The following is a 57,671-nucleotide window of genomic DNA, read 5'->3' as shown; positions in this document are numbered from 1 at the left end:
GCCTGCAGGTGCCCGAATACGATTGGTGGAACGAAGCGCTGCACGGCGTGGCGCGTGCCGGCGGCGCCACTGTATTTCCGCAGGCGATTGGCCTGGCCGCCACCTTCGACACGCCATTGATGGCTGAGGTCGCCACTGCCATCAGCGACGAAGCGCGCGCCAAGCATCATGCCTTCCTCGCGCGCGGCGAGTACAAGCGCTATCAGGGGCTCACCTTCTGGTCGCCCAACATCAATATCTTTCGCGACCCGCGCTGGGGCCGCGGGCAGGAAACCTATGGCGAAGATCCGTTCCTCACCGCGCGCATGGGCGTGACCTTCGTACAAGGTCTGCAGGCGCAGCAAGGTCAGTATCGCAAGCTCGATGCCACCGCCAAACACTTCGCCGTGCACAGCGGGCCGGAGGCCGACCGTCATCACTTCGATGTGCATCCCAGCGAGCGCGATCTGCACGAAACCTATCTGCCTGCATTTCAAGCCCTGGTGCAGGAAGGCAAGGTCGCCGCGGTGATGGGCGCCTACAATCGCGTCAATGGCGAATCCGCCTCGGCCAGCACGCGGCTGGAAGGCATCCTGCGCCGCGAGTGGGGCTTCGACGGCTACATCGTCAGCGACTGCGCGGCGATCCGCGATATCTGGCAGAACCACAAGATCGTGCCCACGCCCGAAGCCGCCGCCGCGCTCGGCGTCAAGCACGGCACCGATCTGGATTGCGGCGATACCTATGCCGCGTTGCCGGCCGCAGTGCGTGCCGGTTTGATCGACGAGGCCACCATCGATACCGCGCTCAAGCGCCTGATGACCACGCGCATGCGCTTAGGCATGTTCGACCCGCCGGCCAAGGTGCCGTGGGCGCAGATTCCCGCATCAGCCAATCAATCGCCGCAGCACGATGCACTGGCACGCCGCACCGCGCGCGAATCGCTGGTACTGCTGAAAAACGACGGCGTGCTGCCGCTCAACCCCACGCTCAAGCGCATCGCCGTGATCGGCCCCACCGCCGACGACCCGATGTCGCTGCTGGGCAATTACTACGGCACCCCGGCTGCGCCGGTCACCATCCTGCAAGGCATCCGCGATGCGGCGCCGCAGGCCGAGGTGGTGTATGCACGCGGCAGCGATCTGGTGGAAGGACGCGAAGACCCCAACGCCGCCGCACCGATCGACACGCGCTATCTGCGCCCGGCGCCAGATGCCAAACAGAACGGACTCACCGGCGAATATTTCAAGGGCCGCAGCTTGGCCGGCCAACCGGTACTGACCCGCATCGACCCACGCATCGCCTTCCGTTGGGATCGCAACGCACCCACCGACGATGCGGTGGGCCGTGGCGAGTTGCATGCCGACCGCGCGCTCGACAAGGACGACTTCAGCGTGCGCTGGCATGGCCAGTTGCTGCCACCGGTGTCGGGCAACTACGAGTTGCAAGTGGCCGCCGACGATGGCGTGCGCCTGTATCTGGACGGCAAGTTGCTCATCGATCAATGGAGCGAAGCCCCGCGCATGCGCAGCGGCAATGCCAGCGTCGCCTTGGAAGGCGGCAAAGCCTACGACTTGCGTGTGGAATATTTTGAAGCCACCCGCGATGCCGGCGTGCGGCTGGCCTGGCGCATGCCCGGCGCCAAGCCACCGCTGCAAGAAGCGGTGGACGCCGCCCGCAATGCGGAGGTGGTGGTGTTCGTCGGCGGCCTCACCGGCGATGTCGAAGGCGAAGAGATGGACGTCAACTATCCCGGCTTTGCCGGTGGCGACCGCACCGACACGCGCCTACCCAAACCGCAGCGCGAGTTGCTGCAGGCACTGCAGGCCACCGGCACGCCGGTCGTCGCGGTGCTGACCACCGGCTCGGCGCTGGCGATCGACTGGGCGCAGCAACACGTGCCGGCCATCCTGCTGGCCTGGTACCCCGGCCAACGCGGCGGCAGCGCGGTGGGCGATGTGCTGTTCGGCCAGGCCAGTCCCGGCGGCCGCTTGCCGATCACCTTCTACAAGGAAGACGAGCGCCTGCCCGCCTTCGACGACTACGCCATGCGCGGCCGCACCTATCGCTATTTCCAGGGCAAGCCGCTGTACCCATTCGGGCACGGCCTGTCGTACACGCAGTTCGCCTATTCCGACCTGCGCCTGGATCGCAGCACGGTCGCTGCAGATGGCACGCTCACCGCAACGGTCACCTTGAAAAACACCGGCCAACGCGCAGGCGATGAAGTGGTGCAGCTGTATCTGCATCCGCTCAAGCCGCAACGCGAACGCGCCATCAAGGAACTGCACGGCTTCCAGCGCATCACCCTGCAACCCGGCGAACAACGGCAGCTGCGCTTCACCATCAAGCCGCAAGACGCCCTACGTATCTACGACGAGCAACGCAAGGCCTACGCGGTGGACCCAGGCGCCTACGAGCTGCAGATCGGCGCCTCAAGCGCAGACATCCGCAGCAAACAACGCTTCACCGTCACCGACGAGTAATCGCGCCCCAAGAAACCGCCGCGAAAAGCCCCTCTCCAGCCGGGAGAGGGGTTGGGGTGAGGGTACGGCTACCACGCGAACGTGCAGCACCCACTATTCCAAACAAACCATGCCAATCCCACAACTCTCCCTAGCCACTCTTCCCCACCTACCCAAAACAATCCTAAGACCCAACTACCACCCAACAACAACCACCATCGGCATCGTCCACCTAGGCGCAGGCGCCTTCCATCGCGCCCACCAAGCCGTCTACATCGACGACTTACTCGCGCATGACCCCACCTGGGCCATCAGCGCCGTCTCGCTACACAGCCCATACGTGCGCGACGCCCTACGCCCACAAGACGGCCTCTACACCCTCGCCCTGCTCGACGAACACCCGCAACTGCGCATCATCGCCGCCATCCGCGAAGTGCTGTGCGCCGCCGACGAACAAGCCGCCGTGCTCGCACGCCTGTCAGATCCTGCCGTGCGCCTGGTCACCCTCACCATCACCGAAAAAGGCTATTGCCTGGCCGGCGACACGCTAGACCTCAACCACCCCGACATCGCGCACGACATCGCCAACCCCGCCACCCCACGCAGCGCCATCGGCTATCTCGTCGCCGGCCTGCAACAACGCAGGCAGCAAGGCACCGCGCCCTTCACCGCACTCAGCTGCGACAACCTGCCAGACAACGGCAGACTGCTACGCCGCGCGGTATTGCTGCTCGCACAGCAAAACGATCCCGCGCTTGCGGATTGGATCGACCGGCACGTCAGCTTCCCGCGCTCGATGGTCGACAGCATCACTCCCGCCACTGACGACGCATTGCGCGCAAACGTGCAAACACAAACCGGCCTGCACGACGCCTGGCCCATCCAGCGCGAGCGCTACAGCCAATGGGTGATCGAAGACCGCTTCTGCAACGGCCGCCCCGCGTTCGAACGCGCAGGCGTGATTCTCAGCGACGACATCGCCGGCCACGCACGCGCCAAACTGCGCCTGCTCAACGCCCCGCACTCCGCACTCGCCTATCTAGGCAGCCTGCTGGAGTTGGAGACCGTCGCAGACGCCATGCATCACCCGCAACTGGCCGCCTTTGTCAAAACCCTGATGCGCGAAGACATCGCCCCCACCCTGCAACCGATGCAAGGCTTCGACCCGCAGCACTATAGCGACGCCATCCTCGCCCGCTTCCGCAACCCCGCCATCCGCCACCTGCTCGCCCAGATCGCCTGGGATGGCTCGCAGAAGATTCCCGTGCGCCTGCTCACCGCCATCGGCGACGCATTGGATGCCGGGCGACGGATCGACCGGCTCTGCCTGCCGGTCGCGGCGTGGTTGCACTTCGTACGCAGGCAGGCACGCAATGACGTGACCTTGATCGATCCGTTGGGCGAGGTGCTGAGTAATATCGGGCGCGACGCAACCGGCGATGCCATCCACGACCTGGCAGCGTTTCTCACTCTCGACGCCGTATTTGCTCCGCTCTCTGGCAATGCACGCTTTGTTGAAGCACTGCAAGCTGCCTACGGTGCTCTGGGCAGAGCAACACCAGCAGAGATAAACCGGATGATCGATTCGAGGTGATGCGCAGCAAATGCATCTTTGGCGCCATCGCATGTCAACAGAGTCCGATGCGTAATTTGTGCGATTGTTGGACGCCTACCCGCCGACCACCTGCCCAATCCTAATCAGATTGCCGTTCTCATCCACAATCGCAAACTCACGCATTCCCCAAGGCTTGTCACCGACAGGATCCAGCCGTGGGATGCCACGCGCGGGCAGCTCTGCAACACACATCTCCGCGTGGAGCTCGTCAACATTGCCAACCCGGAGATAGCAACCTGCATAGCAGGCAGCCGGTTCAAGATCCGGATGTGCAAAGAAATGTAGTTCGACATCGCCACGCGTCAGGATCGCGTACCCCGCATCATGTGGATGCGCATCGCCAACGAACCCAAGACGCCGATAAAAGGCGACTGTGTGCGCAATCGATCGGCTAGGCAGCAGCGGAATAGTGCGGTTTGGCGTTTCGGCACTGGAAGTCATTACCACCTCGAATTGGGCTGTAGGATAGTCTCGACGCAGGTTCGATATGCAAGCTCTCGGCGAGTTTTATCAATGAGCGGCAATTGGCCCTAGATGTCAATTTCTCAATTAGCTCTTGGCGTGGATTCCAGCGACGACCACTGCAAGTTGATCCAGAAGAAGTTTCCGATTTCCGCGAGCCCGGTTCACAAACATCGGGCTCGGATGCAGCATCGAATGAATCTCAGCGGATGGCGCAAGACGAGTGACTGCTACCCGCGCCAGCATAGCCTTCTTACCAACTAACACTATCGTGTGGACTGCTGGCAGAAGCGTAAGCAGGTCTGCTAATGCAGGTGCAGCTTGGCCTAGATCTCGCGTCGTCGCTGGACGGATCTTTGTTCCAGACCCGATGTACCACGGCACGATGTTCCAGACGACGGTACGCTTCCGCTCAAGTCCAGCATCCCTATTCAATTGAAAAAAATTCTTGGCCGTTTCATCTGGATTATTTCGAGACACAAAGCCAGTAGCGATGGCTTTGGGTCCTGGAGCTTCGAGAAGGAACAAACACTCAGCGTCCGTGCCGCCATCGAGCGGATCGAAGTACGGAATTCCGTACTCGCTACCCATCTCAAGTCTCAACGACTCGACGTACCCTGTTAGCGCCAGCACATGTGGTTGCTGAAGCATGCCGAAGCGCGCTTGCCTAACCGCAGGAGAAGCAAGTGACTTGGGTGCGTCCATGATATTTGGTTTCGATCAACGCCTGAGTTTGGCTGACTAGCCAGGTGGATTTGACGTACCTCAATATACCAACTGTCTTTCGAACCGTAGGCCTTTCGGGGTCGGGTCGATATCTGTTGACTCACTTCATCGGCAGGTAGCAAGATGAGGGTGCTGCGGCACATTCCGTAGCCGGATTTGACAGTCCGAAACCACAAGGCGCACCAGCGCCCATTGCACGATGTCGGCGCTTTTTCTTTGCCCGATGTCTGCGTTGGGGAGCGTGCCCGCTCTATGGCGGGCGGTGTGCGGAGACCGAAAGGTCTGCCGGTACCTTGTGGCCGGTCTGTCAACCGCATGCCGTCCGCCACCTCGATTGACAGCGATGCGGCGGACTTCCTATCGCACAAGGAGTTCGATATGACCCGTCCCAAAGCAACAGCCCGTGCAAGCTCTGCATCGCCCGCCAAACGCGCCTCCGTTGTGCGCAAGACGGCAAAGCAGAGTCCGGTCTTCACCAGTACTACTGATGAGACATCGATCGATCCATCGCTTGCGCCTACGCCGCCCTTACGCAAACCGTACATCCGCATCCCGGACCAGGTCACCATGAGCCGCCAGCACTACAACGTGCGGCGTGCCGAAGATGTGGTTGGCTGCGCGGTACCCAAGCTGCGGCTGTCCGGGCGTTGGTTGGAGCAGTGCGGTTTTGCTGTCGGCGATGCGCTGCGGGTCACGGTGGGGCGTGGCGTGTTGTTGATCAGCCGCGTGGCGCCCGCTATTCCTGCGGTAAGACCACGCCGAAGGTGACATGCTTTAAGCGCGCGCGCTAATGCCGCGCTTTGCCCCCTTCTCCCGTGCAAGGGAGAAGGGAAACTGCCTGCTCCGGCGCGAACAGCAGAAGAGACATTGCGTGTTATCCGAGCTGCCTGAGACCTCCGCAGCTGCGAAGACAGCTACGCCACCTCACTCAACATGCCATGCTTGGCTCACCCTTGCTCCCACCCATGTTCCGTCAGGTCTGAAATCCGCATGGCCATGCGCAAGAAACACGAGTTGCCGGAAAAACCCTGCATGCACTGCGGGCGGCCGTTTCGCTGGCGCAAGAAGTGGGAACGCGTATGGGACGAGGTGAAGTACTGTTCCGACCGTTGCCGTGGCGAGAGCAAGCGGACGCGTCCGGCTCCATGACCAGCGTGGCATGTTGATCGCCGATCAACAGCACACGCGACCCCACGACCAAGCAGGTTCGCAGATGTTTATTCGCCTAGTGTTGGAACTCGATATGCAGAGGCGAAGCTCAGTCCCAGGCTGACTTCCGTGCGGCCGCTTGAGCTAACCGTGTTCGCAATGATTGGCGAAACGCGTTGCAAGACGCGTGGCGGCTGGTGAGCTACCGTGTTCTCGCACCTATGGAGTTCTCTGCATGAAAATGGCTGTCTTCAGCACGCGCCCTTACGACAAACGATTTCTCGAAGAGGCGAAACTGCGCCTGAGTGAGAACGCTGCAGTCGAGTTCGTTTACTTCGAAGCATCGCTCGATCTGCAGACAGCAGCGTTGGCGCAGGGTTGCGAGGTGGTGTGCGTGTTCGTCAACGATCAGCTCGATGCGCCCGTGCTACAGGAATTGCACGCGATCGGTGTCCGCGCGGTGCTACTGCGCTGCGCCGGCTTCAACAATGTGGATCTCGCCGCGGCCAAGGCCCTGGATTTCTTCGTCGCACGCGTGCCGGCGTATTCGCCCGAGGCAGTGGCCGAGCACACCCTGGCGCTGGTCATGACGCTCAACCGCCAGACGCACCGTGCCTACAACCGCGTGCGCGAGGGCAACTTCATGCTCAATGGCCTGCTCGGCCGCACCTTGCACGGCAAGACGGTGGGTCTGGTCGGGCTGGGCAAGATCGGGCTGGCAACTGCGCGTATTTTCCAGGGGATGGGCTGCGATGTGCTTGGCTACGATCCCTATCCCACGCCTGGCTTCGAGACGCTCGGGCAGCGGGTCGAACTGGAGACGCTGCTCGCACGCGCGGATATCGCCTCGCTGCACTGCCCGCTGACGCCGGCGACGCAACACCTGATCGATGACGCAGCGCTGACCTCGATGAAGCCCGGTGCGATGCTGGTCAACACCTCACGCGGTGGGCTGGTGGATACCGATGCGGTGATCCGCGCACTCAAGTCCCGCCAGCTCGGCCACCTTGCCATCGACGTGTACGAGCAGGAAAGCGCATTGTTCTTTCAGGACCGCTCCGGCGAGATCATCGACGACGATGTGTTTCAACGTTTGATGACCTTCCCCAATGTGCTGGTGACAGGGCATCAAGGGTTTTTCACTGCCGAGGCGTTGCAGGAGATCTCCGACATCACCCTGCGCAACCTCGCTGATTTCGCTGCGGGCACTGCGTGCGCGAACCTTGTTCCAACACCATAGCGTCACCTTCTTCGCTCACCACCCGCGCAGGCCCAACCATGTGGCAACAACTCTACGACCCGCTCGGTAACGCCAACCTCTCGGCCTTGCTGGCTGCCTTGCCGGTGCTGTTCTTCCTGCTGGCGCTGACGGTGCTGCGGCTCAAGGGGCTCACCGCCGCAGCGTTGGCGGTGCTGGTCTCGGTGGCGGTGTCGTCGCTGGTGTTCGGCATGCCGATGGCGAGCATCGTTGGCGCCGCGCTGCTGGGCATTGCCAATGGCATCTTCCCAATCGGTTTTATCGTGCTGATGGCGGTGTGGCTGTACAAGCTGGCGATCCGCAGCGGCAAGTTCGAGGTGATCCGCGGCAGCATCGCCACGGTGTCCGAAGACCAACGCATCCAGGTGTTGCTGATCGCGTTCTGCTTCGGTGGATTTCTGGAAGGCGCTGCGGGGTTTGGCGTGCCGATCGCCATCTGCGCGGCGCTGCTGGTGGAGCTGGGCTTCCGTCCGCTCAAGGCGGCGATGTTGTGCCTGCTGGCCAACGGTGCGGCGGGTGCCTACGGTGCGATCGGCATCCCGGTACTGGTCGGCGCGCAGCAGGGCGGCGTGCGCCTGGATGAGATGTCGCTGATGCTCATAGCGCTGGTGCAGGTCTGCGCATTGTTCGTGCCTGCGGGGCTGGTGGCGATGCTCGATGGGTGGCGTGGCGTGCGCGAGACCTGGCCGGTGCTGCTATTTGTCGGTGTGGTGTTCAGTGGCGTGCAGACGCTCACCTTGTATCTGCTGGGGCCGGAGCTGGTGGACATCCTCGGGCCGCTGGCCGGCATGGGCGGGCTGGCACTCTTCATGCGGTTCTGGCGCCCCAAGCGCATCTACCGCGAAGCGCAGGCACCACCGTGCTCCACCCAGCGCTGGACGCTCAAGCAAGTGCTGCTGGCATGGTCGCCGTTCTACATCCTCACCGGCGCGATCCTGGTGTGGAGCCTGCCCGCCTTCAAGGCGCTGTTTGCCGCAGACGGCGCGCTTGGCGCCACTGTGCTGCATCTGCGCATCGGCCTGCTCGATCAACGCGTGCAGGAAGTACCGCCATTGGTCGCCAGCGTGCGCACGTTGCCTGCGGTGTGGAATGTGGGTTGGCTCAACGCTTCCGGTACCGCAATCCTGATCGCGGCGGTGCTCACTGTGCTGCTCTCGCCGCGCTTGAACCTGCGTTCGGCCTCAGGTGAGCTCGCCCAGTCTGCGAAAGAGATGTGGAAGCCGCTGGCCACCGTGTCGCTGGTAATGACGGTGGCTTACATCACCAACTATTCCGGTGCCTCGTCGAGCATCGGGCTGGCCCTGGCGCAGGCTGGCGGCGTGTTCCCGCTGCTGTCGCCGGTCATCGGCTGGATGGGGGTGTTCATCACCGGCTCGGTGGTCAACAGCAACACCTTGTTTGCGCATCTGCAGGCGGTGACGGCAGCGCAGATCGGCGTGCCTGCTGCTTTGCTGGTGGCGGCCAACACCGCCGGTGGCGTGATGGCGAAACTGGTCTCGCCGCAATCGATCGCCATTGCCGCGGCTGCGGTCAAGTTGGTGGGGCAGGAGTCGGCGATCATGCGCACCACCTTGGCCGCAAGTCTTGGGCTGCTTGCGTATGTGTGTCTTTGTACGTGGCTGTTGTCGATGGTGTTGCAGTGAAAGCAGTCGCTGTGTGCTGGCTGCATTGATTTTTCGAATGCACCGGCACGCTCCTTTTCAGCGCGGCGCGTGGGTTGCTTCAAGCGCACGCCATGCTCTGCCGTCGCCGTGCGATCAAGCATGCGTATTTGTTGAGTCCGCCATGGCATGCGCCCAGCATTTTTGTTTGAGAAGTCCTGCGCGGCCTCGCAGGCTGCCTCATCGCGATACCGATACACTCACTGCACTTCGCACTCAGAGAGCGATCTTCCATGACACCGTCAGCGAATGCATTCCGTGTGGCTGTTCTGTTGCTTGCATGCGCATGCGTGCCTGCGTTTGCCCAGACTGCGGTGCATGCGCCTGGAGTGCCGGCGACGCAAGCTGCTGCGCAGTGGAAGAGTGTTTCTGGCGAAGGCAAGCCGCATGCGCGTCACGAGAACAGCCTGGTCGCCATCGGCGACCGTCTGTACCTGATCGGTGGGCGCGATAATCGGCGCTTGGACATCTTCGATACCAAAACGCACCGCTGGTCCAAAGGCAGCCCGCCACCGCTGGCAGTGAGCCACGCGCAGGCAGTGGTGTCGTCCGGAAAACTCTATTTCGTCGGCGGCCTGACCGGCGACTATCCGGAAGAAGCCGCGCTGACCCACCTGTTGATCTACGACCCTGTCACCGATCGCTGGCAGGTGGGTGCGGAGATCCCGCAGCATCGTCGCCGCGGCGCCGCCGGAACGGTGGAACACGATGGCGTGCTGTACCTGGTCGGCGGCAATACACGCGGTCACATGAGCGGTTATGTGCCATGGCTGGATGCGTTCGATACGAAAACGCAGCAATGGACGCAACTGGCCGATGCACCACGTGCGCGCGACCATTTCCACGCGGTGGTGATCGATGGCAAGGTGTATGCGGCCGGTGGACGCCGCTCGGCGCATGAAAGTGGCAACACCCTGGCGCAGACAATCGGCGAGGTCGATATCTACGACATCGAACGCGGCACCTGGACTGTCGCCCCGGCTGCGTTGCCGACACCACGCGCGGGTGCCGCCGCCATCGCGCGCGATGGCCAGCTGCTGGTGATGGGCGGCGAGAGTACGCGCCAGGTCAAGGCACACGATGAGGTCGAGGCCTACGACCCGGCCACCGCCACCTGGAAGACGCTGGCTGCGTTGCCGCAAGGGCGTCATGGCACCCAGGCCGCAGAGGTAGGCGACGATCTCTACATCGTTGCGGGTAGCGGTAATCGCGGCGGTGGGCCGGAGTTGGATGATGTGCTGGTACTGCATGAACGCAGCAGGCCCTAAGTCGCGGTGACTCCTGCGTACGGCATGCGACGAAGGAGCTTGTTGAACATTGTGTGTCTGAAGATGAGGATCTAATCTGCTTCTTCGTTCTTCAATGCGCAACGCCAGGGAGTGGTAATGCCGAAACGTAAATCGGATAAAGCACCACCCGCAATGCCTCGCGTTGCCGGACAATTTTCGCTCCCACTGGTCCATGCGGAAAGCGAGCCAGTGACATCGCCGCTGCTGGCAACGGCCAACGCGCAGTACAGCAACTACATTGTCTATGTCGATGAAAGCGGCGACCACGGGCTGGAGACGTTAGATCCCAACTATCCCGTTTTTGTGCTGGCCTTTTGCGTCTTCCACAAAGGTCACTACGCGCAACGCGTGGTTCCTGCCATCGAGTCGTTCAAGTTCAGGCATTTCGGGCATGACGTGGTCATTCTTCATGAGCATGACATCCGCAAGGAAAAGGGACATTTCCGCTTCAATGACCGGTTGGAAAAAACGATTTTTCTGGATGAACTGACGGGAATCATCGAGTCACATAACTTCATCCTGATCAGCTGTGTCATCGACAAGATACGGCTGAAGGAAAAAGCCCAGACAGCAGACAATCCTTATCACCTGGCGCTCGCCTTTTGCCTTGAAACGCTTTTCGAACTGATGCAAGAAAAGAAACAGGGCGATGTTGCAACGCATGTGGTGGTTGAGTGCCGTGGCAAGAAAGAAGACCGCGATCTGGAGCTTGAATTCAGGCGGATCTGCGATGACGCGAACCGCTGGGGCCGGCAACTCCCCTTCACGATTGTATTCGCAGACAAAAAAGCCAACTCTTCCGGCTTGCAGCTGGCAGACCTCGTTGCGCGCCCCATAGGCCTATCGGTACTTCGTCCAGATCATCCAAATCGCGCATTCGACGTGCTGCAGCGAAAATTCTTCTGCAAAGAGGGCCGGCGCAAACTGGGCATCGATTACGAGGGCTGGGGACTGAAGATTTTCCCGCCGCCAGAAAGCGAAAAGCCCCGGTGATCTCACCGAGGCTATGACGCCGACCGGGAACCCCCAGTCCACTTGAGCGCGAGTTTAGGGTCGTACACCGAAGAATTCAAGGTCGCCGGCTACAGAACTGGGTCGGTCAGGACATCGCATCCACAAAGTGTCGGGACTGCGTTCGATGCGTGCTGCGCTCCACATGTAGAGGCAGCTTGAGGTTGAGCTATTTGTCACCCGGCAGGCTACTTTGTGAATTCCAACCCAAGTGCTTTGACGCGCACCCGCGCCAGCATTGCGTGCGAGGTCATGTACAGCGTGTGGCCGTCGTTGCCGAAGGCGCAATTGGAGATGGCTTCGCCGGTTTCGATGCGGCCCAGCCTGCGGCCGTCGGGGGCGAACACGATGACGCCGCCGGGGCCGGTGGCGAACAGGTGGCCGTCGGCGGAGACCGCCATGCCGTCGGGCAGGCCGGGCGCATCCTTGGCCACCAGATCGGAGGCGTCGGCAAACACGCGCTTGCCGGTCACCGCACCGGTTGCGTCGAGCGCGTAGGCCATCCAGATCGGGCGCTGCGGATCGGAGTTGGCTACGTACAAGGTGCGCTCGTCGGGCGAGAGCGCGATGCCATTGGGCAAGCTCAGGCTGTCGTCCAGCAGGTGCACGCTGCCGTCGGTATCCAGGCGATAGACGCCATTGAAGCGCAGCTCCTTGACCGGCGAATCGTTCATGCCTTTCAAGCCGTATGGCGGGTCGGTGAAGAACACCACGCCGTCGCGGCGGCGGACCAGATCGTTGGGACTGTTGAAGCGATGGCCTTCGAACTGCGTCGCCAGCGGTGTCTTCTTGCGCGTGGCCGGGTCGAGCCTGGCGACGATGCGCGTGCCGGAATCTGCCAGCAACACGGTGCCGCCCGGTTCGGCATACAGGCCGTTGGCGCCCGCTTCGCGCAGCGTGGCCTGCTCCGGGCCGCTGTAACCGGAGGGCGACAGAAACACCGATAACCCTGCATCTTCAGACCAGCGATAGAGCTTGTTTTCCGGCACATCGGTGAACAACAGATAGCCCCCGTTGCGCACCCATGCGGGGCCCTCGGACCAGCTGAAGCCTTCGGTGAGCTTCTCGATGCGCGCGTCGCTTGCGATCACATCGCTGAAGCTGCGATCGAAGGTTTTCAGCTGCCCGATCGCAGGAAAGCGCGGCGGCGGTGCGTCTTTTTTGGTGCAGGCGGCAAGAATCGCCAGCAGCGGAACGGCCAATAGCAGATAGGGCGGCAAGCGCATCGGTCAGTCCAGTAACGAAGTCGGGCCATGATGCCACCATGCGTGTGCAGGGTTCCTGCGCACGTTGGCAAACGCGCTAGCGCTAGCTCTCGCCCGCAGGCACCGCCAACACCGCATCCACTGCCGGTTTGGGCTGGTAGTTGCGATCGAACAGCAGCGGGTAGTTGGTACGGCCGGGCACGGGGTAATCGTTCTTCCACGACATGCCGTCGGTAACGCCCCACACGCTCACGCGCGCGAGCTTGTCGCGCTTGCGCCAGAACAGCGCGAACAGTTCGGCATAGCGATCGCGAAGTTGCGCTTGCACTTCGGGCGGCAAGCCATCGCGATACGGATCGAGAAAGCGCTTGAATTCCGGCAGCTGGAACTGCTTGTGCGCAAGCCCGGTCCCGATGACCTGGCCTTCCTTGGTGAGTGGCAACACATCGACATCCAGCTCGGTGATCATCACCTTGATGCCGAGCGCGGCATAGGCGTCGATGGCATCTTCGATATCGCGCAGGCTGGGATAGTCGAGCCCCCAATGCCCTTGCATGCCGACGCCATCGATGCGGATACCGGATTGCTGCAGCATCTTGACCATGCGCACGATGCCGTCGCGCTTGGCAGGACGCCAGGCATTGAAGTCGTTGTAGTACAGCTGCGCATCGGGTGCATAACGCTGCGCGAAGGTGAAGGCATTGCGCACCACGGTGTCGCCGTCGCCCACGCGCTGCACCCAGCTGGTGGCGCGATAACTGCCGTCTTCGTCGATGATCTCGTTGACCACATCCCAGGCCTGCACCTTGCCCGCGTAGCGCCCTGCCACGCGTTCGATGTGCGCGCGCATGCGTTCCAGCTGCGCGTCGGCGGTGTTGGGGTTGCCCTGTGCATCGACGAAGAACCACTCCGGCGTCTGGTTATGCCAGACCAGGGTATGGCCGATCACGAACATCTCATGACGGCGCCCATAGGCAACGAAGGCATCGGCCGCACTGAAATCGAACACGCCGGGCCGCGGCGCGACCACTTCGGCCTTCATCACGTTCTCGGCAGTGATGGCATTGAAGTGGCAAGCGACCAGCGCGGCAGAGGCAGCGTCGTTGCCGGAGACGATGTCGGCATTGACGGCAGTGCCGATCAGGAAGCCGTCGGCGTAGGCGTGCTTGAGCGAAGTGCTGCGGGTGTCGCATGCAGCAAGTGCTGGCAGCGCCATGACGGCGCAGATGAGGGCCAAACCGAAACGCAAGCGCGTTGCTGGACCCTTGGGGTTGTACTGCATCGCTGGGTTCCTGTTGAGGTAATGCATGCACTGCGTCATCGATAGCTCCATCACTCCACCACCACCTGCGCACTGGCCGCTTGCAAGGTGTCGGACTCGACATGGACCGTGATCGTCCCACGCGCACCGGCATTTGCACGCACGATGGCCAGACACAGCCCGTTGAAGGCGTTGCGTTGCGGCGAAGCGAACGATTCCAGATTGGTCGGATCGCCATTGTCGGTGGCGATCAAGTCACCCGGTCCTTCGATGCGAAAACGCAGACGATCACCGGCGGTTGGTGCAGGGCGTCCGGCGCGATCGAGCAGACGCACAGTGACGAAACTCAGGTCCTGCCCATCGCCATGGATGGTGCTGCGATCGGGCGTCACCTGCATGCGCGCGGCGATGCCGGCGGTCTGCACACGATCGCTGGCCCAGGGCTTGCCATCCTTGTAGGCCTGTACCCGCAGCTCGCCTGGTTGGTACACCACCTCATCCCAGCGCAACCGATACTGTAGCGGCGCCTTGCGCTTGCGCCCCTGCGACACGCCATTGACGAACACCTCGGCCTCATCGCCCGAGGTGAACACATGCACCGGCGTGACCTGGCCCTCGCGACCGGGCCAGGTCCAGTGCGGCAGCAGATGCGCCATCGGCAGGTCAGGGCGCCAACGCGATTGATACAGCCAGTAGCGATCCTTGGGAAAACCGGCCAGATCGAAAATGCCGGAGTAGGAACTGCGCGAGCTGTAGTACGGCGTGGGTTCGCCCAGATAGTCGAAGCCGGTCCACACGAACTCGCCCGCGACATACGGATGCTGGTCCTGTGCAGCGAAGACCTTGTCGGCGCTGGAACCGAAGTCCACTGCATGCAATTCGTAGGCGCTGACCTGATGCGCGACCGAGTCGCCGCCACGTCCGTCGCGCACCGGTGCGCTGGTATCCGGCGTCACCGGAAACAGATACACACCGCGGCTGCTCAATGCCGAGGCGGTCTCGCTACTGAGAATCGCCTTGTGCGGAAACTTGCGATGAAACGCCGGATATTGCGGCTGTTTGCGGATGCGCTCGGTGCCTGCGAACTCCGGCGTGTCGCGAATGCCCTCGCCCTGATAATTGAGGCTGATGACATCCAGCGCAGCGGGCAACGGCATCTCGGGCGAGGCGTAGTTCATCGCCACGGTGGCCGGGCGCGTTGGGTCTTCGTCATGCACGATGGCATGCAGCGTGCGCGCGATCGCCGCGCCCTGCTCGCCGGTGTATTGCTCGCCGACTTCGTTGCCCACGCTCCACAGGATCACCGAAGGATGATTGCGGTCGCGCCGCAGCATCGCGCGCAGGTCCGGCTCGTGCCACTGCGGGAACACCAGGTGGAAATCCAGCGGGGTCTTCTTCATCTCCCAGCTGTCGAACACCTCGTCCACCACCAGCAGGCCCATACGGTCGGTCAGCTCCAGTAATTCCGGCGCGGGCGGGTTATGGCTCATGCGAATGGCATTGGCGCCCATCTGCTGCAGCAACTGCAGTTGCCGCTCGGCGGCGCGCACATTGAACGCTGCACCCAGCGCGCCGAGATCGTGATGATTGTTCACGCCACGAATCGGCACATGTTCGCCGTTGACCAGCAGGCCCTTGTCGGCATCGAACACGATGCTGCGGATGCCGAACGGTGTTTCATAGCGATCCACCACGCGCCCGTTCTGGCTGACTTCGGTTACGGCCAGATAGCGATGCGGTTGCTGCGTAGGTGGCGGTCCCCACAGCCGCGGCGACGCAATCTGCGTGCTGCCTTGCACGCGCGCCGTACCGCCGCCAGGCACGTCAACCTGCAATGGCGCAATGCGCGCGACAGGCTCACCGCTACGCGTGCCGTGTGCATCGTCAAGCACATAGATCGCGGTACTGACTTCGGCGTGCACCGCGTTACGCGCGGCATTGTCCAGCGTGACCGCCAGCTGCACCTGCGCGGTCTGTACCGACACCTGCGGCGTGGTCAGTTGCGTGCCCCACTGCGCGATATGCAGCGGCGCTGCCTTGGTCAACCACACATTGCGATACAGCCCGCCACCCGGATACCAGCGCGCCGAATCCGGCGGGTTGTCCAGACGAATCGCCAGCTGATTTCGCCCGCCAGGCACTACGTACGGAGTCAGGTCAACGCGCCAGGAGCTGTAGCCGTATGGCCAACCGCCGACCAGCTTGCCGTTGAGCCAGACCGTGGCATACGCCATCGCGCCATCGAGATCGAGATACAACGAGCGGTCGCGATCGCCGGCCGGAATGTCCAGATTCTTGCGATACCAACCGATGCCCCAGCTAGGCAGGCGCCCCATGCCGCCATAGGGACCATCTGCCAGGAACGGCCCGGCAATCGCCCAATCGTGCGGCAGGTCCACCGGCTCCCAACCGCTGTCGTCGAACTGCGGCTGCACGAAAGCAACAGTGCCGCCGGGATTGCCGGGCGGGCGTTTGTGTCGTTTCGCGGGATCTGCAATCAGGTTGTTGGCTGTAGGCAGGATCCACGATTTGAGCACGCGTGTTACGGCGGCATCGATGTGCTGCGCCTGCTCGGGTTGCGCATCGGCCACCTTGCCGTCTTCGCTACGCACCACTTGTGGACGCACATCGTAGTCCAGGGTTTCGCGATTGCCAGGAGGATCGCCTCGATGGAAGCGCCATTGCGCGTTGAGCGAGACACGCTCGCGCGGTGTCTCGGTTGCCGCCGGTGGTGCCGCCAGTGCGGGCAACACAGGAAGCGTGGCGCAGAGGCAGACGAACACGACCTGTGCAACAAGCACGCTGCGTTCGGCAACACGGCGCTTCAGCGCGCACCAGATCTCTACGCGCATCATGTCGCTACTCCCTCCGACCAGACGCATGCGCTCGATGTAAAGACTCCACACGCACGCGGGAAGGCATCGCTACACTGCGCGCCACTCACCCTCACAACTTGTAAGCCTGCTTTGGCAAGCGATACGCCAGATCGATCGCGACCTCAGCCGCTTCATCCTCATCCAGCCGATGCTCGGCAACGAGCTTGGCCAGGAACGCGCTGTCCACACGCCGCGCCACATCGTGCCGCGCGGGAATCGACAGGAACGCACGCGTATCGTCGTTGAAGCCCACGGTGTTGTAGAAGCCGGCGCTGGCCAGGGTCTGCTCGCGAAAGCGCCACATGCCCTCCGGTGCGTCATGAAACCACCACGCCGGCCCGAGCAGCAGCGAGGGGTAATGCCCGGCCAACGGCGCTAGCTCGCGGCTGTAGCTGGTTTCGTCCAGCGTGAACACGATCAGCCGCAAGCGCGGGTCGTTGCCGAACCGATCCAGCAGCGGCTTGAGCGCATGCACATAATCGGTGCGCATCGGAATATCGGCGCCCTTGTCGCGCCCAAAGGTCTGAAACAGCTGCCGGTTGTGATTGCGAAAACAGCCCGGATGCAGCTGCATCACCAGGCCGTCGTCCAGGCTCATCGCCGCCATCTCGGTCAGCACCTGCGCGCGGAACAGCTCGGCCTGCGCGGGTGTCGCCGCACCGCGCACCACGGTATCGAACAAGCGCTGTGCTTCGTCCGGCGACAGATCTGCGGTGGCCGCACTGGGGTGGCCGTGGTCGGTCGAGGTTGCGCCATGTGCGGCGAAGAACGCGCGGCGTTGCCGATGCGCACGTAAGTAACCTTGCCAGCTCAGCACATCCTCCCCGGTGAGCGCGCCGAACTGCTGTAGCGCGCCGGCAAACTGCTCGTGTTCGGGGTCGACCACCGGGTCTGGCCGGTATGCGGTGAGCACGCGTCCCTTCCAACCGCTGTCTCGAATGGTGGCGTGATGTTGCAGCGTATCCAACGGCGATTCGGTGGTGGCAATCACCTCGATATTGAAACGCTCGAACAACGCACGCGGGCGAAATGCCTGCGTCTGCAAGGCTGCGGTGATGTGGTCGTAGTAATGATCGGCAGTGCCGGCATCCAGCCGGACACGCAGATCGAACACATCGTGGAATACATGATTGAGCCACAACGCAGATGGCGTGCCGCGCAACAGCGTGTAGTGCTCCGCGAACACGCGCCACGCTGCGCGTGGATCTGCCGCTGCACGCGATCCATCCGCACGCGGGATGCCCAAGGCATCCAACGCGATGCCCTGGCTGTAGAGCATGCGGAACACGTAGTGGTCCGGTACCAGCAACAACTCGGTGGCGTTGGCGAACGTCGCATCGGTGGCGAACCACGCCGGGTCGGTATGGCCGTGCGGGCTGATGATCGGCAGCGCGGCGATCTGCGCATACAGACGGCGCGCAATTGCACGCGTGCCAGGGTCGGCGGGGAACAGACGGTCGTCGTGCAGGGTCAGTGGTGTGGGCGTGGGCATAAGTCAGTCAACAAACAAACGGAAAGTGAGTGGCGCAACGCTCACGGCGTGGGGTTGCGATCTGCGGCCACGTAACTACGCAGCCAGGTCAGCGCCGGCCGTTCACTGCCATCGGCGCGAATCAGATAGGCCGCTTCCTTGTCGCGCCATAGCCCGGGTCGAAAGCCCCACAGCGTGATGCCGTGCACCGCTGGGTGTTCCCAAAACACCGGGAACACGCGTTGGTAGTCGGCCAGTTGCTGCGCATCGCTTGGCCCGTCCAGATCGAACTCGGTGATGTAGATCGGCAAGCCGGTTGCAGCCAACGCATCGAGATTGGCGCGATGCACCGACATCGCCACATTCGGGGTGGTCTCGAAGGCGTGCTCCTGGATGCCGATGGCATCGACCAGCTGCTCGCGCTGCAGTAGTTGCACGATCTGCAAATACTTCTGCGTGGCCTGCGGGTTGTTGGTGATGCTGTAGTCGTTGATCATCAGCCGCGCACGCGGAAAGTGCTGGCGGGCGAGCCGAAATGATTGCAGCACCCACTCCCAACCGCTGGCGCCGTTGCCGCCCAGCGCCTGCAGGTAGTTGCCGCCACCGGTGTCGTTTTTGCTGTGCGGGTCGTTGAGCGGTTCGTTGACCACTTCCAGCAGGTCGATCTCCGGATAACGCTGCGCCACCGCAGCAAACCACTGCTCGATCTCGCGGCGTTGCTCGGCCGGCGGCAAGGTCTTGATCCACTCCGGTTGCTGATTGCCCCACACCATCACATGCATCTGAAACGGCATACCGTTGGTCTTGGCCAGCTTGTAGGCGGTATCCAGCCCGCTCCAATCCATCTGGTCGCGCACCGCTTCCACACTGCCCCACTTGCCGCTGTTCTCGGGTGTGAGCTTGTTCCAGTACTGCGCGAACCCTGCCGCCTGTTGCGGGCTGTAGGCGCTGCCCAGGAATTTGGACGCACCGGATGCCAGCGGCGCTGCGTGCGCGCCCGCTGCAATGCTCGCTGCGAACAACAACCCGGCTGTCAGTCTGCGTAGGTGCATGATGATCCCCTCAGGAAGATGCGTTGGCGGCTGCTGCGGCGTCTGCCGGTAGCTGCGCTGGCTCCAAGCGTGGCACCAGCATGTGCACCACCGCCAGCGCCAGCAGATACGCCGAGCCCGCCATCAGGAACACCGGCACGTAGCTGCCGGTGGCCTGCAACAAAAAACCGATAAACGTGGCGATCACCATGCCACCGACTGCGCCGGCAAAGCCACCGATGCCGACCACGGTGGCGACCGCATGGCGCGGAAACATGTCCGACGGCAGCGTAAACAGGTTGGCCGACCAGCCCTGATGCGCGGCGGTGGCCAGGCCGATCAAACCGACCGCCACCCACAGGTTGTCTGCACGTGCGGCGAACACGATCGGCACTACCAAAATTGCGCAGATCAGCATCGCGGTCTTGCGCGCCCGGTTGACGCTCCAACCTCGCGCAATGAAGCGCCCGGCGACCCAGCCCCCGGCGATGCTGCCGATATCGGCAAGCACAAAGATCACGATCAATGGCGCGCCCAGTTGCAACAGACTCAAGCCGTATTCGGCATGCAGGAATTTCGGCAGCCAGAACAGGAAGAACCACCAGATCGGGTCGGTGATGAACTTGCCCAGCACGAAGGCCCATGCTTGACGATGCCGCAGCACCTGCAACCACGACAGCCGCCGTTGCACCGGCTCATGCGCATCGCTGCGGATATGCGCCAACTCGGCAGACGACAAACCCGGTTGCTGCTCGGGCGGGTGATAGCTCAGCCACCACACCACCAGCCACGTTGCGCTGAGCACGCCGGTGAACAGAAATGCCGCCTGCCAACCCCAGGCGGTGGCGATCAGCGGCACCAGCAACGGCGCGACGATGGCGCCGATATTGGAGCCGGAATTGAAGATGCCGGTGGCCAGGGCGCGCTCGCGACGCGGGAACCATTCGGCCACCGTCTTGAGCGCGGCGGGGAAGTTGCCGGACTCGCCCAGCCCCAAAAAGAAGCGCGCAATCGCAAATCCCACCACTGTGGTGGCCAGCGCATGCCCCATCGCCGCCAGGCTCCAGATGCCGATCGCCAGCGCATAGCCGATGCGGGTGCCGAAGCGATCGATCACCGCACCGCTGCACAACAAGCCCAGCGCGTAGGCGGCCTGGAATGCGGTGACGATGTAGCCATACTGGATTTCGTTCCAGCCGATCTGCGTCTGCAGAAACGGCGCCAGCACGCCAAGCACCTGGCGGTCGACATAGTTGATGGTGGTGGCGGCGAGCAGCAATGCGCACACACGCCAGCGCACGCGGCCCAGGCGTGCCAGCGTGCCGGCAGGTGCAACCGCCTGCGGCAGCTCGCTCATGCGCCTGAGCGCCGCAACGCAGCTAAGCGCAGCGTGCGATGGGCAATCGCACAACCACCACTGCAATGCGCTGCCGCATGTCCGGGGCAGTTCGGCGCATTGCTGCCGTATTCTTCGGTTCGATTCATCGACCACTGCACCTGCACAAAGGTGGCCTTGCGCCACGGGTGATAGCGCTACCATTACCACGCCGTCCGGTAAAATCCATCGCGCAGTGCAGCACGCCAGTTGTGCGCCGACGTTCAAGACCGTCTCGATAAGCGCTACTGCCACATTCGCCGCTATGCCCCAGCATCTATGCTGCCCTGCAGCGTGATGTTCTGAATTTGGTAGCGCTAACATCCGCCACCACTGATCGCCCGTCTCCCCCATCGCATCATCGTCGCGCCGCGCATCGGCAGCGGCACTCCCTGCGCAGGGGCGATGCGTGGGACATCCGCTCACCTGTTAGGGAAGGGATTACGGTGAAGAACAGCTACGCACAAACCGCGTTGTCCTGCGCGTTGGGGTCCATCCTGCTGGGCATGGCCAGCACGGCCGCCTTGGCCCAGTCCACCGACGCCACCAGCGCAACGACCACGCAACCCCCGCCGGCTACAACCGCCAGCGGCGATGCGGTGACCCAGCTCGATACCGTCACCGTCTCCGGCTACCGACGCAGCATCCAGTTTTCCACCGATGCCAAGCGCGATTCGGTGGGCTTTGCCGACACCGTGTTTGCCGAAGACATCGGCAAGTTTCCGGACATGAACATCGCCGAGTCGCTCAACCGTATCCCCGGCGTGCAGCTCTCGCGCGACGTCAATGGCGAAGGTCTCAACATCGCCATCCGCGGCCTGGGCACCAGCTTCACCAAGACCACGCTCAACGGCGCCAGCATCGCCACCGCTTCGATCGGCTTGAATGCGCAGAACCAGAACCGCGAAGTCGATCTGAACCTGTTCCCCACCGAGTTCTTCACCCAGCTCACCGTGAGCAAGACGCCCACCGCGAGCATGCTCGAAGGCGGCGTCTCCGGCGTGGTGGACATGCGCAGCGCACGCCCGTTCGATCGCCCCGGCGTGCACTTCACCTATCAGGCGCAGGCCGACTGGAACAGCACCAGCGAAAAGACCACCCCACGCGGCGCCTTCATGGGTAGCTGGACCAACGAGGAAGGCACCTTCGGCGCATTGCTGGGCGTGGCCTCGGTGCGCGGCAAGCTCGGCGTGCGCGGCTTCGAAAGCGTGGGCTGGACCAACCCGGGCCTCACCTACACCCAATGCGGCCTCACCCCGCCTGCAGGCACGCCGGCCACCAATCAGCCGGCCGCGTGCAACGTCAATGGCGGCGGTAACTGGCGCATTCCCGATCGCGTGCCGGCCACCGCCGGCAGCGGCCTCACCACCGGCGAAACCATCGACGCGGCCTGGTTGCTCGCACGCAACCCGGGCCTGAGCATCGACCAGATCAGCGACGCATTGATTCCTCGCCTGGGCCGCAGCGTCTACATGAATGGCGACCGCGACCGCGACGCCTCGGTGATGTCGCTGGAATGGCGCCCGTCCGACAGCATGCATTTCTACCTGGATACGCTGTACTCGGAGGCCAAGCGCACCACCGAGCGGATCAGCATGAATCTGATCGGCCGCAACGGCAACATGATCCCGCTCGGCATGCAGCTGGATCAGAACAACGTGGTCACCAGCGCCACCTTCGCCAATGCGCAGTACTTTCTGGAAGCCCGCCCGTATCGCGAAGAGGTCAAGTTCTGGAGCGTCAACCCGGGCGCGGAACTGTTGTTCGGCGCCGAGCAGGACATCAAGCTCAACGTGCAGGCCAATGCCACACGCAGCTGGCTGGATCGTGAGTCGCCCAGCATCCTGGTCACCTCGCCGTTCACCACCGTTGACTACCGCAATGAAGGCGGCGACCGCCCGTCGATCACCAGCCCGCTCGATCTCAACGACCCCAATCTGGGCTGGGGCTGGAACGGCGGCCGGGTCAATATCCAGAACGAAAAACGCGTGACCGAGACGCGTGGTGGACGCGCAGACCTGCAGTTCGGCGAAGACAAGCGCAACATCAAGATCGGCGCCGCCTACGACCAGGCCGAGCGCACCATTCGCGGCTTCGACAACAGCATCGCCTGGGAGCAGGTGGTCTGCCGCGGCGGTGGCGGCAACGTGTGTAACGGCGGCCCCGGTTCGGCAGTACCGAATGCGGCCCTGGCCGGCTATTTGCGGCCCGGTCCGGACGGCTTTATCACCGCCGATTTCAACCGCTTCCTCGGCGACACCAACTATTACGCGCTGCGCGATTCCGCACCGGAAACCAACTCCGCCAACACCGGCGCCTCGGCCGGCGGCATCCGCGAAAAGAACTGGGGTTTCTATATCGAAACCAACGCAGAAACCGAAGTGTGGAACCGCACGCTGCGCTTCAATGCCGGCGTGCGCTATGTGACCACCGACCAGACCATCACCGGCCCGGTCACCATCAATGGCATCCGCCGCATCCAGGTGCTGGATTCGGATTACAAGGAAACCCTGCCCTCGTTCAACGCCGCCTGGGATGTGGCCGACAACGTGGTGCTGCGCCTGTCCAGCTCGCGCACGCTCACCCGGCCCGACCCCAGCGCGATGCTGCCCAATACCAACTTCAGCGACCCCTCCGCGCAGACCGCAACGCAGGGCAATCCGAATCTGGCACCGTATCTGTCCACCAACGTGGATTTCGGCGGCGAGTGGTACACCGGCGGCGAGGGCTATGTGGGCCTGACGCTGTTCAACAAGCGCATCAGCGGCTTCACCGTCAATGGGGTGCGGCGCATTCCGTTCAACGACCTCGGCGTGCCGTACGAGAGCCTGCTGCCGATCCAGCAAGCCGGCCTGGACCAGCGCGGCGGCCCGAATGCGGCCACCGTGGATGTGCAGACCCAGGTCAACGCCGATGGCGTGCTCAATATCCGCGGCACCGAGGCGATCTGGGTGCAACCATTGGACAAGCTGGTCGACGGCATGGGCTTCAGCGTGAACTACACGCACGTCACCCAATCCTCCGAAGGCGAAGGCATTCCGGCGGTGGCGGTCGGTGTTGCGCCGAACCTGTGGAACGGCACTGTGTACTGGGAAAAAGACGCCGCCTCGGTGCGCCTGTCCTACACCTGGAACGACGACATGGTGATCTCCGGCGCCAACCAGAACGGCATCCCCTACGCGCGCCTCAACGCCGATGCGCGCGGCCAGCTGGATCTGTCGGCCAGCTACACGCTGGAATCGTTGCCGTCCAAGCCGCAGATCACCCTCAACGTCACCAACCTCACCGACGAACCGCTGCGCACCACCTACGCCTGGCCCAACGCCACCTACGATCTGTACGAGCCCGGGCGAACCGTCATGCTCGGCATCCGCGGTACCTTCTAGGAGTGGCTATCAACACTACTGCGCTACGTTTTGTTAGCCACTCCTAGTGCTGTCTTCGCCGTCGCGATCATCCCCATCGCGACCGGCGAAGTAGCGCGCACCGCGGCGTTTTCCGCAGCACTCCTTGAGCCCCGCCCCACCTCATGAACGATCGCTCACAGCAGCTCTCCTTGCGCGAAAAGATCGGCTACAGCCTGGGCGACCTGGCGGCCAATCTGATCTTCCAGACGCTGGTCACTTTTCTGGCGTTCTTCTACACCGATGTGTTTCGCATCCCGGCGAGTGTGGCAGCCACCCTGATCTTTGTGGTGGGCATGCTTGGCGCGTTCGTGTTCACGCCCATCATCGGCATCCTGGCCGATCGCACGCGCACACGCTGGGGCAAGTTCCGGCCGTGGATCTTGTGGACGGCAGTGCCGTTCGGTGCGTTGTCTCTGGCCGCATTCAACACGCCTGCACTCGGCGAGCAGGGCAAGATCGCATACGCCTTCGCTACCTACACCTTGTTGATGCTGGTGTATGTGGCCAACAACCTGCCGTATTCGGCATTGAGCGGCGTGCTCACCGGCAGCATGGAGCAACGCAACAGTCTGTCGGCGTATCGCTTTCTGGCGGTGACCCTGGCGCAGTTCGTGATCCAGGTGCTGCTGCTGCCGCTGGTGTTGATTCTGGGCAACGGCGACAAGGCGCAGGGCTTTCGCAACACCATGGCCTTGTTCGCCGCCGTCGGCACACTGTGCTTTCTGATCACCTTTTTCACCACGCGCGAGCGCGTGCTGCCGATCAGCGAACAGCGCACCAGCGTGCGCCAGGACCTCACCGATCTGGTCCGTAACAAGCCCTGGCTGGTGATGCTGACGCTGACCATCCTGGTCTTCATCAATCTCGCCATGAAGGGCGGGATGTATATCTACTACTTCAAGTACTACCTCGATGCGAACGCATTGACGCTGTTTCTGGATCACGCAGGCTTCAACCGCTTTATCGGCGGCATCAACAGTGTGTTGACCGGTGCCGGCATGAGCGCACTGCAGTGGCCGCAGGATGCGCCGACATCCGCATTTAGCGTATTCAGTGCCGGCGGCATTCTGGCGATGATCGTGGGTATCGGTTTTTCAAAGCGCTTGGCAGACCGCTACGGCAAGCGCAACGTGTTCGGTGGCGCGCTGCTGATTTCTACCGTGTTTCTGCTGGCGTTCTACGTGTACCCGCCGGATGCGATCGGCTGGGTGTTCGCCTCCTACGTACTGCACGGCTTCTTCTACGGCATCACCATCCCGCTGCTGTGGGCGATGATCGCCGACGTGGCCGATTACTCCGAGTGGAAGAATCACCGCCGCGCCACCGCCATCATCTTCTCGGCGATGTTGTGCGGGCTGAAGATCGGCCTGAGCGTCGGCGGCGCACTGGTCGCCGGCATCCTGGCGTTCTATGGCTACAACGCCGCCCTGCCGCTGCAAAGCGATGCAGTGACGAGCGGCATTCGCCTGGCCATCAGCGTGTACGCCTCCATCCCGTTCCTGCTCGGCACCGCGTTGCTGGCGCTGTACGAAATCGACAAGACGCTGGAAACCCGCATCGAACACGAGCTGGGCGTGCGCCGACGCAGCGCACCGCTCGCCACCAGCTGACGCCCTCCCTCCCACTTCATGCACAGGTACGCGCATGTCCGATGAACTGCACTCCGATGCACTGCAGGCGCTGGCGCGCACCGCCATTTCCGCACCGCTGGTCACCCACCTGTACACCGCCGACCCTTCCGCACACGTGTTCGACGGCGCGCTGTACCTGTATCCCTCGCACGACATCGACGCCGGCGTTGCCTTCAGCGATGATGGCTCGCATTTCGACATGGCCGACTACCACGTGTTCCGGATGGCGCATCCCAACGCGCCGGTGGAAGACCTCGGGCAAGTGCTGCACGTGCGCGACGTCCCCTGGGCGCAGCGACAGATGTGGGCGCCGGATGCCGCGCAGCGCGACGGCCGCACGTACCTATATTTCCCGGCAAAACGCGCCGATGGCATCTTCCAGATCGGTGTGGCGGTGGGCGATCGCCCCGAAGGCCCGTTCGTTGCCGAACCCGAGCCCATCGCAGGCACCTACTCGATCGACCCGGCCGTGTTCGCCGACCACGACGGCGCGCATTACCTGTACTTCGGCGGCATCTGGGGCGGCCAGCTGCAGCACTACCGCGACAACGTCTACGACCAAACCAACCAGGAACCCGCAGACGACGCACGCGCACTCGGCCCACGCGTCGCGCGCCTGCACGAGGACATGACCCAACTGGCCGAACCCACCCGCGAGCTCGTCATCCTCGACGAACACGGCACCCCGCTACGCGCCGGCGACCATGCCCGCCGCTTCTTCGAAGGCCCCTGGGTCCATCACCACGCCGGCCGCTATTACCTGTCGTATTCCACCGGCGACACGCATCTGATCTGCTACGCCACCAGCGACACGCCGTACGGCCCGTTTACTTATCAAGGCGTGCTGCTCGCCCCGGTGATCGGCTGGACCACCCACCACTCCATCTGCGCCTTCGAAGGCCAGTGGTATCTGTTCTATCACGATGCTGTTTTGTCGGGCGGGCAGACGCATCTACGCAGCATCAAGATGGCATCGCTGGAGCACGATGCGGATGGAAAGATCGCGACGATTTATCCGTATGGGGAAGACGCGGTATCGCCGTGGTGATGCGTTGTTGGGCAGCCCCTTCCCGAGATTCCGTCAAGGCGTCATAGCGCACCCGCCAGCACTGCACGAAAGAATCATTGCCAAGGTTCCAGGCGCGTCGTGGTCCTCACTATGGCCGATCGTCGAACCAATCCTCACGGCTTTCTGATCGCGCGTTTCCTGCCGTCTGCGCAACTCTTGGATCTCGCTCCTCAACGCTGCCACGACTTCTCGCACGGTACCGTCGTGCTACTCGCACACAGGGCCAGCTTGCGCCTGGGCCGGAACTGCATCGCATGGGGCTGCATCCAAGCGCATTGCAGCTACGTAGGCCATGTAAGTGCTCTTTTGATGGAGGTTGCCATGCGACATCGTTCGATGCTGTTGTTACTGACGCTCGCGGTCTACGGGAATGCCAGCGCAAGCGATTCACGCGCTGCACTGCCCCGCGCAGACACTGTTGACGTGCCACGCTTCATGGGCGACTGGTACGTCATCGCGCACATTCCTACCCGGCCCGAGCGCAAGGCCTACGATGCCGTGGAGCGCTATGCGCTGCGACCGGATGGCCGCATCCAGACCACGTTTACATTCCGCAAGGGAAGTTTCGAGGCGCCGCTCAAGTCCATGCATCCGATCGGCGAGGTCGCAAAGGATGGCAATGGCGCGCTGTGGAGCATGCAATTCTTCTGGCCGTTCAAGGCCGAGTACGTGATCGCCTGGCGAGATGCAGATTACGCGCAGACCATCGTGGCACGCAGCAAGCGCGACTACGTCTGGTACATGGCACGTACCCCGCAGGTCTCCGATGCCGACTATCAGCAGGCTGTTAAACGTATCGCTGCAATGGGCTACGACGTGTCACAGCTGCGCCGCGTACCACAGTCGCAGCGCTGATGCGGCAAAAAGGGCCGATGCGGTAGAAAGGTGCGACGCGCTCAGCGATGCAGTATCTGCATCGCAGGCTCTCGCACACCGCCTGCGTTAGACGTTCTTTTCATCCGCAGAAAACTCCCATCCGTCATTCAAACCTCCCAACGGCTTGGCCTCTGTTGCCAACTCTTCCTCGAACGCCGAAATCGCCTTGTACGACGGAATCATGGTCGGATACACCGTCACATCCATCGGAAACGCCGTGTTTTCCGGGTAATGGCAGCAACGCACCTTTTGCTCGAAGCGCAGCATCGTCACTGAGAATGCCAATGCAGACTCCTTCGTGGGGAAGACCACGGAGAACGCAATCTCGCGCGGCGTCGAAAGATCCACCCCTTGCTGAGCGATGTGCCAAAGGGTGTCGCCATTATCGTCTTTAGGGTACAGATCCGGATTTCGTTGCATGGTGGCTTCGGTCGTTGGCAGCCAGTTGGCCGAGGAAGAATCGTCGCGACGGGCTTGTGCGCGTGCTGATTGGGTAACGTTGCGAGCCAGACGTCAGTTCCTGGAGCCAGCCATTTTCCCGGTTTTCCACCACCCTGCTGAGGCGATGAAGTCGCCGCTCACGTGGCCGCGCGATGCGCGACCACCGAGACAGTTCACGGAACCCAAATCAAATTCATCAACTGCGGATCGGCGGTGACCTTGACCAGCTTGCCGCTGGGGCCGAACTGCACCTGGTACTCGGAGAAGCTATCGCGCCAGTAGCGCCACAGCGAAGCTTCCAGATTCGGGTTCTCGCTGCTGATCGGGTAACCGACTGCCATCAGGACTTGTTCGCGGGTCATGCCGCCGGTGAGCTTGCCATCGTTGATCGCCTGGCGAATCTTGGGCGGGAAGGTGGCGAGCTTGAGCTTGGGGTCGGCGGTGACGATGTAGCGGGCGGCGAAGGCGGTGTTGTCCAGGTCGCGGCTGTAGTCGTTGCCGATGGATTGCTTTTCGCCGGCGATCTTGAGGTTGACGCGGTTGCGGCCGAAACCGGTGACGCTGACCGGGGTGCCGACGGGGAGCACGCGCTTGCCGTCTTCGGCGTAGTTGCTGTCGCTGATCCAGCTGCCGTCGGTGCGCAGGTTGCAGCACAGAAAGCCGTCGTACTTGGCGACGTCGGCGGCGGTGGCCAGGGTGGAGGCGGTGAGCAGGCTCAGGGCCAGCAGGGAAGAACGCAAACGCATCGTAAAGACTCCTTTCTCGACGGCCGTGGCCGCGCGGCAATGAGGGGATCAGGCGCGCCGCCGTTTCCCCAACGGCGCGCAGGCATTGTCGCAGCCTCGGGCAGCTTGGCAAGCGCGGCGGGTGACGCGGCCGGCATCGGTTTGTGTATGCTCGGAGCCGTGGAAACCCTCTCACCCGCCGAGATTGCCGAGCAGATCGCCGAGTTGCGACGCGCCCACCGCGCGTTGGACGAGGAGATTCAGCGCGTGCCCGCGAACATGGACGACGAGCTGCAGATGAAGCGCTTGAAGAAGCGCAAGCTGCATCTCAAAGACTGCATTACGCGGTTGGAAATGGAGCTGGTGCCTGACGAGCCGGCGTGAGGTTGGTGCGTGCGGCCGCTTGGGTTTGTTTTGCGGTTGTTGGTATGGGCATCGCGGGGATAGGCAGTTGGGTCACTGAGTGATGCAAGCAGCGTTTGTCTGATGGCCACCGCGGGCTTTAGCTGAGGCTCGTCGCGTTGGTCGCTTGAGCCGTACCCTCACCCCAACCCCTCTCCCGGGGGGAGAGGGGCTTTGTCTCCTTGTTTTTGGGGCTAAATGCGGCCTGCTAGCTAGTCGCGCCCTTGTCCTAGCCTGCGCGTAGCAGGACCTTGCCACTGCGTCCCGGTTCGGCACTTGCGGCGGCGGCCTTGGCGGCATCTTCCAGATCGAACACCGCTTCCACCGGCAAGGCCAGGCTGCCATCGACGGCGGCCTTGAGCAGTTCGCCGATCATGCGGCGCTTGTCCTCGGGCTTGGTGGCGGCCGTAACCTTGCTGCCCCAGAAGCCGCGCACGCTGGCCTGCTTGAAGATCACATCGCCGCTGGAAATCTGCAGCGGCTCGCCGGTCATCGAGCCGAAAGAGATCAGCTCGCCGCCTTCGGCCAGCAGCGCCATCAACTCGCCGGCCGCGCTGCCGGCGACCGAGTCGATGGCGCGCACGATCGGTGCCTCGCCGGCCAGCGCGCGCGCCTTGTCCTGCCAGCCTGCTTGCGCGGTGGAGATCGCGTTGCCGATGCCCAGCGCTTTCAGCTCATCCACGCCGGCGTCGCGACGCACCAGGTTGATCACGTTGATGCCGCGTGCGGCGGCGAGCATGGCCACGGTCTTGCCGACCGCGCCGTTGGCGGTGTTCTGCACGATCCAGTCGCCTTTTTTGACGTGCAAGGATTCGATCAGCATGAGGGCGCTCAGCGGCATGGCGATCAACTGGCAGCCGCGGTCATCGTCGAGTGCGTCGGGCAGCGGGACGACGCCGGAGGCCTCAGCGAGGAAAAACTCCGCCCAGCTTTCGTGCACGCCGGCCGCGACGACGCGCTGGCCCACCTGCAGGCCTTCGACGCCTTCGCCGAGGGCGTCGATCACGCCCCCCGCTTCGCTGCCGCCGATGGCTGGGAGTTCGGGCTTGTAGCCGTAGTTGCCGCGCACGGTCCACAGGTCGTGGTTGTGGATCGGCGAACGGCGCATAGCGATGCGGATCTGGCCCTTGCCCGGCTGCGGCGTGGGTCGCTCGCCGAGTTCGAGCACCTGGGCGGGGTCACCGAATTGGGTGTGGATGGCTGCGCGCATGGACGTCTCCTGCCGGGCACGCTCTTGATGCGACGCGCCCGATCGTTGTGAAAGGTGGCGCGATGCTATCGGCAGGGCTGCAAGGGAGGGATGAAACGAACGGAACTGCTGTGTGAAGTTGTTGGCGTGCGCGAGTAGTGAGGTTGGTCTGCTGCAGCGCTGGAGGATTTGTGTGCTGGCCGACCCTCATCCGCCCTTCGGGCGCCTTCTCCCGGAGGGAGAAGGGAAGCGTCTTGCGCGTCTGCGCCTACCTACGTGCCCTGCCATTGGCTCACCCTCACGTACTGCAGGGAGACGATGGCGGTTGCACCGCCGCCTTACTCAGCCGGCGGCGACACCACATCCGGCTTTGCCGCTTCCGGGCTGACCCGCTCGATCGTGTGCCGCAGCTCGCGGCCCAGGATGAACTTGGCATCCTTGGCCCACGCATCCAGCCGCTCGTCGAACACCAGCTTGCTGTTTTCGTCCGGCCACACCAAGCGCAATTCGCGCAGTTTCTGGATGAAGCTGCGGAACAGGGTCTTGTCGAAGAACTCCGGGGCGGCCGGGGCGTACAACAGGCTCAGGCGTTGCGCGGCCTGTTGGCACAGGCTTTCCAGTTCACCGGCACCGAGCACGCCGGGGCCGTTCTTCACCAGCACCGAGATGGCGATGTAATAGCGCTCGAACGCCTGCTGTAGCGAATGCCCGATCGCACGCAGGCGGAACACTTCGTCGGTCTGCCCGGTGTTGCGGGTCAGCACGCCGCCATCGTCGTCGGCGACGTTGAGCAACAGGCCTTCGCGCACGAACATGTCGATGGTCTGTTCGATGCGTTCGGCGAAACGGTCTTCGCTCCACGGCAGGAACAACTCCGCCTGCAGGAACGGGTACACGGTGCGGCCCAGCCGCAGCAGGCCGGCACGGCTCATGCGGCGGTTGTTCTGGAAGCAGCACGCCACCCACGACGATGCGGTAAACAAATGCAGCACGTTGTTGCGGAAGTAGCTCAGCAACACCGCGGTGTCGCCGCTGACGCTGAGCACATCGCCCAGCGGATGCGACACACGCGTGAGCACGTTGATCTCTTCGGCGTGGGTGATGATGCGCGCCGGGGTGTGCGGGGTGACGGTGACGCGGTCCGAATACGGCATCTCCGCCAGCAGCTTCTTGCACAACTCGATCTGCGCGATCAGGTCGGCCTCGCCCATCGCGTGCTTTGGCGTGGACAGCAGCGCCAGCGCGAGCAGGTTGATCGGATTGACGTCGGCGGCGCAGTTGATGCGGGTCTGGATCTGGGTGGACAGCGTGTCCACCGCCGGCGCGAGCCAGCTGGGTTTTTCATCGTCGGGCAGGGGTTGGCCATCCCACTCCGGGGCGTGCTTGGCCAACACGTCGTTGAGCGCGATCGGCTCGCCGAAGTTCACCACCACCTGGCCGTAGTTCTGCTTGAGCACCTTCGGGATCGACCACAGCAGGCCCCAGATGGATTCCTTTTCCTTGGGCCGGCCGGTGAGCTCGTCCAGATAGCTGTTGCCTTCCATCAGCTTTTCATAGCCGATGTAGACCGGCTGGAACAGCACCGGTTTGCGCGGCTGGCGCAGATACGCGCGCAGCGTCATGGCGATCATGCCGCCCTTGGGCTGCAGCAGACGCCCGGTGCGCGAGCGCCCGCCTTCGACGAAGTATTCGATCGAATAGCCGCCGGCCACCAGCTGCGCGACGTATTCGCTGAGCACCGCCGAATACAGCGCGTTGCCGCGGATGCTGCGGCGGATGAAGAACGCGCCGCCCTTGCGCAGCAGCGTGCCGACCACCGGCAGATTGAGATTGATGCCGGCCACGATATGCGGCGGCACGATGCCGCGTTCGTACAGCAGGTAGCTCAGCAGCAGGTAATCCATATGGCTGCGGTGGCTGGGCACGTAGACCACTTCGTGCCCGGGCGCGGCCTGTTTGAGCTTGTCCAGGTGATGCACCAGCACACCGGCATAGATGCGGTTCCACACGTGGGTGAGCAGGAAGCTGGCCGAACGCACCACCGGGCTGGAATAGTCGGCGGCGATTTCCCAGGCGTAGGCATGCGCCTTGCGCCAGGCATCCACCGGCTTGGAGTTGTCGCGCCTGGCCTGGGTGGCGATGGCCTCGCGCACCGAGTCGGCGGCCAGCACCTGGTCCACCAGCAGGCGGCGGGTGGACAGATCCGGCCCGATCACCGCCTCGCGGATACGCCGGAAATGGGTGCGCAGCACGCGCTGCAATTTGCGCAGGGTGCGCTCGGGCGGCAGGCCCTCGGCCATGGTCTGGCGCAGCGAGATCGGCGGGGCGAAGCGCACGATGGTGGTGCGGCCGTTGAGCAGCACCGCCAGCAGGCGGCGGAAGCGGCCCACCAGCGCCCAGTTTTCCGAGAACAGCACCGCGAACCAGCCGCTCTGCTTGTCGGGCGCGCGGCCGACGAAGATCGACACCGGCACCAGATGCACGTCCAGGTCGTCGCGCACGCGGTGCGCCTGCAGCAACTTGGCCAGCGAGTCGGAATGGGTCTTGCCGCCGCGCTGCTCGGGGATCAACGAATTGCTGCTGCTGCGCCGCGACAGCGCCAGGTAGGCGCGCTTGCGCTGCAGCGGGTCGCCCGGCAGCGGCACCAGTGGCGAGGGCAGCCCGGCTTCGCGGCAGGCCTTGTCCAGGATCAGGGCGCTGGACAGGCCGTAGTCCTCCAGCACGTAGACCACCGGCGTGCCGTCGTCGTAGCGGCTCGGTTGATCCGGTTCGATGGTCAGGCTCAGCCACGGGTCGGCCAGCCGGCCGAGCAGGCGCGCCCACCACGGACGTTTGGCGTTACGGGCGGCGGCGACGGCCGGCGCGATCGACGGCGCGGCGTCCGGCGGAACCGGTACGGCCGTCGGCAATGCTGCGGCCGTGGCACCGAGATCGGCGGCGGCAGCGCTGGGCGGGGCGGGCTGGCCGTCCGGGAACGGCAGGGGATTCTGTTCTGGCATCACGGTCATTATCGCCCAGCCGGGCGTTGCCCGGTGGCGGCGGGCGGGGCGGGCGGGGCGGGCGCGGCCGGCGGGGTGTCGGGCGCTGCAGCGGCGTCGGGTAGGGGCGCGGCCGGCGCGGCGCTGAGTAGCGCCTGCACCTCGTCCTGGGTCTGCTGCGGGTACCAGTGGCCTTCGCGCTTGAGCAGGGCGATGGTGAGGTCGATGTCATGCGCAGCCAGGGGATAGCGCAGCCGCACCTGGGCGCGCTCGCCCTCCTGTTTGATCAAGCCGGTGCGCAGCGCATCCAGGCTGCTGTCCAGCGACAGGCCGTAGCGCTCCAGCACCTGCTTGGCCGCTGCCCAGAACGGCCCCAGCCGGCGCAGGCTCTCTTCCATCCCCAAGCGCTGCAGATCGGCGTCCGAGCCGATGCCGGTGGCGCGGGCGGCGGTCACCAGGTCGGTGATGCTGGCCTTGGCACGGGCGCGATCGGCCAGCGGCGCGGTCGCGGCCCAGGCGCTCAAGGCGTCGACCAGTTGCACGTAATGCGCGCGCTGCTCGGGCTGGTAGTCGTTGCGGCTGCGCAGGTATTGCACACCGAACTGGCCCAGCGACTGCGCGGCCTGGCGGATGCCCTGCGCCTGCCCGGCCAGTTGCGCATCGAAGGCCTGTTGCAGCTGGCGTTCGGCACCGGGCGCGGACAGCGTGCCGAGCAGGTTGCCCACCTCATTGGGCAGCGGCAGCTCGGTCAGTGGCCAGCGGCTGGCACCGCTGCGCCAGGCCGCTTCCAGCTGGGTGTACTGCGCAGGCGTGACCCGGATCCGCGCATAGGCAACCAGATCGTTGCGACGCAATGGCATGGTCATCGACTGCATCGCCGCTGCCGGCTCGGCGGTGGCGCCGGGCAAGGCAGCGGCAGTGTCGCTGCGCTGGCAACTGCTGGCGCATAGCGCTGCCAGCAGCACCCACGCGATGGACTGGAACCGGCCGGCGCGGACGGTGGATAGCGACATGCGCACGATGTTCCCCTGGTCGATCGGCGCATCTTGCTGTCTGAATGCGTTGGCGGCAAGGCGCGCGACAACCGTGCGCTGGGGTACGGTGGGAAAACGTTAGATTTTCGTAGTTCCAGGCATGTTGTCGTCCAGTGTCCGACATTGACCGCTGTTGTCTTCTCCGGACAAACTTGTCCAGGCATCTGCTGCGAGCCCTTGTGCTGCCTGCGTTTGCTGCAATGCTGCAGCGCATCATGTAAGCGCTTGCAGTTCCTGCTAGCGTGCGCGCCATCTCGTTCTGAGATCGCCATCGGTCGGGGCCGATGTCATCCATGTGCATGTGTGGCACGAATGTTCTGCGCCAGCGGACCATGCGCCCTGACCCGGCGCGCGGCGCCAGGCGCGTTGTTTTGGGGAGTGCGAGAGCATGAGTCGACCAAGGTCCGAAGGCGGTAGCGTCACCATCAAGGATGTCGCGCGCGAAGCGCAGGTGTCGGTGGCCACGGTCTCGCGCACCATGAACGGGCATCAGCACGTGGCCGAGTCGGTACGCGAACGCGTGTTGCAGGTCGCCCGTGCGCTGCACTACATCCCGCATCACGCCGCGCGCAGCTTGAGCAGCCGTCGCACCCACACCATCGGCGTGGTGTTGCCGGATCTGCATGGCGAATTCTTTTCCGAATTGATCCGCGGCATCGACCAGGTCGCACGCGAGCAGGGCTATCACCTGCTGGTGTCCAGCTCGCATGGCGACCCGCAGGCGCAGCGCAAGGCGCTGGAACGCCTGCCCGGGCGCGTGGACGGGGTGGTGGTGATGTCGCCCTCGCTGGGCGACTCCGGCGTGCACGAAGACGCGTTGCCCGGCGGCCTGCCGGCAGTGCTGCTCAACTGCGCCGGCACGGCCAGCCAGCGCCCGGTGCTCAACGTGGACAACTACGGCGGCGCGCGGTTGATGACGCGGCATCTGCGCGACAGCGGCCATCGCCGCATCGCCTTCATCGCCGGGCCGGCCGACAACTTCGACGCGCATGAACGTCTGCGCGGCTATCGCGACGAACTGGCGCTGGATGCCGATGCGCAGCCGTGGGTGCTGCCGGGCAACTTCGATGAAGAATCCGGCTACCGCGCCGGCCAGACGCTGGCGCAGGACACACGCCCGGATGCGGTGTTCGCGGCCAACGACATGATGGCGCTGGGCTGCCTGTTCGCGCTCGGCCATGCCGGGCTGAAGGTGCCGCAGGACATCGCGCTGGCCGGCTTCGACGACGTGCCGATGGCGCGCTACGTGCTGCCGGCGCTGACCACCATGCGGGTCGATATCGCCGGGCTGGGCGCGCGTGCATTGCAATTGTTGCTGGGTCAGCAACTGGTCGATGCACCTGCACCGCCCACCGATGCCGCACCGCCGGCGTTCTCCGAGATGGTTCCCGAATTAATCGTGCGCGCTTCCAGCGCGCCGCGTGCTGCGCCTCCTACCTGAGACGCGCCACCGCGCTTTGCTGAGCTTGTGTTGCTTGCAGTCCCCGCAGTTGTTGCCAGCTGTCCCGCTTTACGTAATACCGACGCGCCAGCCACTCCGCTGGTTCGCGCTTTACCCCTGGGAGGGGGAAAGTCATGAAGCATTACCGCACTGTCTCCACCCTGCCGGCGCGCAGCCTGTTGTGCTGCGCCCTGGCCGCCTCGTTGCTGGCCAGCACGCCAGCCATGGCCCAGTCCAGCAACGCGACGTTGCGCGGCCAGGTCGCCTCGGCACAGGCCGGCACCACCGTGACCGCGACCAATGTCGCCAACGGCGCCGTCCGACGCGTGCCCACCGGCGCCGACGGTAGCTACGCGCTGGTCGGCCTGCCTCCGGGCACCTACAAGGTGGACGCCGGCCCCGGCAGCGAGCAGACCGTGACCTTGTCGGTGGCCTCGTCGGTCACCTTGAACCTGGGCGGCGCGGCGGCAGCCGCACCTGCCGGCGATGCGACGACGCTGGACGCGGTGCAGGTCACCGCCACCACGCTGCAGGAGGTCAAGACCTCTGAAGTGGGCACCAACGTGTCGCTGAAGCAGATCAGCACCGTGCCGCAGCTGACGCGCAACTTCCTGGAGTTCGCCGACACCGTGCCGGGCATGCAGTTCGAGACCAACTCCAACGGCAACAGCCAGATCCGCGGCGGCGCGCAGGGCAGCTCGGCGGTGAACGTCTACATCGACGGCGTTGGCCAGAAGAGCTACCTGTTCGGCGGCGTGTCCGGCCAGGAGCAGAGCGCGGGCAATCCGTTCCCGCAGCTGGCGATCGGCGAGTACAAGGTCATCACCTCCAACTACAAGGCCGAGTTCGACCAGGTGGGTTCGGCGGCGATCGTTGCCTCGACCAAGTCAGGCGGCAATGAATTCCACGGCGAGATCTTCGGGCGCACCAGCAATACCGATTTCCGTGCGCGCCAGGCCGATGAGCGCGCCGGCGCACCCAATGCCGACGGCAACAAGCGCAAGACCCACCAGGACGAATACGGTTTTGCGCTGAGCGGGCCGATCGTGCAGGACAAGGCGCATTTCTTCTTCAGCTACGAAGGCAAGGGCTTCGAGGTCTCGGCCAACCCGGTGGCCGTGCCGGATCGTTTCAGCACCTTCGCCGATGACCTGCCGGCCGGCGTACAGAGCCGGCTCGGCTCGGTGACCCGTCCGTTCAACGAAGACCTGTACTTCGGCAAGGTGGACTGGGACATCGGCGAGAACGATCGTTTGGAGCTCACCGGCAAGTACCGCGACGAAGAAAGCCGCGACAGCGTCGGCGACCAGACCACCGCGATCGCCTCCAAGATCAATCTCAATACCGAAAAACGCTTCGACCTGCGCTGGCAGCATTACGGCGAGCGCTACGTGAACGAAGCGCGCGTGTCCTATGAAGACGTGTTGTTCAATCCCACCGCCTACACCCTGGGCAGCCAGACCGTGTACACGCGCGGCATCGCCGAAGACGACGTGCTGCTCAACGACGGCGCCACCAGCGGCCTGGCGATCCAGCGCAAGGGCCAGAAAGGCCCCAGCTTCCAGAACGATCTGACCTTCAACAACCTCGAATGGCACGGCAACCACGTCATCAAGATGGGCGTGAAGTACAAGGAAGTGGAGCTGACCCAGAGCGAAAACTCCGCGGCCAACCCGTCGTTCTATTACGCAGTGGGCGATGGCGTCGGCACTGCGCCCACGCCCTATCAGGTGCGCTTCAATCTGCCGTTCGCCGGTGCCGCGCCGTCGGTGACCACCACCAGCAAGCAGCTGGGCCTGTACATCCAGGACGATTGGGACGTCAACGACAAGCTGCAGTTGAACCTCGGCGTGCGCTGGGATGGCGAAAAGATTCCCTCGTACCTGGACAACGTGACCCCGCCGGAAGTGGTGGCGGCCTTGAACGGCCCCGGCACCGATCCGGCGGTGAGTGCCACCTACGCCGAGCAGCTCGCCAAGGGCGGGGTGAACATCAACGACTACATCAGCAACGGCCGCAATCGCAAACAGGACAACAACAACTTCGCGCCGCGGCTGGGCTTTTCCTACGATTTCCGTGGCGACGAGTCGCTGGTGCTGTTTGGCGGTGCCGGCCGCAGCTACGACCGCAACCTGTTCGACGTGATGGGCCTGGAGCAGATCAAATCCGCGCTGGCGCAGTACACGATCCGCTTTGCCGGGCCCACCAACTGCGTCCCGGCGCCGGGTACCTGCACCGCCTTCGATCCGGCCTTTCTGAGCAACCCGGACAGCCTAGGCAACCTGGTCGATGCGCGGGTGCGCAACGGCGAGATCAATCTGCTCAACAACGATCTGAAAACGCCGTATGCGGACCAGTATTCGCTGGGCCTGCGTACCCAGCTGGGCGACTGGAACACCTCGGCGACGGTGTCGTATATCCACAGCAAGGACGGTTTCATCTTCACCCTGGGCAACCGCTATGCCAACGGCGATTTCTTCCAGAACGGCGGCCAGGCATTCGGACAGACGCCCAGGGGCTTCGGCAACCTGATCATCGGCAACAACGGCGTGGAGACCAAGACCGGCCAGCTGCTGCTGTCGGCGGACAAGGCCTATACGCAGGAAAGCGGCTGGGGCCTGACCGCGGCGTATACCTTCTCGCGTGCACGCGGCAATCGCGGCAACGACGATCGCTACGGCTTCGATGCGGCCACCATCGCCGACTACCCGTTCCTGGACCTCAATGCGGTGCCGCGTCACCGCCTGGTGCTCACCGGCATCTACGACCTGTTCTGGGGCATCAGCGGCTCGGCCAAGCTGACCCTGGCCACAGTGCCGCCGCGCAACGAGGCGATCTCGTTCGATCAGTACGGCGGCCCGAATTCAGACAATATCCGCGTGGTCTCGGTGGATGCGCCCGGCGGCAAGTTCATCGCCGGCGGCGACATCTTCGGCACCCGCCAGCTGGATCTGTCGTTGTCCAAGGACATGCACATCACCGATGCGGTGACCGTGCAGGTGCGCGGCGATTTGATCAATGCGCTGAACTTCCGCAACTACGATCAGTACAGCATCGACTGGGGCAGTGCCGGCATTTACGACCCGCGCGTGAGCATCAACCAGTACGGGGCGATGTCCACCCCGCCCCGCACCTTGTTCATGAGCGCCCGCATCATCTGGTAACGGCTGGCTGGACGGCGCCCGGTGCCTCGGTGCCGGATGCCGTTGGTTGCCAAACCCGTCGTCGATCACTGCACGGCCCCATTGCACTGGGGAGGGGCCGCCTGCAGGTTTCATGCAGTTTGCTTATCGGCAGTGTGTCCACGCAGCGCGTTGCTTGATGCGAGCGATGCTGTAGGCAACACGCTTCCTTCGCGATCGTTTTTTGTTGTGTTTGCAGTCTCTGCTGTCTGTTGCCGCTGTACCCGTTCCGTCCACACCAAGCACTAACCTGACGCGCCAGTCACTTCACTGGTTCGCGCTTTACCCCTGGGAGGGGGAAAGTCATGAAGAATCACCGCACCGTCTCCACCCTGCCCGCACGTAGCCTGTTGTGCTGCGCCCTGGCTGCCTCGTTGTTCGCCACCACCCCGGCCATGGCCCAGTCCAGCAACGCCACGTTGCGCGGCCAGGTCGCGTCCGCGCAAAGCGGCAGCGAGGTCGTCGTCACCAACCTCGCCACCGGCTCGGTGCGACGCGCACCGGTCAATGCCAACGGCAACTACACCATCGTCGGTTTGCAGCCGGGCACCTACAAGGTCGAATCCAACGGCGCCAGCCGCACGGTGACCCTGTCGGTGGCCTCCAGCGCCACTGTCGATCTCGGCACGGAGGCGGCGGCAGCGCCGGCCGGCGATGCGACCACGCTGGACACGGTGACGGTCAGCGCGCCGATGATTCGCGACGTGAAAACTTCGGAAGTGGGCAACACCGTGTCGTTGCGCCAGATCCAGCAGCTGCCGCAGGCCACGCGCAACTTCCTGGAATTTGCCGACACTGTGCCGGGCATGGTGTTCACCATCGACCAGGACGGCAACACCAAGTTGCGTGGCGGTGCGTCCAACGCCAGCTCCAGCAATCTGTACATCGATGGCGTGAGCCAGAAGAGCTACGTCTCCGGCGGCGGCATTGCCGGCCAGGACGAGACCCAGGGCAATCCGTTCCCGCAGTTGGCGATCGGCGAATACAAGGTCATTACCTCCAACTACAAGGCCGAGTACGGCCAGATCAGCGGCGCGGCCATCACTGCGGCAACCAAGTCCGGCACCAACGAGTTCCACGGCGAGGCGTTCTACCGCTTCACCAATCAGGACCTGCGTAAAGAGCGCCCGGACGAAGCCGACGGCAAGGTCGATTCGCAGACCAAGGAATACGGGTTTGCGATCGGCGGACCGCTGATCCAGGACCGCATGCATTTCTTCTTCGCCTACGAAGGCAAGGACAACGTCGCGCCCAAGAGCGTGCAGCCCAGCGCCGAAGCGACGCCCTTCATCGGGCTGTTGCCGTCGAACCTGCGCGATCAATACGGCGCGTCGAACATGCCGTTCAGCGAGGACCTGTACTTCGGCAAGATCGACTTCGAACCGACCGACAACGATCGTATCGAATTGGCCACGCAGTACCGCGACGAAACCCAGGTCAGCAACGTGGGCGGCCAGAACGCGCCCGATCGCGCCGTGGACAAGGTCAACAAGGACAAGCGCACCAGCCTGCGTTGGCAGCACAGTGCCGATGGCTGGTTCAACGAAGCCATCCTCACCACCGAGGATTCGCGCAATCTGCCGACGCCGCGCGGCGTGGGCAATGGTTCGATCTACACCTACATCGATCGCACCCAGGCCGACCCGCGCCAGTGGGTGTTTCTCAATACCGGCGCCGCCAGCGGCGAAGACTTCAAACTGCGCAGCCAGAAGGGCTGGTCGTTCCAGAACGACCTGACCTTCAATGCGCTGGAGTGGCACGGCGAGCACACCATCAAGACCGGCGTGACCTACCGCGACATCAAGCTGACCTCGCGCGAATCCAGCTCGCTCAATCCGCAATTCAGCTACGAAGTCGGCCAGAACGGCGTGGCGCCGGTGCCGTTCCAGGTGCGCTATATCCGCGCGTTCGACAATCCCGGCCAGCTGCCGGTGGTCGAATCGCCGTCCAAGCAGTACGGCATCTATCTGCAGGACGACTGGGCCGCCACCGACAAGTTGATGATCAACATCGGCGTGCGCTACGACTATGAAGACACCCCGGCCTATACGGACTTCGTGACCTCGCAGCCGTTCGTGGATGCGCTGTATTCCGACGACCCGGCCAACCCCGGTCAGCCGTGGGCCAACCGCCTGCTGCCAAGCGGCGTCAACGTGGCCGATTACATCAGCACCGGCAACAACCGCAAGAACTTCAAGGACGCCTGGGCGCCGCGTCTGGGTTTCTCGTACGACCTGTTCGGCGATGAGGCGGCGGTGATCCACGGCGGTGCAGGTCGTTCCTACGACCGCAATCTGTTCGAGCAGCTGGCGCTGGAATCGGTCAAGGCCGCGCTGTCACCGGTGGTGGTGTACTTCAGCGATGCCGCCAGCGGCCAGGGCTGCTTCCGCGACGACCGTGTCTGCGCCCCATGGAATCCGGCGTTTCTCAACGGTATCGATCAGCTCAATACGATCGATGGCACCAACGACAGCTCCGAGCTTTTCATGTTCAAGAACAAGCTCAAGACCCCGTACAGCGACCAGTACAGCATCGGCATCAGCAACCAGGTCGGCGACTGGCTGACCGATGTCACCTTCCAGCGCATTTTGTCTTACGACGGCCTGGTGATGAGCCTGGTCAACCGCTATCCGAACGGCGCGTATTTCGATGCCAACGGTGGCGTGCCGTGGGGCGAGCCGGTGCCTGGCTATCGCAATACCATCATCGGCGACAACGGTCTGGAGCAGCGCAGCAGCCAGGTCTTGCTGTCGGCCGAAAAACCCTACACCAAGGAATCGGGTTGGGGCTTGAACCTGGCCTATACCCACACCAGCGCGCGCCAGAACCGCAACATCGACGAGCCGTTTGCATTCGACAAGGCCACCATCCGCGACTACCCGTTCGTGAAGTCCGATGCGGCCTCTGCGCATCGCTTCGTGGCTTCCGGCTCGCTGGATGGTCCGTGGGGCGTCACCTTCGGCGCCAAGCTGGTGTTGGCCACGCCGGAGCCGATCAACACGATTGCCTGCTACGGCTTCACCGATCCCGATGGCGGCACTTGCCAGCAGGTCGGCGTCGTCCCGCCGGGCAACGGCAAGTTCCTGCTCGGCGGCAAGATCTGGGGTTATCGCACCGTCGATCTGCAGGCCACCAAGGACTTCACCGTGGCTGGCGACTTCAAGCTGACCGCTCGGGTCAACGTGCTCAACGCGTTCGACTTCAAGAACTTCACCCAGTACGAATACAACAGCTTCGGCAGCAACGGACGGCTTGACCCGGATATCACCTTCGTCAACAACGGCGAGATCAGCTACGTGCCACGCAGCGTGATCTTCGAGGTGGGCGCAAAGTTCTGATCCAACGTAACCTGCACGCGCATACGCTTGGATGCGCGTGATTCGAACGGGGCCGATTGGCCCCGTTCGCTTATCAGCTTATGGAGCAGCTGACAAAACGTATTGAGCAGTTGTCAGATGGGTGCGTCAACACGTGCAAATGGTGCTGCATGTCGCACCGGCTGCAACCCTCAGGTAGTGCGCGCAGACGTTTTGTGAGTGGCTTTATTTCTTTTGAGGACCGGACCTCCATGATCCCCGCTCCGCTTCGCAACATCGTCATCGTCGGTGGTGGCACCGCCGGCTGGATGGCGGCCGCCGCCTTCGCGCGCGTGCTTGGCCCTGGCTTCAACGTGCAGCTGATCGAATCCGAACAGCTCGGCACCGTGGGCGTCGGCGAGGCCACCGTGCCGCACATCAAAGCCTTCAACAATCTGCTCGGCATCGATGAGGCCGAGTTCGTGCGACAGACCCAGGGCAGCTTCAAGCTCGGTATCGAGTTCGTCGACTGGCAGCGGCCCGGCACCTCGTACATCCACGGCTTCGGCACCCAAATCGGGCATCCGCTCGGGCTGCTGCCGTTCCATCAGTACTGGATCAAGCAACACTTGCGCGGCAAGGCGCAACCGCTAGGCGCGTACACGCTCAATACCGTGGCCGCCGTGCGCGGCAAGTTCATGACCTCGGCCGGCGATGTGCCGGCCAACTCGCCGCTGGCCAATATCGCCTACGCGTATCACTTTGATGCCTCGCACTACGCGCGCTTTCTGCGCGGCTATGCCGAACAGCGTGGCGTCACCCGCATCGAAGGCCTGGTCCAACAGGTGCAGCTGCATGCGGACACCGGCCACGTGCAATCGCTGCAATTGGCGTCCGGGCAAGTGGTCAGCGGCGAGCTGTTTATCGATTGCTCCGGCTTTCGCGGTCTATTGATCGAAGAAGCGCTGCACACCGGTTATCACGACTTCACCCATTGGCTGCCCTGCGATCGCGCACTGGCGGTGCCGTGCGAAAACGTCGGCCCGCCCACGCCGTACACGCGCTCTACCGCGCGCGCGGCCGGCTGGCAGTGGCGCATTCCGCTGCAGCACCGCACCGGCAACGGCTATGTGTATTCCAGCGCGCACATCAGCGACGACGAAGCCGCCTCCACGCTGCTCGCCAACCTGGATGGCAAAGCGCTGGCCGACCCACGCCCGCTGCGCTTCACCACCGGGCGGCGCAAGCAGTTCTGGAACCGCAATGTGGTGGCGCTGGGCCTGGCGAGCGGCTTTCTGGAGCCACTGGAATCGACCAGCATCCATCTGATCCAGGCCGGCATTTCCAGGCTGCTGGAGTTATTTCCGCGCGAGGGCATCAGCCCGGTGCTGGTGCAGCGCTACAACGACCGGCTGGCGTTCGAGTTCGACCGCATCCGCGATTTCCTGGTGCTGCATTACCACGCCACCGAACGCGACGACAGCGCGTTCTGGCGCCACTGCCGCACCATGCAGATCACCCCGGAGCTGCAGTTCACCCTGGACCTGTTCCGCGACAGCGGGCGCTTCTACCGCAATGCCGAGGAAATGTTTGCCGAGATCAGCTGGGTGCAGGTGATGATGGGCCAGGGCGTGCTGCCGCAGGGCTACCACCCGCTGGTGGATCAGGTGCCCGACCATGACGCCGAACGCTTCCTGGCCAGCATCGCGCAAACCATCGGCCATTGCGTGGACGCCATGCCGACCCACCAGCAGTTCATCGACCGCTACTGCAAGGCGGCGGCGCCGCGTTGAGCGATTGTTCGACGCCGCAGTCTCCGCACGCGCCGATCGGCGGGCAAAAAAAAGGATCGGGCACAAGGCCCGATCCCTTCGAAAACCGGGACAAGCCCGGTGGACAATGAGTGGCACAGCTTCCGACTGACATCGGACGAGGGGCATCGTACGCAGGCTTTAACGTTAAAGCAACACTTTAATTCTACCGAATTAACTTATTGATTTTATTAGCCAGCAGATGCCATCAAGCGCCCCCCACTACACCTGGCGCTGCCCCAATGCCGTACGAATCTCAGCCTGGATCGCATTCGCCGCCGCCGCCGGATCGGCAGCCAGGCGAATCGGGCGGCCGACAACGATGGCATCGGCGCCATCGGTGAACGCCTGCGCTACGCCCACGGTGCGCTGCTGGTCGTCGCCGACCGGGCCGCCGGGGCGGATGCCGGGGCAGACGATCGAAAAGGCCGGGCCAGTGGCGCTGCGGATCGGGCCGGCTTCCTGGCCGGAGGCGATCACTCCATCGATGCCGGCGGCCTGGGCGGCCAGCGCGCGCTCCACCACCACGTCCACCGGTTCGCGGTCGATGCCCATCGCGACTAGGTCCGGCCGGCCCATCGAGGTCAGCACCGTCACTGCCAGCAGGCGCATGTCGCCGTGGTTGGCCTCGGCGGCGGCCTGCAGCATGCCGGCGTGCCAGCCGTGCACGGTGCAATAGCTCACCGGCCACTGCGCCAGGCGGCGGATGGTGCCGGCCACGGTGGCGGGGATGTCGAAGAACTTCAGGTCGACGAACACGCGTTTTTCGCGCTTAGCCAGCGCATCGAGCACGTGGAAATACTCGCCGGAGGCCAGCAGCTCCATGCCGATCTTGTAGAAAGACACCGACTCGCCGAGGCGGTCGACCCAGGCGATCGCCTCGTCATGGCTGGGCACATCCAGCGCGAAGATCAGCCGCTCGTGCGCGGCCAGCGGCAACGGTGCGCGGCTCATCGGGCCACCTCCAGCGCGGCGCGCTTGGCGTCGTGGCGCTGCTGCCAGGGCTGGCTGAAGTCGTTGTTGAACTGCGCCGGCTCCCAGCCGCCGTAGCTGGGGTTGGGCAGCATCCACCAGCGCTCGCCGAACCAGTCGTGGTACTGCTGCAGCAATGCACCACGCGCCTGGCTGGTGTTGGCGCTGACCTGCACAAAGTCGCCCAGCTGGTCGCCGAACTGCATCAACACGCGGTACTTCTGCCCGGCAAGCTGGCGGCGGCAGTTTTTCTCGCTGCCATTCTGTTCGCAGCCCTGGACCACCGTGCCCAGGCCCAGAAACACGCTGTCATCGGCCACTGGCAGCCCGACGCTGCGCAGGTTGGCCAGCGTGGCGTCCTTGAGGTGCACGGCGCGGTTGGAGATATAGATCAGGGTGATGCCGCGGGCGTTGGCGGCCTTGGCGAAATCCACCACGCCCGGGATCGCGGTGGCCTTCTTCTCGGCCACCCACTGGTCCCAGCTCAGCTCGTCGTATTCCTTGCCGTCGCGCAGCAGGCGCGCCTGGTAGGGCGAGTTGTCCAGCACCGTCTCGTCCACATCAAGCACCACCGCCGGCTTCAGGCCGGTGGCGGCATTGCCGCGTTCTTCGGGCACCAGCGCGTCCCAGTTGGGCTGCTTGAGCGCGGCGTCCAGCTTGTCGGCGGCGGCGCGGTAGGTCTGCTCGGCCACGGCGCGGTACTCCTCCGAACGCTGCATCCACAGCACTGCGTTGAGGTTGTCGTCGCCGGCCGGTGCGGTGGGGGCTGCGGGCTGCGTGGCGGTCTTGGTGGCAGCGGCGCTGGCGGCCGCATTGGCGGACACGGCGGCATCCTGGGCGAGCTGGGCCAGCTCCTTGTCGCCGGGCTTGCAGGCGCTCAAGGCCAGCACGGTGCAGGCGAGCAGGGACAACGGTGCGTAAAACGAGGGGCGCATGGCATCCACCAGAACAGGAGCGGCAATGAAGTCGGCGATTTTAGCGGGTTCGTGTGCCGACGCTTCCATCGCACTGCTGGCAGCGCCCGCGAGCAGGATCGGTATGCTTGCGGGCTGATCGCCCCCGGAGTCACCCATGACAGACGCACCTACCCCGCCCGTCCTCGATACCGCCCAGGCCCGCGTGCTCGGCTGCCTGATCGAAAAAGAGGCGACCACGCCGGATGCGTATCCGCTCACGGTCAACGCCGCGCAGGTGGCCGCCAACCAGAAGACCGCGCGCGAGCCGGTGCTGAATCTGCAGACCGGCGTGGTGCATCACGCCTTGCGCCAGTTGGAAACGCTGGGCCTGGTACGCCAGCAGTTTTCCTCGCGCGCCGAGCGCTACGAACACCGGCTGGGCAGCGTGCTGGATCTGACCCGGCAACAAGTGGCCGTGATCGGCCTGCTGCTGTTGCGCGGCCCGCAGACGCTGGGCGAGTTGTATGCACGCAGCGAGCGGCTGGTGCGTTTCAACGATGCCGACGACGTGCGCCACCATCTGGACCGGTTGATCCAGCGCAACCTGGCCGTGCAACTGCCGCGTGCCAGTGGCCAGCGCGAGGAGCGCTATGCGCATCTGCTCAGTGGCGAGCTGGATGTGGAAGCACTGCAGGCTGCGGCCGCGCGTGCCGCACCGAGTTCGCGCAGCAGCGCCGACAACAGCGAGCTGGAAGCGCGCGTGCACAGCCTGGAAGCCACCGTCGCCGAACTGCAGGATGCGCTGGCTGCGGTGCAGGCACGCCTGGAGGCTGCTGGCGCCTGAGGGCGCTGTTCCCCTGTTGGAGATGTCCACTTCACTTCGCCGCCCATCATCGGATCGCTATCCGCGCAACGGCGGGCCAGGCCGACAGACGACGTCCTTGCCGAATGGTGATGGCGCACGTTGCGGCCACCCGCTTAGGTCGGCGTATCCACCTCGTCCCAGTCGGCGTCTTCGAAGTGCAGCAACCAGTTGAGGGTGTAATGACGCTCGTAGACCACGCCGGGCACGATGCCGGCCGGTGGCGGTTGCTGGGTCTGGCCGGCCTGGCGCACCGCCCAGTGCAGGCGCAAGTGCCGGTCCAGCGCATCCAGCAGTTCGGGCACCGGCCGTAGCGTCAGCGACGGCCGCGTCGCGGCTTCGGCATGTTCCAGCGCGCGCTGGGCAGCCGAGGGCACATCGCACAGGTCGGTTGGCTCCGGCAGCGCGTCGGCCAGCCCCAGGGCCCACTGCAGCACGGCCAGGCTCTCGTAGCGCCAGCCGAAGTTGGCGAGCTGCTGGGGCTCCGGCGCGGGTTGGGCAAAAAAGGCGCGCTCCTGCGGCGACAGTGCCGCCGCCACGCCGGGCAGACGGGCCTCCATGTCTTCCAACGACGGTGGCGTATCGCCGGCGGCCAGCATCTCCGCGCGCAAGGCCACCGCAAACAACGCCAGCATGCGCTGCGTCACCGCTGCGGCATCGCGCACCCGCGCTTCGGCCTCGCCGGGCACCGGCGGCAAGCTGGGCGGCACGCGGATGCCTTGCGCGGTCAGCCGGGCCAGTTGCTGCGCACGCCGCTCCCACGCATCCGGCGGATACGGCACCTGCGCCTCATCGTCGATCGCCGGCTCGCCCTGGCTGATCAGCACCCGCCCGTGCGGGTCGCGCACGCTGCCGTCGGCCAGAAAACACACCGCATTGGCCTGCTCGGCCCACTGCGCCAATTCCCCGAAAGCCGTGTCGTCGACCTCGAAGGTGAAGTGCTGACGCACCCGCTGCACATGCCGCATCAGGTGATAGCGCGCCTGGGTCATCTGGCCATCGCCGGCCTGATTCACGTAGCCGACAAAGCCATGCAGATGCGTCGCCAGTTCCGGATCGGCGTGATCGCGGTGCTGCACGGCGGTACGCGGCAGAAAATCCGGCCACACGGGGTCGCGCAGGGTGGAATAGGCGTTGACCAGCAATGGCATGCGGGTGTCCTTGTTGGGGTGACGAACAAAACTACCGCGCTCACCATCAGGCAGATGTCATCGGTGTTCGGTGCCTCATGTACCCCTCGTACACTGCGGTTGCTCGGCGCCGTCCGCGCCGAGCTGACGAACACTCGCCAGGTTTTGTTAGCCACTTTTGGCCGTGCGATAAGCCGGCAGGGTGCCGGAGGCACGCTCAGCTGTCCATGCCGGCGGGGCCGAGATCGATCGTGTAATAGACCACCGGATCGGATTCCTGGCTTAGCTCTCGCAGGCCTTGCCGCTGCAATCCGAGTTTTTCCAACGCACGGATCGAGTCGGCATTGTCCGGCGACACTATCGCGCACAGCTGCGACAACTCCAGCACATCGCGTGCATACGTCAGCACCGCGCGCCCGGCCTCGGTCACATAGCCCTTGCCTCGGTAGGCAGGCAGTAGTGCGAAGCCGATATGCGGCACCGGCAAGGTATCGCGGCATAGCAGACCCAAGGTGCCTGCAAACGCGCCCTCGCGCGTCTCCACCGCCCAGTGTGCGAAGCCGTGTGTCTCCTGATGCGCTTGCGCCCATTCACGCAGATGATCGCGCGCCTGCTCGCGCGTGCGTACGCCGCGATCGTTGATGCCCGCAATAAAACCGGGGTCATTGACCAATACCAATATCGCATCGGCATCGCGCTCGGGATCGAGCGTGCGCAGGCGCAAACGAGCGGTTTCGATCACAACAGTCACGGCGCACTCCGGCATCGGGAAAAACCAGACTGCCGTGCAGGCCTGTCGCTGGCAAGCCTGCGCATGCGCAACAACCGCTAGTCGAACAACGCCTGGATCGCCGCCAACCCCGCACTGGCGCGCTCTTTCTTGCGCTCGGCATCGGCCACCGGGTCGGCGCCGTCGCGCTGCAGTTCTTCGGCCGGAATCTCGTCGAGGAACCGGCTCGGCTTGAGCCGCACATGCTCGCCGAACTTGCGCGTCAGCTTGCTGTGGCTCATCCACAGCTGCTCCTTGGCGCGGGTGATGCCCACGTACAGCAGACGACGCTCTTCCTGCAGATTGCCTTCTTCCAGGCTCACTTCGTGCGGCAGCACGCCGTCTTCGCAGCCGACGATGAACACATAGCGGAATTCCAGGCCCTTGGACGCGTGCATGGTCATCATGCGCACCTGGTTGCCGCCATCGTCCTTATCGTTGCGCGACAACAACGCCAGCTGCGCGGCCAGATCGCTGGCGCTTGCGCCACGCGGGCCGCCTTCAAACCACTCGGCCAATTCGTCCAGATTGCGCTTGCGGCGCTGGAAGCCGGTTTCGTCCTTGGACTGGTTGCGCAGGTCGTTGAGCAGGCCGGATTTTTCGGCCAGGGTGCGCACCAATTCGCCGGCCGGCATTGAGGCCGAATGCTCGCGCATATCGCGCAGGATATCGGTGAACGCACTCAGGCCATTGGCCGCACGCGGCGGCAAGTGCTGCAGCGCGCCCATCGACTCGGCCGCGCGCGACATCGGCACCGACTTGGCACTGGCCAGCTCGGCCAACCGCGCCAGCGAGGTCGCACCGACTTCGCGCTTGGGCGACTGCACTGCGCGCAGGAACGCCGCGTCATCTTCAGGATTGACGATCAGCCGCAGCCACGACAACACGTCCTTGACTTCCTGCCGCTCCAAAAACGCGGTGCCACCGGTCAGGTGATACGGCACGCGCAGCAACTGGAGCGCCTTTTCCAGCGGCCGCGATTGAAAATTGCCGCGGAACAGGATGCAGAAATCACTCCACGGCACCTGCTTGGCGGTGCCCAGAAACGAGATCTCGGCGGCGACCTTTTCGGCCTCGTGCTCGCTGTCGCGGCATTCCCACACCCGAATGCGCTCACCGTCAGCCTGGTCGCTCCACAGCGTCTTCAAATGCTCGTGCGGGTTGTGCGCGATCAAGGCGTTGGCAGCGCGCAGCACACGATTGGAGCAGCGGTAGTTCTGTTCCAGCTTGATGATTTCCAGCGCTGGATAATCGCGCCCCATCTGCTGCAGATTTTCCGGATTGGCGCCGCGCCAGGCGTAAATGCTCTGGTCGTCGTCGCCCACGCAGGTGAAGTTGCCGCGCGGCCCGGCCAGCATCTTCAGCAGCCGGTATTGCGCATCGTTGGTGTCCTGGCACTCGTCCACCAGCAGGTAGCCGATGCGCTCGCGCCAGCCCATCACGATCTCTTCGTTGCCCTCCAGAATCTGCACCGGCAGGCGGATCAGATCGTCGAAGTCCACCGCGTTGAAGGTGGTCAGCCGCGCCTGGTAGCGCTCGTACAGGCTGGCGGCTTCCTTTTCGCGATTGCTGCGCGCCGCGGCCATCGCCTGTTCGGGCGACATGCCGGCGTTCTTGGCCCGCGAGATCAGATTCTTGGCGTCCTCGATCGCATCGGGCTTGGCGCCATGCATCAGGTCCTTGATCTGCGCGGCGGCATCGTCGGAATCGAAGATCGAAAAGCCGCGCTTCAAACCGGCAGCGGCGTGCTCGATCTGCAGGAACTTCAGCCCCAGCGCGTGGAAGGTGCAGATGGTCAGCCCCTCGGCGCCGTCGCCACGGATGCGCTTGGCCACACGCTCGCGCATTTCCTTGGCGGATTTGTTGGTGAAGGTGATCGCGGCGATGCGCTTGGCCGGATAGCGGCCAATGGCGATCAGATGCGCGATCTTCTCCACGATCACGCGCGTCTTGCCGCTGCCGGCACCGGCCAGCACCAACAAGGGACCTTCGCAGTGCAGCACTGCGGCGCTTTGCGGGGGATTGAGACCGTGCATAGAGGCTTCCAACAGAGCGGGCCATTGTACCGGCGCCGCGTCCGGCGAGCCGGCGGTGCCGGTTCATGCTGCCCAGCCATTACCGCATGCCGCGCGGCCCGGTAAAATCCACCAATGGCCAAGCTCTATTTCTACTATTCGGCAATGAATGCCGGCAAGACCACCACCTTGCTGCAGTCCGCGCACAACTACCGCGAACGCGGTATGCGCACGTTGATCCTCACGCCCAAGCTCGATCACCGCGCCGGCAGCGGCGTGGTGGCCTCGCGGATCGGCCTGCGCGCGGACGGGCGCACCTTCGATCGGGATACCGAGTTGCAGCAGCTCATCGAGCGCGACATCCAGGCCGAGGGTGCGCTGCATTGCGTGCTGGTCGACGAGGCGCAGTTCCTCAACCGTGCGCAGGTCTGGCAGTTGAGCGAGGTGGTCGACCGCCTGCGCGTGCCGGTGCTGTGCTACGGCCTGCGCACCGACTTCCGCGGCGAGTTGTTCGAGGGCAGCCAGTTCCTGCTGGCCTGGGCCGACGAACTGGACGAGATCAAGACCATCTGCCACAGCGGCAGCAAGGCCACCATGACCGTGCGCGTGGACGCGCAAGGGCATGCGGTGCAGGACGGCCCGCAGGTGGAGATCGGCGGCAACGAGCGCTACGTGTCAGTCAGCCGTGCCGAGTTCAAGAAGATCATGCGTGGCGAAGGCCGCATCGACCCGCTGCAGATTGCACTGCCGTTGCCGCCTGCGGGGACGTAACGCTCCACCGCATCATTCTGCCAGCGGCGTAGCGCGGTGCTGGAATGCCGCTCATACAGCGGGCGATGCCGATCCCCTGTGCGGGCTGTCATCGACAAATCGGCCGACGACGGTGGCATCGCATACCGGAGCCATTGCCTACCGACTGACCCTTGGCCAACGCATCGATGGCAGCCTCCATGAGTGATGAGTCGGGGCACCACGCCCCGATATTTCCCCGCTGTCAGCGGGTAGCGCGCAGTGATGGCTCACTGAAGAATTCAGCCGAACCGCCGTTAATCATCTGGCTCGCTATGCGCTTGTGATGCGACGCTAAACCCAGGCAGGCATTCAATCGCCGCTGTATATCTGCGCCTCACCAACCAGCGTATCGTTTGCCCAGCGTTGCAGCGATCTACATGCAACCAAGCTCAACCACAGTCCTGTAAGCTTGCGACCATCCATTTGTCGGGAGGCAATACATGGGTCCGCTTCCTCCCGAATTACGTGCAGATATCGCGCGTGTTGGCCGGCTATCGTCGGTCCCCGATGTGCTGACCATCCTTACTCGTTTGACCGGCATGGGGTTCGCCGCCGTCGCGCGCGTGACCGATACGCGCTGGGTGACCTGCCAGGTGCGCGACGACCTGTCCTTTGGTCTGACGCCTGGCGACGAGCTGCCCCTGGTCACCACCTTCTGCGACAGCGTGCGCACCCAGGGCAACGCGTTGTGGTTCGGCCATGCCTCCGAGCACCCGGTTTTCCGCGACCACCCCACGCCGCGGCTCTATGGCTTCGAAAGCTATGTCTCGGTGCCGATCAAGTTCGACGACGGCAGCGTGTTCGGCACCTTGTGCGCGCTGGACCCGCTGCCGCGTGTCATGGATGCGCCGTTGGTGGAAAAGGTCGAGCTGCTGGCGCAACTGCTGGCCGCGCAGATCCAGGCCGAACAGCGTGCCGAAGAGAGCGCACAGGAATCGCTGCGGGCACGCAGCGAACTGGGGCGCATCGGCGCATCGGCGCGCCTGCGCGAAGAGTTCATCGGCATCCTTGGGCACGACCTGCGCAACCCGCTGCAATCGATGCACGCCGTGGTGGACGCGCTATTCATCGACCCGCTCAACCAGCGTCAGGGCGCCTCGCTACGCTCGATGCAGCGCAGCCTGCGGCGCATGGAAGAGCTGATCGACTTCGCCAGCGATTTCGCGCGTGGCATCGAACGCGACTGGCTGCAGCTGGACTACGGCAACGGCAGCGACCTGCTCGACGCGCTCTCGCAAGTGGTCGACGAAACCCGCGCCGCGTACCCCAACCAAGTGCTGTCCACGCATGTGGCCATCGACGAACCGGTACATGGCGATGCCGTGCGCCTGGCGCAGATGTTCGGCAGCCTGATGATCAACGCGGTGGTGCAGGGTCAGCAGAGTTCGCTGATCAAGGCGGTTGCAGTGACCGAGAACGGCCGCCTGCGCATCGAAGTCTGCAATCTGGACGGCATCGATCCGCGCCGGCTCGATGTGCTGCAAGCCTCCACCCATGTACACACCCCCGGACGGGCATTGCCGGAAGTCGATCTGGGTCTGCATATGGCCGCCCAGATCGCCCAGGCCCATCAAGGCGAACTGCGCATCACCAGCGGCAAGGATGGCACCTGTTTCCGTGTAGAGCTGGCCTGCGTGCGCCCGCGTGCACGCATGCAACTGGTCAACAGCGCGACCTCGGCCTGAGCCGGGTCGCGTTGGCGGTGCATCAATACTGCGCGGCTGTCACGCGGCCGCGGTCGATATTCAAAATCGGCGGTCTGGCATCACGCTGTTCGTAAGTCACTGACGATGGTGCCACTTATCAGTCGCGCAGCATGGCTGCGCGACGCGCCTGCGCCCTAGTAAATCTTGCGCTCGCTCGCCGGCGGCGGCGTCCATTGGTACAGCCAGGTTTCGGTCAGCGGCTTGCCGTTGGCGCGCAGGAACAGACGGATATCGATCTGCTGGGTGCTGTCATCTGGCGGCACAAAGTCGAACATCGCCCGATAGCCTTTGAGTTCATGCAGCGGACGCGCCGATACGATCTCGGTAGTTCCGCGCGACACCTGGATGATGGCCTCGACCTTGGTCTTGGAATCCTTGACCAATGCAGCCAGGTCGCCACCCGCGAAATCCACCGCAAACCGCCACGAGAAATGGCTGCGCTTCTGCCCGACGATGCCGCCCAGGCCGGTGCGTGTGGCCACGCAATGCGCCAACGGCGAGCTGGCCGGCGGGTGCGCGCCCCAATACAGGCGATATCCCATCAGCAGTTCCTGCCCCGGCTGCGGCTTGGCCTGCGGATTCCAGAACGCCACGATGTTGTCGAAGGTCTCGTCCACGGTCGGAATCTCGACCAGTTGCACCGAGCCCTTGCCCCAACCGCTCTTTGGCTCGACCCACAGACACGGGCGCTTCTCGTAGAACACGCCATCGTCCTGGTAATGGTCGAAGTTGCGATCGCGCTGCAGCAGCCCAAACCCGCGCGGGTTCTCGTCGACAAACATGTTGAAGCGCAGCTGCGGTGGGTTGCACAACGGCCGCCAGATCCATTCGCCGCCGCCGGTCCACATCGCCAACCCGTCGGTGTCGTGGATCTCCGGGCGCCAGTCCCAATCCATCCGGCTGTCGTTTTCGCCCACCTGGTACATGCTGGTGCACGGGCCGATGCCGAGCCGCTCGATGGCCGTGCGCGGATACAGCGCGCTGTCGATATCCATCACCAGCACCTCGCCATTGGTGATGGCAAACCGATACGCACCGGCAACGCTAGGCGAGTCCAACAACCCGTACACCACCACAGTGTCCGAATCGTCCGCCGGCTGCTCCAGGTAATAGGCGATGAAATCCGGAAACTCCTCCGGCCCGCCCGTTCCGGTATCGATCGCCAAGCCACGCGCCGACTGCCCGTACTGGCCTTCCTTGCCTACCGCACGGAAATAGCTGGCGCCCAGAAACGCCGAAAAATCGCGGTCGGTGTCCTTGCGCGTGTTCAGACGAAATCCTGCAAACCCCAGGTCTTTAGGCAACTGCTTGCCGCCCAGCCCGCTGCTGCCGTAATCGAACGCAGCCGGGTCATAGGCCAGCTGCTGCGCCTTGCCATCGACGATGTCGTAGATGTGCACCGGGGTATGGAAGTACAGCCCCAGGTGGAAGAACTTCGCCTGAAACTTGCCATTGCCATCGGCCCACAGCGCGTGATCCTGCCGATAGCGGATCGACTGGTACTGATCCCAGTTCAACGCCTCCAACGGTCCCGGCAGCACCTGCTTGTGGCTTTTGTACGGCGCCTTGGCCAGCGCACGCGCCTGACCCTTCAGCCAGGCATAGTCGAACGGCTGCGGCTGCCCCAACCGACGCAGTCCTACCGCCTTGGCCGCCAACGCCCATTGCGGCAACGCCGGCAAACCGAGCGCGGCCAAAGCGGCAGCGGCATTTTTCAGGAAGTGGCGTCGTTGCATGCGCATCGGTCTGATCAGGGAATGGCGACATCATAGCCACAGCCCGGCGTGCACGTGAATGCGACGCTCAGGGCGCCGCTGACGAAGACGCGCACGCGTTTCTCAGCCCCAGCTCTTTCGCCTTGCTGCACAGGAACTGTCGCTGTGCCTGCTGCTCATCCGGCCCGGTATAGCGCAGCAAGGTCCATTGCTCTTTCGCCTGCATTTGCGCACCCGGCGCAAGCTGCCGATACGGCGCATGCACCTCCATTTCCAGTAGCCCTTGCGCAGGATGCTGTGGCGGCGCATCCAGATACAACTCCACCTGCCCTTGCTCTGGATGGATGGCCGCCTTTGGCTGATGCGCGAAGCGGATCAACAGCACCTGACCACCTGCAAAACCCGCCATCCAGCCAGCCGAAGGCTGCAGCAACAGCTTGCCGCGCTGGGTCAGCCCGTCCTGCCGTGTATCGGCACTCAGCACGAAGACGCCCTCGTGATGGCGATACGTCGGCGCAGTCGTGCCAGCCTCTGTCGGCGGTTGAACGCGGATATCAGCCGCGTTGGCCACCGGGACGAAGACACGCGTACTGGCTGCAACCCGCGTGTTGAACCACAGATCCCAAGCGATAGGCTGTTTGCGGATATTGCGTGCAGTGGCCTCCACCTCCACGGTATCGGCACGCGTGGATGAGAGCGCAACACGCTTGCGTAGTTGTACACCGGTGACCGGACTGGGTACGCCTTCCAGGATCAGTTGATCGCCACTGAGTGTAACCGTGCGTGTAGTTGCCAACGACAGATACGGATCCGGCGGCCACACTGCAGCTGCGGCTTTACGTGCGGGGTTGAGCTGTTGATGCAGCCACCACTGACTCTGCGGCCCCACCCAGACATCGTGGCCCAGATATGGGATATCGCCTGCAATGGCAGAGACCTCCGGCGCAGGTTGCTGGTCTACGGCGATGCCCGTCTTCAACACGTTGGGGTGTCCACGCAAATTGAAGGACAGCACTCGCCCACCGAGCGCAGGCGTGGCACTGAGCTCGATGACCTCGTTATGCAACTGGATGCGCTCGATTGCGGCCTTGGGGCTGGACGCAAGCTCCGCGGCACACACACTTGCTGCAGGCTGCAACGTAAATGCACCAACAGCAATGAGCGGCACGAAGCGACGCAATAATGCAGGCATGTACAACTCCAAGCGCAGGACGCAACGATTGTGGCGCGATGCAGAGCCACGCACCAGCGAGCCATCGGTGATTGCGGTTCTGAGCACGCTCTTTGCCTTTGCATTTACCTCGAGGCTGCTCGCCAGATGCCTTCGCTGATCCAGAACTGGCTACTGTTGTTTCGATCAGCGCGTGTGACCTAGCCAGCTGTCAACGCTGGCAACTGCCGCACCACACCGTCGCGCGTTGTCCGATGGTGGCGTGTTTCAACAAACGTCCACATTGCTTGCAGGCCTCCCCCTCACGCCCATACACCGTGAGTTCCTGCTCGAAGTAACCAGGCGCACCGTCCGGGCTAATGAAATCACGCAACGTCGTACCTCCGCGCTGGATCGCATATCCCAGAATGTCTTTGACCGCTGTAGCCAAGCGCCGGTAGCGGTCCAACGATACTTTTCCAGCCTCTCGCAGGGGGCTGATTCCCGCGCGATGCAGGCTTTCGGCAGCGTAAATATTCCCCACGCCGACAACGACCGCTTGATCCATCAGAAAGGTTTTCACCGCGGCCCGACGTCCACGCGCCAGTGCATGCAGATAATCGCCAGTAAATGCATCCGATAATGGTTCGGGACCAAGTGCAGCAAGCAACTCGTGAACCTGCGTATCAGATTGCCACAGCAGGCAGCCGAATCGGCGCGGATCGTTGAAGCGCAGCACGCGTCCATTTTCCAAACTGATATCCACATGATCGTGCGCACGCGGCAATGTATCGCCAGGCAACACGCGCAGACTTCCGGACATTCCAAGATGCAGCAGCGCACTGCCGCCAGCATCGGTATCGATCAACAGATACTTGGCGCGACGTCGTACGTTGGTAATGGTGGCGCCAGGAAGCAGCTGCTCGATCTGCTCGGGAATGGGCCAGCGCAGATCCGGTCGTCGCAGGATGACGCCATGAATCCGTTGGTCAACCAGATGCGGGGCCAGGCCGCGCAAGGTGGTTTCCACTTCGGGAAGCTCAGGCATGCAGATATCCAATAGGCGAGGCCGGCGATGTTGCCGACGTGATGGATATGGTGGCGGAGCGAGATAAACCCAAATCTCGTATTAGCCAGATCCACGCTTGGACGTCAGTATGCTTGACGCGGTTTTCGTCCAGAACCGCTTCGCGGGTGTTCAAACGCAGCTGGGATCAGAGCGACATTTGCAGATTTTCCCGGCGCCTTCTTGTCAATTTTCGGTTCCCGGCCTCGGCCTCTGACTATCGCGCCGAATTCCATGCAAAAAGAAACCCCCAGTCCTGTTGGACTGAGGGTTTCGGGTAAA

42 protein-coding genes and 1 other RNA gene (1 of these 43 running past the window's edge) are annotated in these 57,671 nt (G+C 63.8%); 21 read left to right on the top strand and 22 right to left on the bottom strand.

Annotated elements, in window-relative coordinates; translation table 11 throughout:
• Together FFY45_RS15505 and FFY45_RS15500 are read left to right on the top strand one after the other, a co-directional pair.
• A protein-coding gene (locus tag FFY45_RS15505) for a glycoside hydrolase family 3 protein (RefSeq protein ID WP_255171995.1) crosses the window boundary here: on the top strand, positions 1-2,465 show its 3' portion. The gene continues 223 nt to the left of window position 1, outside the view; 2,465 of the gene's 2,688 nt are visible here — the last part of the coding sequence; its start codon lies off the left edge, out of view; the stop codon is at positions 2,463-2,465.
• Between the two features lie 109 nt (positions 2,466-2,574).
• Entirely contained in the window at positions 2,575-4,038 is a 1,464-nt protein-coding gene (locus tag FFY45_RS15500; protein WP_176341109.1) for a mannitol dehydrogenase family protein, read from the top strand.
• Positions 4,039-4,113: 75 nt separating this feature from the next.
• Here the strand turns inward: FFY45_RS15500 and FFY45_RS15495 are convergent, their stop codons facing one another.
• Positions 4,114-4,500, bottom strand: coding sequence for a bleomycin resistance protein (locus FFY45_RS15495; protein ID WP_176341108.1), 387 nt, complete (start codon positions 4,498-4,500; stop codon positions 4,114-4,116).
• A gap of 108 nt (positions 4,501-4,608) precedes the next feature.
• Positions 4,609-5,226: a uracil-DNA glycosylase gene (locus FFY45_RS15490; RefSeq protein WP_176341107.1), complete on the bottom strand. Its 618-nt coding sequence runs from the start codon at positions 5,224-5,226 to the stop codon at positions 4,609-4,611.
• 336 nt (positions 5,227-5,562) lie between these two features.
• Between FFY45_RS15490 and FFY45_RS22195 the strand changes: the two genes are divergently transcribed.
• The 6 genes from FFY45_RS22195 to FFY45_RS15460 all read left to right on the top strand — a co-directional run bounded on the left by FFY45_RS22195 (position 5,563) and on the right by FFY45_RS15460 (position 11,597).
• Entirely contained in the window at positions 5,563-6,015 is a 453-nt protein-coding gene (locus FFY45_RS22195; RefSeq protein ID WP_255171994.1) for a SymE family type I addiction module toxin, read from the top strand.
• A gap of 222 nt (positions 6,016-6,237) precedes the next feature.
• Positions 6,238-6,396: a DUF2256 domain-containing protein gene (locus tag FFY45_RS15480; protein WP_074056361.1), complete on the top strand. Its 159-nt coding sequence runs from the start codon at positions 6,238-6,240 to the stop codon at positions 6,394-6,396.
• 235 nt (positions 6,397-6,631) lie between these two features.
• On the top strand, positions 6,632-7,636 hold the full coding sequence (locus FFY45_RS15475) for a 2-hydroxyacid dehydrogenase (RefSeq protein ID WP_176341106.1): 1,005 nt from the start codon (positions 6,632-6,634) through the stop codon (positions 7,634-7,636).
• 38 nt (positions 7,637-7,674) lie between these two features.
• Complete coding sequence (locus tag FFY45_RS15470) at positions 7,675-9,297, top strand: L-lactate permease (protein WP_176341105.1); 1,623 nt, start codon at positions 7,675-7,677, stop codon at positions 9,295-9,297.
• 251 nt (positions 9,298-9,548) lie between these two features.
• Positions 9,549-10,583, top strand: coding sequence for a Kelch repeat-containing protein (locus tag FFY45_RS15465; RefSeq protein WP_176341104.1), 1,035 nt, complete (start codon positions 9,549-9,551; stop codon positions 10,581-10,583).
• A gap of 117 nt (positions 10,584-10,700) precedes the next feature.
• Positions 10,701-11,597 carry a DUF3800 domain-containing protein gene (locus tag FFY45_RS15460; RefSeq protein WP_255171993.1) on the top strand — a complete coding sequence of 299 codons (897 nt, stop codon included), beginning with the start codon at positions 10,701-10,703 and terminating at the stop codon, positions 11,595-11,597.
• 206 nt (positions 11,598-11,803) lie between these two features.
• Here the strand turns inward: FFY45_RS15460 and FFY45_RS15455 are convergent, their stop codons facing one another.
• From FFY45_RS15455 to FFY45_RS15430, 6 genes are all read right to left on the bottom strand, one after another.
• A complete protein-coding gene (locus tag FFY45_RS15455) occupies positions 11,804-12,841 on the bottom strand; it encodes an SMP-30/gluconolactonase/LRE family protein (RefSeq protein WP_176341103.1) in 1,038 nt (345 codons plus the stop codon).
• An 82-nt stretch (positions 12,842-12,923) separates the two neighbouring features.
• Positions 12,924-14,036, bottom strand: coding sequence for an endo-1,4-beta-xylanase (locus FFY45_RS15450; RefSeq protein ID WP_255171992.1), 1,113 nt, complete (start codon positions 14,034-14,036; stop codon positions 12,924-12,926).
• Positions 14,037-14,152: 116 nt separating this feature from the next.
• A complete protein-coding gene (gene galB / locus FFY45_RS15445; protein ID WP_439333541.1) occupies positions 14,153-16,936 on the bottom strand; it encodes a beta-galactosidase GalB in 2,784 nt (927 codons plus the stop codon).
• A 91-nt stretch (positions 16,937-17,027) separates the two neighbouring features.
• Positions 17,028-18,449, bottom strand: a complete 1,422-nt coding sequence (gene uxaC, locus FFY45_RS15440) for a glucuronate isomerase (protein WP_176341101.1) — start codon at positions 18,447-18,449, stop codon at positions 17,028-17,030.
• 41 nt (positions 18,450-18,490) lie between these two features.
• On the bottom strand, positions 18,491-19,480 hold the full coding sequence (locus FFY45_RS15435) for an endo-1,4-beta-xylanase (RefSeq protein ID WP_176341100.1): 990 nt from the start codon (positions 19,478-19,480) through the stop codon (positions 18,491-18,493).
• A gap of 10 nt (positions 19,481-19,490) precedes the next feature.
• Positions 19,491-20,816: an MFS transporter gene (locus FFY45_RS15430; protein ID WP_176341099.1), complete on the bottom strand. Its 1,326-nt coding sequence runs from the start codon at positions 20,814-20,816 to the stop codon at positions 19,491-19,493.
• A 464-nt stretch (positions 20,817-21,280) separates the two neighbouring features.
• Here FFY45_RS15430 and FFY45_RS15425 point away from each other — a divergent pair, with 464 nt between their 5' ends.
• The 4 genes from FFY45_RS15425 to FFY45_RS15410 all read left to right on the top strand — a co-directional run bounded on the left by FFY45_RS15425 (position 21,281) and on the right by FFY45_RS15410 (position 27,796).
• Positions 21,281-24,220: a TonB-dependent receptor gene (locus FFY45_RS15425; protein ID WP_176341098.1), complete on the top strand. Its 2,940-nt coding sequence runs from the start codon at positions 21,281-21,283 to the stop codon at positions 24,218-24,220.
• 143 nt (positions 24,221-24,363) lie between these two features.
• Positions 24,364-25,851, top strand: a complete 1,488-nt coding sequence (locus FFY45_RS15420) for an MFS transporter (RefSeq protein ID WP_176341097.1) — start codon at positions 24,364-24,366, stop codon at positions 25,849-25,851.
• Positions 25,852-25,885: 34 nt separating this feature from the next.
• A complete protein-coding gene (locus FFY45_RS15415; protein ID WP_176341096.1) occupies positions 25,886-26,920 on the top strand; it encodes a glycoside hydrolase family 43 protein in 1,035 nt (344 codons plus the stop codon).
• Between the two features lie 342 nt (positions 26,921-27,262).
• Positions 27,263-27,796 carry a lipocalin family protein gene (locus tag FFY45_RS15410; protein ID WP_176341134.1) on the top strand — a complete coding sequence of 178 codons (534 nt, stop codon included), beginning with the start codon at positions 27,263-27,265 and terminating at the stop codon, positions 27,794-27,796.
• 87 nt (positions 27,797-27,883) lie between these two features.
• On the opposite strand, the gene FFY45_RS15405 is transcribed toward FFY45_RS15410, so the two are convergent.
• On the bottom strand, positions 27,884-28,237 hold the full coding sequence (locus tag FFY45_RS15405; protein WP_176341095.1) for a ribonuclease E inhibitor RraB: 354 nt from the start codon (positions 28,235-28,237) through the stop codon (positions 27,884-27,886).
• A gap of 194 nt (positions 28,238-28,431) precedes the next feature.
• A complete protein-coding gene (locus FFY45_RS15400; protein WP_176341094.1) occupies positions 28,432-29,004 on the bottom strand; it encodes a hypothetical protein in 573 nt (190 codons plus the stop codon).
• Positions 29,005-29,163: 159 nt separating this feature from the next.
• On the opposite strand from FFY45_RS15400, the gene FFY45_RS15395 reads away from it, so the two are divergent.
• Positions 29,164-29,367 (top strand): YdcH family protein, encoded by a 204-nt coding sequence (locus tag FFY45_RS15395; RefSeq protein WP_023905744.1) that lies wholly within the window; start codon positions 29,164-29,166, stop codon positions 29,365-29,367.
• Positions 29,368-29,614: 247 nt separating this feature from the next.
• On the opposite strand, the gene FFY45_RS15390 is transcribed toward FFY45_RS15395, so the two are convergent.
• From FFY45_RS15390 to FFY45_RS15380, 3 genes are all read right to left on the bottom strand, one after another.
• On the bottom strand, positions 29,615-30,595 hold the full coding sequence (locus FFY45_RS15390; protein ID WP_176341093.1) for a zinc-binding dehydrogenase: 981 nt from the start codon (positions 30,593-30,595) through the stop codon (positions 29,615-29,617).
• A 317-nt stretch (positions 30,596-30,912) separates the two neighbouring features.
• The gene (gene plsB, locus FFY45_RS15385; protein WP_074056348.1) at positions 30,913-33,582 is read right to left on the bottom strand and encodes a glycerol-3-phosphate 1-O-acyltransferase PlsB; all 2,670 of its coding nucleotides are present in this window, start codon (positions 33,580-33,582) and stop codon (positions 30,913-30,915) included.
• Complete coding sequence (locus FFY45_RS15380) at positions 33,582-34,565, bottom strand: hypothetical protein (RefSeq protein ID WP_176341092.1); 984 nt, start codon at positions 34,563-34,565, stop codon at positions 33,582-33,584. The genes plsB and FFY45_RS15380 overlap by 1 nt, the downstream gene beginning before the upstream one ends.
• A gap of 409 nt (positions 34,566-34,974) precedes the next feature.
• Here FFY45_RS15380 and FFY45_RS15375 point away from each other — a divergent pair, with 409 nt between their 5' ends.
• From FFY45_RS15375 to FFY45_RS15360, 4 genes are all read left to right on the top strand, one after another.
• Positions 34,975-36,027, top strand: a complete 1,053-nt coding sequence (locus tag FFY45_RS15375; RefSeq protein ID WP_176341091.1) for a LacI family DNA-binding transcriptional regulator — start codon at positions 34,975-34,977, stop codon at positions 36,025-36,027.
• A 134-nt stretch (positions 36,028-36,161) separates the two neighbouring features.
• Complete coding sequence (locus tag FFY45_RS15370; protein WP_176341090.1) at positions 36,162-39,191, top strand: TonB-dependent receptor; 3,030 nt, start codon at positions 36,162-36,164, stop codon at positions 39,189-39,191.
• A 323-nt stretch (positions 39,192-39,514) separates the two neighbouring features.
• Positions 39,515-42,547, top strand: a complete 3,033-nt coding sequence (locus tag FFY45_RS15365) for a TonB-dependent receptor domain-containing protein (protein WP_176341089.1) — start codon at positions 39,515-39,517, stop codon at positions 42,545-42,547.
• A 230-nt stretch (positions 42,548-42,777) separates the two neighbouring features.
• Positions 42,778-44,298, top strand: a complete 1,521-nt coding sequence (locus tag FFY45_RS15360; protein WP_176341088.1) for a tryptophan halogenase family protein — start codon at positions 42,778-42,780, stop codon at positions 44,296-44,298.
• A 240-nt stretch (positions 44,299-44,538) separates the two neighbouring features.
• On the opposite strand, the gene pyrF is transcribed toward FFY45_RS15360, so the two are convergent.
• Both pyrF and FFY45_RS15350 read right to left on the bottom strand, forming a co-directional pair.
• Entirely contained in the window at positions 44,539-45,270 is a 732-nt protein-coding gene (gene pyrF / locus FFY45_RS15355) for an orotidine-5'-phosphate decarboxylase (RefSeq protein WP_176341087.1), read from the bottom strand.
• Positions 45,267-46,232 carry a 5'-nucleotidase, lipoprotein e(P4) family gene (locus FFY45_RS15350; protein WP_176341133.1) on the bottom strand — a complete coding sequence of 322 codons (966 nt, stop codon included), beginning with the start codon at positions 46,230-46,232 and terminating at the stop codon, positions 45,267-45,269. The genes pyrF and FFY45_RS15350 overlap by 4 nt, the downstream gene beginning before the upstream one ends.
• Positions 46,233-46,359: 127 nt before the next feature.
• Between FFY45_RS15350 and FFY45_RS15345 the strand changes: the two genes are divergently transcribed.
• The gene (locus FFY45_RS15345) at positions 46,360-47,028 is read left to right on the top strand and encodes a YceH family protein (RefSeq protein ID WP_176341086.1); all 669 of its coding nucleotides are present in this window, start codon (positions 46,360-46,362) and stop codon (positions 47,026-47,028) included.
• Between the two features lie 134 nt (positions 47,029-47,162).
• Here the strand turns inward: FFY45_RS15345 and FFY45_RS15340 are convergent, their stop codons facing one another.
• Entirely contained in the window at positions 47,163-48,197 is a 1,035-nt protein-coding gene (locus FFY45_RS15340; protein WP_176341085.1) for a DUF4272 domain-containing protein, read from the bottom strand.
• 77 nt (positions 48,198-48,274) lie between these two features.
• On the opposite strand from FFY45_RS15340, the gene FFY45_RS15335 reads away from it, so the two are divergent.
• Positions 48,275-48,350, top strand: a non-coding RNA gene (locus FFY45_RS15335) — sX9 sRNA.
• A gap of 43 nt (positions 48,351-48,393) precedes the next feature.
• Here the strand turns inward: FFY45_RS15335 and FFY45_RS15330 are convergent.
• Together FFY45_RS15330 and FFY45_RS15325 are read right to left on the bottom strand one after the other, a co-directional pair.
• Complete coding sequence (locus FFY45_RS15330) at positions 48,394-48,942, bottom strand: GNAT family N-acetyltransferase (protein ID WP_176341084.1); 549 nt, start codon at positions 48,940-48,942, stop codon at positions 48,394-48,396.
• A gap of 62 nt (positions 48,943-49,004) precedes the next feature.
• A complete protein-coding gene (locus tag FFY45_RS15325; protein WP_176341083.1) occupies positions 49,005-50,981 on the bottom strand; it encodes a UvrD-helicase domain-containing protein in 1,977 nt (658 codons plus the stop codon).
• A 114-nt stretch (positions 50,982-51,095) separates the two neighbouring features.
• On the opposite strand from FFY45_RS15325, the gene FFY45_RS15320 reads away from it, so the two are divergent.
• Together FFY45_RS15320 and FFY45_RS15315 are read left to right on the top strand one after the other, a co-directional pair.
• Positions 51,096-51,731, top strand: coding sequence for a thymidine kinase (locus FFY45_RS15320; protein WP_104551568.1), 636 nt, complete (start codon positions 51,096-51,098; stop codon positions 51,729-51,731).
• A gap of 461 nt (positions 51,732-52,192) precedes the next feature.
• On the top strand, positions 52,193-53,437 hold the full coding sequence (locus FFY45_RS15315; RefSeq protein WP_176341082.1) for a GAF domain-containing sensor histidine kinase: 1,245 nt from the start codon (positions 52,193-52,195) through the stop codon (positions 53,435-53,437).
• A 155-nt stretch (positions 53,438-53,592) separates the two neighbouring features.
• Here FFY45_RS15315 and FFY45_RS15310 read toward each other — a convergent pair whose 3' ends face one another.
• The 4 genes from FFY45_RS15310 to FFY45_RS21980 all read right to left on the bottom strand — a co-directional run.
• Positions 53,593-55,194, bottom strand: coding sequence for an OpgD/OpgG family glucan biosynthesis protein (locus FFY45_RS15310; protein WP_217902603.1), 1,602 nt, complete (start codon positions 55,192-55,194; stop codon positions 53,593-53,595).
• Between the two features lie 67 nt (positions 55,195-55,261).
• On the bottom strand, positions 55,262-56,365 hold the full coding sequence (locus tag FFY45_RS15305; RefSeq protein ID WP_176341080.1) for a DUF4380 domain-containing protein: 1,104 nt from the start codon (positions 56,363-56,365) through the stop codon (positions 55,262-55,264).
• Between the two features lie 190 nt (positions 56,366-56,555).
• On the bottom strand, positions 56,556-57,371 hold the full coding sequence (gene mutM, locus FFY45_RS15300; RefSeq protein ID WP_176341079.1) for a bifunctional DNA-formamidopyrimidine glycosylase/DNA-(apurinic or apyrimidinic site) lyase: 816 nt from the start codon (positions 57,369-57,371) through the stop codon (positions 56,556-56,558).
• 104 nt (positions 57,372-57,475) lie between these two features.
• A partial coding sequence (locus FFY45_RS21980) for a hypothetical protein (RefSeq protein WP_217902602.1) occupies positions 57,476-57,671 on the bottom strand: 196 nt, incomplete at its 5' end.

The sequence above is a fragment of the Xanthomonas hortorum genome (assembly GCF_011305375.1).
GTDB lineage: Bacteria > Pseudomonadota > Gammaproteobacteria > Xanthomonadales > Xanthomonadaceae > Xanthomonas > Xanthomonas hortorum_E.
The sequence above is the reverse complement of the archived record's forward strand: the minus strand, read 5'-3'. Positions and strand labels throughout refer to the sequence as shown.

Bases quoted from the DNA above. Each gene is read 5' to 3' on its own strand.
- FFY45_RS15500 (WP_176341109.1), top strand. From the start codon at position 2,575: ATGCCAATCCCACAACTCTCCCTAGCCACTCTTCCCCACCTACCCAAA.
- FFY45_RS15495 (WP_176341108.1), bottom strand. From the start codon at position 4,500: ATGACTTCCAGTGCCGAAACGCCAAACCGCACTATTCCGCTGCTGCCT.
- FFY45_RS15490 (WP_176341107.1), bottom strand. From the start codon at position 5,226: ATGGACGCACCCAAGTCACTTGCTTCTCCTGCGGTTAGGCAAGCGCGC.
- FFY45_RS22195 (WP_255171994.1), top strand. From the start codon at position 5,563: ATGCCGTCCGCCACCTCGATTGACAGCGATGCGGCGGACTTCCTATCG.
- FFY45_RS15480 (WP_074056361.1), top strand. From the start codon at position 6,238: ATGGCCATGCGCAAGAAACACGAGTTGCCGGAAAAACCCTGCATGCAC.
- FFY45_RS15475 (WP_176341106.1), top strand. From the start codon at position 6,632: ATGAAAATGGCTGTCTTCAGCACGCGCCCTTACGACAAACGATTTCTC.
- FFY45_RS15470 (WP_176341105.1), top strand. From the start codon at position 7,675: ATGTGGCAACAACTCTACGACCCGCTCGGTAACGCCAACCTCTCGGCC.
- FFY45_RS15465 (WP_176341104.1), top strand. From the start codon at position 9,549: ATGACACCGTCAGCGAATGCATTCCGTGTGGCTGTTCTGTTGCTTGCA.
- FFY45_RS15460 (WP_255171993.1), top strand. From the start codon at position 10,701: ATGCCGAAACGTAAATCGGATAAAGCACCACCCGCAATGCCTCGCGTT.
- FFY45_RS15455 (WP_176341103.1), bottom strand. From the start codon at position 12,841: ATGCGCTTGCCGCCCTATCTGCTATTGGCCGTTCCGCTGCTGGCGATT.
- FFY45_RS15450 (WP_255171992.1), bottom strand. From the start codon at position 14,036: ATGGCGCTGCCAGCACTTGCTGCATGCGACACCCGCAGCACTTCGCTC.
- galB (WP_439333541.1), bottom strand. From the start codon at position 16,936: ATGATGCGCGTAGAGATCTGGTGCGCGCTGAAGCGCCGTGTTGCCGAA.
- uxaC (WP_176341101.1), bottom strand. From the start codon at position 18,449: ATGCCCACGCCCACACCACTGACCCTGCACGACGACCGTCTGTTCCCC.
- FFY45_RS15435 (WP_176341100.1), bottom strand. From the start codon at position 19,480: ATGCACCTACGCAGACTGACAGCCGGGTTGTTGTTCGCAGCGAGCATT.
- FFY45_RS15430 (WP_176341099.1), bottom strand. From the start codon at position 20,816: ATGAGCGAGCTGCCGCAGGCGGTTGCACCTGCCGGCACGCTGGCACGC.
- FFY45_RS15420 (WP_176341097.1), top strand. From the start codon at position 24,364: ATGAACGATCGCTCACAGCAGCTCTCCTTGCGCGAAAAGATCGGCTAC.
- FFY45_RS15415 (WP_176341096.1), top strand. From the start codon at position 25,886: ATGTCCGATGAACTGCACTCCGATGCACTGCAGGCGCTGGCGCGCACC.
- FFY45_RS15410 (WP_176341134.1), top strand. From the start codon at position 27,263: ATGCGACATCGTTCGATGCTGTTGTTACTGACGCTCGCGGTCTACGGG.
- FFY45_RS15405 (WP_176341095.1), bottom strand. From the start codon at position 28,237: ATGCAACGAAATCCGGATCTGTACCCTAAAGACGATAATGGCGACACC.
- FFY45_RS15400 (WP_176341094.1), bottom strand. From the start codon at position 29,004: ATGCGTTTGCGTTCTTCCCTGCTGGCCCTGAGCCTGCTCACCGCCTCC.
- FFY45_RS15390 (WP_176341093.1), bottom strand. From the start codon at position 30,595: ATGCGCGCAGCCATCCACACCCAATTCGGTGACCCCGCCCAGGTGCTC.
- plsB (WP_074056348.1), bottom strand. From the start codon at position 33,582: ATGACCGTGATGCCAGAACAGAATCCCCTGCCGTTCCCGGACGGCCAG.
- FFY45_RS15380 (WP_176341092.1), bottom strand. From the start codon at position 34,565: ATGTCGCTATCCACCGTCCGCGCCGGCCGGTTCCAGTCCATCGCGTGG.
- FFY45_RS15375 (WP_176341091.1), top strand. From the start codon at position 34,975: ATGAGTCGACCAAGGTCCGAAGGCGGTAGCGTCACCATCAAGGATGTC.
- FFY45_RS15370 (WP_176341090.1), top strand. From the start codon at position 36,162: ATGAAGCATTACCGCACTGTCTCCACCCTGCCGGCGCGCAGCCTGTTG.
- FFY45_RS15365 (WP_176341089.1), top strand. From the start codon at position 39,515: ATGAAGAATCACCGCACCGTCTCCACCCTGCCCGCACGTAGCCTGTTG.
- FFY45_RS15360 (WP_176341088.1), top strand. From the start codon at position 42,778: ATGATCCCCGCTCCGCTTCGCAACATCGTCATCGTCGGTGGTGGCACC.
- pyrF (WP_176341087.1), bottom strand. From the start codon at position 45,270: ATGAGCCGCGCACCGTTGCCGCTGGCCGCGCACGAGCGGCTGATCTTC.
- FFY45_RS15345 (WP_176341086.1), top strand. From the start codon at position 46,360: ATGACAGACGCACCTACCCCGCCCGTCCTCGATACCGCCCAGGCCCGC.
- FFY45_RS15340 (WP_176341085.1), bottom strand. From the start codon at position 48,197: ATGCCATTGCTGGTCAACGCCTATTCCACCCTGCGCGACCCCGTGTGG.
- FFY45_RS15330 (WP_176341084.1), bottom strand. From the start codon at position 48,942: ATGCCGGAGTGCGCCGTGACTGTTGTGATCGAAACCGCTCGTTTGCGC.
- FFY45_RS15325 (WP_176341083.1), bottom strand. From the start codon at position 50,981: ATGCACGGTCTCAATCCCCCGCAAAGCGCCGCAGTGCTGCACTGCGAA.
- FFY45_RS15320 (WP_104551568.1), top strand. From the start codon at position 51,096: ATGGCCAAGCTCTATTTCTACTATTCGGCAATGAATGCCGGCAAGACC.
- FFY45_RS15315 (WP_176341082.1), top strand. From the start codon at position 52,193: ATGGGTCCGCTTCCTCCCGAATTACGTGCAGATATCGCGCGTGTTGGC.
- FFY45_RS15310 (WP_217902603.1), bottom strand. From the start codon at position 55,194: ATGCAACGACGCCACTTCCTGAAAAATGCCGCTGCCGCTTTGGCCGCG.
- FFY45_RS15305 (WP_176341080.1), bottom strand. From the start codon at position 56,365: ATGCCTGCATTATTGCGTCGCTTCGTGCCGCTCATTGCTGTTGGTGCA.
- mutM (WP_176341079.1), bottom strand. From the start codon at position 57,371: ATGCCTGAGCTTCCCGAAGTGGAAACCACCTTGCGCGGCCTGGCCCCG.